This is a genomic window from Bacillus sp. EB106-06-01-XG163 (assembly GCF_058791615.1).
Window position 1 is genome coordinate 169854 of the sequence record NZ_JBYTDS010000002.1, and the last position, 55239, is coordinate 225092.

The window sequence follows — 55239 nt, forward strand, 5'->3', positions numbered from 1 at the left end:
GGACGCCTGACCGTCCGTTCGTCGATCCGTTCTGCGGTTCCGGCACGATCGCCATTGAAGCCGCTTTAATCGGACAAAACATTGCTCCCGGTTTTAACCGTGATTTTGTTTCAGAAGACTGGGAATGGATCGGAAAAGAACTGTGGGACAAGGCGCGTCTTGAAGTGGAAGAAAAGGCGAACTATGATCAGCCGCTGCAGATCTTTGCCAGTGACGTAGATCACCGGATGGTAAACATCGCCAAAGAAAACGCAGAAGAAGCGGGACTCGGTGACCTGATCGAATGCAAACAAATGCGGGTGCAGGATTTTACGACGAAGCTCGAATACGGCGTAATCGTCGGAAACCCTCCGTACGGCGAACGGCTCGGCGAAAAAAGGGAAGTTGAGCAGATGTATAAAGAAATGGGCCGGGCATTTGAATCTCTTGATACATGGTCCGTCTACATGTTAACGTCAAATGAACAATTTGAAGAGGTTTACGGAAGAAAAGCAACCAAAAAACGGAAGCTCTTTAACGGTTTTATCAAAACTGATTATTATCAGTACTGGGCTAAAGTGCGGCCGCAGCGGAAAAAGCCGCAACAAAGAGAAGACGCCTGAAACAGCGTCTTCTCCGGCATCTTTACGTTTTATTCTGCCATTACCAGCGGTGCGCTTTTGCGTTGCTCCGTAAAATAATGTTGGTCTGGGACATTTCGGTGTGGCCGTTCACTTGCGATTTAGAGCGTTTCGGCCGCGTCCAATTGTGATGAAACAATTCAGAATGCTGATCTAATCGATCTTTATAACTCATGTAACCATCACTCCCGGATAGAATAATTTTGTGAAGATGGATATTCGATCGAATATCTGTTGTAGTTTGTGCAGGTCAGGTGCGGATCATTCAGAATGGCATGTATAGAAAGTGAAGCATCGGCATAGAATGATGATTATTTCTATTTGAGAGGTGATCTATTTTATGCTGAACAGCGAGCACTTCAGTAAAATACAAAAGGCGTTAGACGCAACTGCTTTCCGGCTTGAGGAAGCCGGAGCGGAGTTCGGTCCTTCCGCCATGACACACGCACAGGAAGAACTTGAAAATGCGGTAAAACATACACATTCAACAGACCATCCGTTCCTATGTACACATATCATTAACCGGAAATGATAATGACAAAAACTTGGCGAGGCCAAGTTTTTTTGTTGTATTGAAAAGGGTTAAATGATATTATAGATGGTCTGAATGCCGAATAGTTAGGGGTTGGAGTTGGGTGACAACATCACGTTTGCCTTTTGCTTTAACAAAAGAAAAGAATTTTTACGAAGAATTGAACAATTGGATTGGTGACGTGTTTTACGATATCCTTCCCGAGAAAGGCTTTGACCTTCGGGATGAGCAGGTATTTATGGCGTTTCAGCTTGAACGGGCATTTAAAGAGAAAAAAGTCATGTTCGCTGAGGCAGGAGTCGGTACGGGGAAAACGCTGGTGTATCTGCTGTTTGCCATCAGCTATGCCAGATATACGGGTAAACCGGCCATTATCGCATGCGCCGATGAAACGTTAATTGAACAGCTTGTCAAAAAAGAAGGCGACATTTCCAAGCTGACAGAACATTTGGATCTGCAGATTGATACACGGCTGTCCAAATCCCATGAGCAGTATTTGTGTCTGAAAAAGCTTGAGAAAACGATGCAGCGTTCTGATGATGAAAAGTGGCTGGATCTTTATGAGTCGCTGCCTTCATTCGTACACGAATCACAAGCGATGCAGCGCTTTTATCCGTACGGCGACCGCAAACAGTACGCTGATTTGACGAATGAAGAGTGGGCAGGCGTCAGCTATGATTCCTTCCAAGATTGTTTAACATGTGATATGAGACATAGATGCGGTTTAACACTTTCAAGAGATCATTACAGAAAATCAACGGATCTGATTGTTTGCTCCCATGATTTCTACATGGAGCATGTATGGACGGAAGAATCACGCAAAAGGGAAGGACAGCTGCCGCTTTTGCCGGATCACAGCGCCGTCGTGTTTGATGAAGGACATCTGCTGGAATTCGCCGCGCAAAAAGCGTTAACGTATCGTGTGAAGCAGTCGACGCTTGAGCTGTTTTTAGAGCGTCTGCTTCAAAATGACATCAGAGAGGAATTCGCCGAACTGATTGAAGATGCCCTTGCCGCAAACGATGAGTTTTTCTATGTGCTGTCAGAGGAATCGAAGGAAATCGCCGGCTCTCACCGATTGGACATCCAAAACGACCAGCGCGTTAAGCGTGCGGCTGACGAACTGTGCCGTCTGCTCGATAAAATCGGCGAGGCGCTCGTATTTGAATCGGAAATGTATACGATCGATAAGTACGAGCTGTCAGTTGTAGAAGAATACGTCGAACAAATGGCATATTCGCTGTCGCTGTATCAAAAGGATGCCATCAGCTGGCTTGAAACGCGGGATACAGACTCAACGTTTGTCGTTATGCCGAGAACTGTAGCCGAAGTTTTGGGAGAAAAGGTCTTTTCTAAAAAGATTCCTTATATCTTCTCATCGGCCACTCTTTCTGAGGGCGGTTCATTTGATTATATCGCTGACAGTCTCGGAATCCGTGATCCTTTATCATTTACCGTTGAATCTCCGTACGATTACGAGGAGCAAATGTCTGTTGCGCTTCACGGTGACATGACGTCTGAGCAGAAAACTGCCGAAACGATTGAAACCATTAAGAAGAATGAAGGACGCACCCTCGTTCTTTTCCCTTCCTTTGAAGACATGAAGGAATTTAAAGAACAGGCTGCCGCGTGGGAGCTGCCGTATCCGATATACTACGAAGGTGACGAAGAGATCTCCAGTCTGGTCGAAAAATTCCAGCGGGATGAAGAATCCGTGCTTTGTTCCGTCCACTTATGGGAAGGTCTTGACATTCCCGGTGACTCGCTCCGGAATGTGACCATTTGGGCGTTGCCGTATCCGCCTCATGATCCCGTGTTTACCGCAAAGCGGAACGGAGCGAAAAAAGATCCGTTTGAGGAAGTTGATCTGCCGTACATGCTTTTGAGAGTCCGGCAGGGAATCGGCCGCCTCATCCGTTCTAATCAGGACAGCGGAACCATATCCATTTATGCGGGCGGAGAAAGTGAACGGGTCCTGGCCGAAGTCAAAAAGGTCTTGCCTGTTACACCGAAAATCGTATAAAAACAAAAGCTGCAGGATTCTTATCCTGCGGCTTTTTTAAATCCGGGAAGTTGACTTTATCACGGCATTCCATTAGCCTGTAATTGATAGTGAAAAGGGAGGGGAACGGATATGGATTTACATACATATGAAAAAGAGTTTTTTGATCTGTTAAAAAGAGTATCCCACTATGTCGAAGCCATTGCACTTATGCATTGGGACTTAAGAACGGGAGCCCCAAAAAAAGGCTCTGATGACCGGGCGGAAAGCATCGGACAGCTGTCGGCTGACGTTTTTCAAATCCAGACATCCGACCGGATGAAAGAGCTGATCGACATCCTTCTCGCGCATGCAGAGGAGCTCTCTGAAGATACAGTGAAAGCGGCGGAACTTGCGAAAAAAGATTATGATCATAATAAAAAAATTCCTGAAGATGAGTATAAAGAATATGTCATTTTAACATCGAAAGCTGAAACGGCTTGGGAGGATGCAAAGGCTGCCTCTGATTTTTCTATGTTTGCTCCGTACCTTGAGAAGCTGATTGATTTTAATAAGCGGTTTATTTCGTATTGGGGCTATGAAGATCATCCATACAACGCATTGCTCGATATTTTCGAACCGGGTGTTACGGTAAAGGTGCTGGATCAGCTGTTTTCTGAATTGAAGGAAGCGATTATTCCGCTTATCAAAAAAGTGACGGAATCCGGCAATAAACCGGACACTTCCTTTATAACGAAAACGTTTTCGAAAGAACAACAAAGAGCCCTCTCCTTGTATTTCTTAAAAGAGTTCGGGTATGATTTTGACGGCGGCCGCCTGGACGAGACGGTGCATCCGTTTGCGACGACAATCAACCGGGGCGATGTGCGGGTGACGACCAGATATGACGAAAACGATTTCCGCACGGCGATTTTCGGAACGATTCATGAATGCGGGCATGCGATCTACGAGCAGAATATTGACGAAGCGTTGAGCGGAACGAACTTATCTGACGGTGCATCCATGGGAATTCATGAATCCCAATCGTTATTTTATGAAAACTTTATCGCCAGAAATCAACATTTCTGGACCGCCTATTATGAAAAAATGGTTGAGGCTTCGCCTGATCAATTTCAAGATGTGAAAAGAGAGGACTTTGTACGCGCCGTAAATGAGGCGAAACCGACATTTATCCGAATTGAAGCCGATGAGCTGACATATCCGCTTCATATTATTATCCGTTATGAAATTGAAAAAGCGATTTTCAGCAATGAAGTGACAGTGGAAGAACTGCCTGCATTGTGGAATCAAAAATATCATGATTATTTAGGCATTACGCCGCCATCTGACGCCAAAGGCATTTTGCAGGACGTACATTGGGCGGGCGGCGATTTCGGCTATTTCCCTTCCTATGCGCTCGGATATATGTATGCGGCACAGCTGAAGCATACCATGCTTGACGATCTGCCTGAATTTGACCAATTAATAGAACGGGGCGATTTTGAGCCGATCAAACAATGGCTGACAGAAAAGGTTCATCAGCACGGAAGACGCAAAATGCCGCTTGACATCATAAAAGATGCAACGGGAGAAGAGCTGAACGTTCAATATCTCATTGAGTATCTCGTCGGCAAATATTCAAATTTATATTTATAAACGAAACGCCCGGTATACACCGGGTGTTTTTCTAAAAATTCTAAAAACACGAATAATCGAAAACCAATTCTTTGTAAAAGTTCGGAAATATTCAAATTTCACTATGCAAAAGAAGTGTATCTTGTTATAATTTGATTAATATCATACGAACACTCATATAATCGCGTGGATATGGCACGCAAGTTTCTACCGGTCACCGTAAATGTCCGACTATGAGTGAGCAATGGAACGGCTTTATTCGGCCGTTGCGTGTAGATCATTCGGCATTGCTTGCTCTTTTTATTGAGAGCGGGCAATGCTTTTTTATTTTTTTATAAGCGGGGGTAATCATTGTGGAAGCATTAAAACGAAAAATAGCAGAAGACGGAATTGTTCTTTCTGATCAAGTGCTGAAAGTGGATTCTTTTTTAAACCATCAAATTGATCCGGTTCTCATGCAGCAGATCGGCCGGGAATTTGCGCGCCGTTTTGAAAAAGACGAGATAACCAAAATCGTCACAATTGAATCTTCGGGCATTGCCCCTGCGGTGATGGCGGGCCTTGAACTCGGCGTTCCCGTCATCTTTGCGAGAAAAAGGAAGTCTCTCACATTAACGGATGATCTGCTGACGGCATCCGTCTATTCTTTCACGAAAAAAACAGAAAGTCAGATTGCTGTCTCCGGAAATCATCTGTCGAAAGATGACCGCGTGTTAATCATTGACGACTTTTTAGCGAACGGACAGGCGGCAGAAGGACTTTTATCCATTGTAAAACAAGCAGGCGCAGCGGTTTGCGGGATCGGAATCGTCATTGAAAAGTCATTTCAGCCGGGAAGAGATGAGCTGGTGAAAAAAGGATGCCGGGTCGAATCACTGGCGAGAATTCAATCGCTTGAAGACGGAAAAGTGACATTTGTACAGGAGGTCCGTTCATGAAAAACGGCTATGCCAAAACACTTTCCCTCGGTATCCAGCACGTGCTTGCCATGTATGCCGGCGCCGTCGTCGTTCCCTTAATTGTAGGAGCGGCATTGGGACTGAACGCAGAACAGCTGACATATCTCGTATCAATTGACATTTTTATGTGCGGGGCGGCTACGCTGCTTCAAGTATGGAGGAATAAATGTTTCGGCATCGGCTTGCCCGTTGTGCTCGGCTGTACGTTCACCGCGGTAGCGCCGATTATTTCCATCGGTAAGGAGTACGGGATTTCAGCCATTTACGGGAGCATTTTGGCATCGGGTCTGCTTGTCATTCTGCTGTCGTTTTTCTTCGGCAAGCTCGTATCCTTTTTCCCGCCTGTGGTAACCGGATCTGTCGTGACGATTATCGGGATGACCTTAATGCCGGTCGCGATGAATCATATTGCCGGCGGGGAAGGCAGCAAGGATTTCGGTGATCCGGCTAACCTTGCCCTCGGATTTACGGTGCTCGTCATCATCGTGCTGCTTTATCGGTTTACAAAAGGATTTTTGAAATCCATTTCGATTTTAATCGGCATTGTCATCGGGACGGCCATCGCATATTTTATGGGAAAAGTGCAATTTGACAATGTGGCGAATGCTGACGCAATTCAAATGATTAAACCGTTTTACTTCGGGACGCCGACATTTCATGCGGCACCGATTATTACGATGTCCATCGTTGCCATTGTCAGCCTTGTTGAGTCAACCGGCGTCTATTTCGCTCTCGGTGACCTGACAAACCGGCGCCTGTCTGAACGTGATTTAGCAAAAGGCTACCGCGCGGAAGGCCTGGCGGTATTCATCAGCGGCATTTTTAATGCTTTTCCGTACACGGCTTATTCCCAAAACGTCGGCCTCGTGCAGCTGACAGGAATTAAGAAAAACGCGGTTATCGGTGTCACGGGCGCACTTTTAATGCTCTTCGGCCTTTTTCCGAAAATCGCAGCCTTCACGACCATCATCCCGTCTTCCGTACTGGGAGGCGCGATGGTGGCCATGTTCGGCATGGTCATCTCCTACGGCATTAAAATGCTCAGTCAAATTGACTTTAAAAAGCAGGAAAACCTTCTGATTGTCGCGTGTTCGGTCGGATTGGGACTCGGTGTAACCGTCGTTCCCGATATGTTTAAGCACCTGCCGTCTTACTTAAATCTGCTGACCACAAACGGAATCGTCGCCGGAAGCTTTACCTCCGTCCTTTTGAATATTATTTATAATATGATTCCTAAAACGAAAAAAACCCTTGATGTGACAAGGGTTCAAGAGGGTTAGTTATCCGTTTTTCTTAAAAAAATAACATTTTAATAACATTTCTTTATGAAATCCCGAGATCGAGGATGCTTCCGAAAGTTTGCTGAACTTTTTGCGAGGCATCCTCTTTCATTTTATTTGTAACATGGGTATAGATTTTCATTGTTGTTTTCACATCATCGTGGCCGACTCTTTTCATCACAGTCGCAATATCGACACCTGCTTCAGCTAACATACTGATATGTGAGTGTCTGAATATGTGAGGAGTCGCATGTTTTTTTATGGATGTTTTTTTTAGAATTCTTTCCATCCGATATATGATGCTTTTTGGCAGGTAAGGGTACCCGTTTGCTCTTGCGAAAATAAAGTTTTCATTATGGTACTCAGATAATTTTGTTTGTGATTGCAAATGCATCTTTTTCACTTTCGTTTTATATGCTTTCAGCATGGCTATAATTTGATCGTCTATAGCAATTGTTCGAATTGATCCAGGTGTTTTGGGTGGAGTTAATTCATACTCTCTCATGTTATTACTTTCTGAATAAATGGTTTTAGTTATCCGGAGTTCTTTTGTTTCGAAATTGATGTCAGACCATTTGAGGGCACATAACTCCCCGGATCGCATACCTGAAAAAGCAAGTAAATAAAATCGTTCCAGATCCATGTGTAGACCGTGATTTTTAACTGCTAAAAGAAATTCCTCGATCTCCGATTTTTCGAGGTATTTTTCAGCTATGTTGTTATTTTCAATTTCTTCAACGGTTATTCTTTTTTTAGGCACTATAGCATCTGCAATAGGATTGCTTTTAAGAAACTTTACTTTAACAGCATACTTAAATATCATGCCTGCTGTCGTATGTACTCCATTCATAGTGCTTCGTGAATACCCTTGTTCTGCTAGTTTGTTAAGTATTTTTTGATACTGTCTCAAGGTTATTTTATTGATGATGGATTTGGCAATGTAGGCATTTAATATTTTTATCTCTTCTCGTCTGATTCGGACAGTGTTCTTTTTCTTCCCTGTTAACATATACTCTTCCAGCCATTCGGCTGCGACTTGATCAAAAGTTATCTTTTTCACTCTTGATTCATCGATGCCATCTTCATTTAAAGCTGCTATTGCATCACGGACTCTTTGCTCGGCTTCTTTTTTTGTTTTGCCCCGCCGCGGAATTTGCTTTCGTTTACCGGTGACTGGGTCACGAGGGCCTTCTCCAACTGCTAACCATTTTTTACCCTTGATTAATTCTTTGGTATACATTCTTTCACCTCTTAGATTAAGTATAGGAGTTGTTTTAAATACAAATGAAATTAATGAGTAGGGGGAGGAGAGTTAATGTATTCTGGAAAAGAACTTATGTTCTGGTGTTTTGTTTAAAGAAAAGCCCTAAAAGGGCTAATCAAAATTTAAAAAACAGGACTTTTCTCAACGACTCGATTTTTACTGATGAGATTCCGTTCAAGTCCGGATCAGTTTCAGATGAGAATAAGATTGAAAACCCTTGAACCATAAGGGATTAGGAACATGGTGAAATTATCCTTTCGGATCGGGTTCATTTGTATTCCGGTTCAAGTTCCGATCTTATTAGTAAACAGAAATAACTTAATAAACAATAAAGAATAATTACTTTTCCTCTTTTTTGTTTTTGAAATTCTCTGCAATCATTTTTTCAATTCCATCAAGTCGCCTTAGAGCATCTGCAAGATATTTATCTTTTTCATCCTCCGTCATCAGTTCCTGTCCTTCGACATTATCAAAACGAACATCATTCTGCTTACGGAGTTCTTTAGCTTTATCTTGGTAGTACTCTTGACCTCTTAACAAGTAATCTGTAGAGACTTCAAAGAAATCAGCTATTTTAACTAATGTTTCATAGTCTGGCTGTCTATGGCCTCTTTCATAATTAGCATATGTGCCCCTGTGAACGCCAACCTTTTCAGCCATTTGTTCTTGTGTTAACTTCTTGTCTTTACGGAGTTGAATTAACCGGTCTTTAAACATAATTTCACCTCATTCATTAAACATTATAACGTGTCGAAATGAAACAAATAAAGTTTTGTGTCAAAACGACGAAAAAGTTATTGACATTGTTTCTGATGGACGATATCATAAAAACAAATGATTCGTTTCGACGCAAATAGGGGGTGAATCTATTGAGGAAATGGTTGATAGACATCCGTGGAGACAAAAGCCAACAGGAAACAGCTGAGGAAATTGGTATCTCTAGAGGTGCTTACGCGAACATTGAATTAGGAAAGAGAAATCCTTCAGTAAAACTAGCAAAGAGAATTGCTAACAACTTTGATGTCGATTGGACGCTTTTTTTTGAAGAAAATGTCGTCGTTTCGAAACAAAAATCAAACACAGCATAGGAGGTACCAAATATGTTTACCATGCAATACGACGATAACTTCATTGATCAAATTGCAGCAAAAATTGCTGATAGGGCAACAGATATGTTGGTTGAGCGGCTAGGGGCGTTGAATGAGCTTCCTCACATCTTAACCAGAGAAGAAGCGATGAAAGTACTCAGATGCGGCCAAACAAAAATGTCTGAACTCATGTCTCGACCTGATTTCCCGGTAAATGATGAGTTCGGCAAGAAAATTCCAACCCAGCTGCTTTTTAAATGGATTGAAAGAAATACTCGTTGGGTGGAAGAAAATACTCAGTATTTCCGTAAGGGGGCAACCGCATGAATCAAATTGTTTTTATTGAAGGCGATCAAGTTGTAACCGATAGCCTGACTGTTGCTGAGGTATTCGGAAAGCGTCATGATCATGTTTTACGTGATATTAAAAACCTAGATTCTAGTAAAGAATTTAATCTCCACAATTTTGGGGAGGTTGAATATAAGGACAATAGAAATCGCACTTATAAAAAATATCTCATCAAGCGTGACGGTCTTACGTTCTTAGTTTTTGGTTACACAGGTGCAAAGGCAGCGCTGTTTAAAGAAAAATATATTTCGGAGTTTAACCGAATGGAAAATGAGCTTCAGAAACTAAAGCAGCCGTCTTATATGATTGATGATCCAGTCAGCCGAGCAAAGCGATGGATCACCGAACAGGAAGAACGGCAACAGCTTGAACAAACATTGAGGATTCAGGAGCCTTTGGTCAGTTTTGCTGAATCGTGTATGGCGTCTGAAAAGTCCCTGCTTGTCAGAGAGGTTGCAAAACTTGCATCCAAACAAGGCATTTTTATTGGTGAGAGGCAGTTGTTTCAGAAATTACGAGATTGGAAGATGATCTTCTCCAACAAAAATGAGCCTTATCAAGAATATGTGAACCGCGGTTACTTTGAAGTAGCACAGGGAGTTCGAGAAGTAAGCGGAAAGTCAAAAACGTGGCTCACAATGAAGATTACACCAAAGGGACAAGCCTACATCATTAACAAATTGAAAAAGCAACAGGCAAGTTAGCATTTTCATTACTTAAATTTTACCAGTGAAAAACTGAATATATCAGGAGGCAAACATATGGAGAACAACCCATACAATTTGCGAAATTTACCGCAGATTATGCGTGGTGTCCGAAAATCGGCGGGCCTTGCACAGTATCAAATCGGTAATTTAATTGGGGGAAAGGATCAACGATATGTTTCTGATGTGGAAAATGGCTTTAGCAAACTCACTCCTGAACTATGCATTAAGTGGTTTGAAGTATGTGAAGCCTATGAACATATTGATCTCGTGCATTATCTTTTCCGTCTGCACCCAACAGCGACTGCACCCATTGATCCTGCATTAAATGAAAGTGCAAGTGCCGCGGTAATCAATATGGTCCATCAGTTGGAAGAGGCCTTGGAAGCAACAAAACATCTAGCCCGTTGGCTGGCAAGTGACAGGCCGGGTAGGAGGGCAGGGGAACTGCCAATGGGTGATATTAAACAGATTTTCGATCTTATCCCGGCAAACAAGACACTCATTTATTCACTAGCCCGCGGACACGGTTTAAAGATACAAGAACTAGCTGATAGGTGGACAAGAAAAGCACTAGTTGATCAAGTAGCAATGGCAAAACATGAGGAGAGGCAGGCAATTACGATATGAACAACAATCAATTTCTTAAATCAGATTTAGAAGCTGCTAAACGGAAAGTGGATTCAGCAGAAGAATTGGCGATTATGCTAAGTGAGGCCCTGCGTGATGGTGATTACGAGGAAGCCATTAGCTTAGCCGGAAGCATAAAAGTTTTGACGGAGGATATTAACCGGTTAGCAAACAAAGGCCGTTTGTACGATGTAGCTATGAAAATGCAGCAGCGAGGTATTAATTTAACTGTAATAAGCAGGTGCTCGCAATGAACATTGAAAATCCAATGGTTTTGAACAACTGGCACGATAAAACGTCAGAACCTGAAATGAAAAAGGATTTTTTTGGGGACATCATAATGCCAACAGATGATTATGTAATCGACAGCGGCGAGGTAATTTTGAGGGATAATCTTGAACGGTACTTAAAGGAACAGCTTGGTTTTGAATTTCAAACAGCGCAATAAAAAAGTCCACTCGGCAAAGTGGACTTCGTAAGGCGTTTTGAAATATTGATTGGAACCTAATTATATCAAAACGCCTCATAGAAAACAATGGAGGTTTTATAAATGGCAAAATCAATTACAGTGTCATTCAGCGACCGGGCGGACGACCAGGAACGTTTAAGTCAGGTTGGCGGTTCAATTACATTTGACAAGTATGGCCGTCCTGTATTCAGTTTTCCGTCAATGGACGCATACCGAGAATGGCAGAGACGCGGCACAGAAACTTATTTGAGAAAGGTGGCAGCAAAATGAATGGATTGTCTCAGGTAGATTACTCAGATTATATGCCGGCACCTCAACAGGCAACCAGCGTGACTACCGAAGCTATGGTCAGTCGTCAAGCTCAAGAGGTACAGGCTGCTATGGTCATTGCTAAGAAATTCCCGCGGGATGTATACGCGGCGTTCGATCGGATTAAGAAAGCATGTGAACGGAGGCTGTTGGCCGAGAACGCGGTGTATGAATATCCACGAGGCGGCTCAAAAGTATCTGGTCCTTCTATACGTCTTGCTGAAGCGTTGGCGCAGAACTGGGGGAATATTGATTACGGGATTATGGAATTGGAACAGAAGGCAGGAGAATCGTCTGTCATGGCTTATGCCTGGGACCTCGAAACGAATACCCGTCAAACCAAGATTTTCACGGTTAAGCATGAACGGAAAGCGCGCGGTGCTATTACAAAGCTTGATGATCCAAGGGATATTTATGAAATGGTTGCCAATCAAGGCGCGCGGCGGTTGCGTGCCTGCATACTTGGAGTAATTCCAGGCGATATCGTAGATGCTGCGGTTGATATGTGTCAGCAAACATTAATCAGCGGCCATAAAGAACCTTTGGAGGATCGTCTCAGAAACGCTTTATCTCTTTTCAAAAAAGAGTTTGGCGTTACAAAAGAAATGATCCAGGAATACATCGGCAATTCGATCGATGCTTTCACTGAACAAGATTTCTTGAAAATCGGACGCATTTACACGTCCCTTCGTGATGGGATGGCAAAGAAAGAGGATTACTTCAATATCAAGGCCACAGGCGCGACTAAGTCAAAGGCTGAAGAAGAATTTAAAAAGCAAAAAGAGCAAGTTGGGAAGGCAGATGAAAAAAAGAAAAAGGCTGGTGATCCTGCTGATGAGGATGATTCCGGCGCTAAACAAGGAGAATTACTATTCTAACGAGATTGATAGACATTACATGTCAAATTCTCAATATAAGAGTTTTCTGCAATGCGAGGCGGCAACAATGGCCAAGATTAACGGTGAATGGGTGCCGCCGGGTTCAGAAGCTCTCCTCTTCGGTCAATATGTTCATGCCTGGCTTGAAGGGAAGCAGGTATTTGATGAATTCAAGAGAAACACGCCATCACTTTTTACACAAAAAGGCCAGCTGTACAAGCAATATCAGTTAGCTGATCTGATGATTGAGGCGATTCAACATGACGAACTCTGTATGTTCGTTCTGCAAGGAGCAAAGGAAGTTATCGTAACAGCTGAACTTTTCGGCGTTCCGTGGAAAGGCAAGCTGGACGTATACAACCCGGCCGGCAGCCGTTTTGCAGATCTGAAAACAACCCGTTCACTTCGAGAAAAGGTGTGGAATCCGGAAATAGGCTATTGCTCGTTTGTCGAAGCATACGGATACATCGGACAAATGGCGCTCTACGCAGAAATGGAAAAGCGTATGACTGGGCGTAACGAGTGGCTTGAGCCTCTTATCGTGGGGGTGTCTAAAGAGGATCCGCCGGATAAGGCAGTCATTAATATAGATAAGGGCCGAATGGAAGTAGAGCTTGAAGAAATTGAGCAGCGTATGGGTCGTATCCTGCAAGTGAAACACGGCGGCGAAAAGCCGGAGCGGTGTGAGAGATGCAAATATTGCCGTGCAACAAATCAGTTAAACAGTATCATTCATTTCTCGGAGCTGATCAGCTGATGGAAAAGGATTTAATTAAGGTTCCGATTCCGTATTGTTATTACTGGCTGGTTAAGACAGTAAGGCGTGATATGAGGAAGGGCTTATATACACGGTATGTAACGGACTATCTGAAGACAAATGAACCATCTTTAGAATTAACAGATATTGATTTTAAGGCTCTAACAGCAGTGTGTAAAAGGAAGTAGGTGAGCGATATGGATACGCAAGGATTAGGATATGTCATTTTACCCCGCCTGCCATTTAAAGATTCACGGGATGAGACAATATACGATCATTTATTCAAACGGGCAGAGTATAGAGCGGATCAGGATTTAGAACTCGGTCAGACAATCATTAAGCTTGTGGAATTAGCAAAGCGCTTTAATTGGTCATCCGATCAGATCAAATACTCGTTAGACAGAATGGTCAAGCAGGAGTATTTAAAACTGGACAGGCTGCCGCAAAAACGCGGCTTTATTGTTACAGTTCTGAATTACGCGGATTACATACAGCTTGGCAATTACAACAAGAGGAAGAACCTTGTCCAAGTGTCGGAAGAAAGAAAGGAAGTTGATGAAAAAGTGAAAAATGTCTTTGAATTATTCGAGAACAAAGTCGCCCGTACTATCGGACCAATTGAAGCTCAGCGAATTGGCTATATGGTTGAAGATTACGGCGAGGAGAAGGTCATGGAGGCTATGAAACAGGCTTTCAGGAACAAGGGCAGCAAGGTTGGTTTAAATTACATTGAAGCAGTTCTATCAAATCCGTTTACGCAGAAGAGAAAGGAGAAAAAACAGCATGATAGCTCACAAAACACAAAGTACGGACATGGCAATGGCGGGCATTCTCAAAAAACTACGGGACAGGTCAGCCCAATTTTCAGCGGAACAGGCCGTCTCAGAAGAAAAGGCTGAATATGATTGTCCTGACTGCAAGGACAAAGGAATCATTGTTTATCGGGTTCACCAAGATACTGAACGGCAGCTGAGAAAAGAACAAAAAACAATGGAGAGTCTCAACGCTGATCAAATGGTGAGGGAAGAGGATTACCTAGCAGGAAAAGTGTGCTTACCGGATAAGGCCCGGGAGTGGAAAACCACGTACTCTAAGCAATGTAAGTGTGTGAAACGGAAAAAGATCGCCCGGCTTATGGAAGCCAGTGGCATTACGGAGGAATTTGAAATGCTTTTATTCGGTAATTTCATTACAGATGGCAAGCCTGCCATGATTAAAGACGCATATGAGTGCGCTATGGAATACTTTAAGGATTTTCAAAAAGTTAAAGGAGAACGTTCGAACAGCATCGCCCTCCTTGGGCAGCCTGGCAGCGGAAAAACGCACCTATTAACGGCAATCATGAACAACCTTATTAAGAAAAAGTCTGTTTACTGCATGTATTTCCCTTACGTCGAAGGGATGGGGAATTTAAGAGACAACTTTGACCAACTAGAGTCCAAGCTTGATGCAATGAGAAAAGCGGACGTTCTATTCATCGACGATTTATTTAAACCAGTAAAGGGAGAACCGCGGGCCACAGATTGGCAGGTTGAGCAGATCCAATCGGTCGTTAATTACCGCTATCTGAACCACAAACCCCTGCTTATTTCATCAGAATTAGATACAGCAGCATTATTAGATATAGACGAAGCGCTCGGATCACGGATCCATCAGATGTGCCGTAATTATACGGTAATCATCAAGGGAGACCGAATGCAATTAAATCATAGGTTAGGAGAATGGGAATGAGCTTAAAAACGAACGTTCAAGGATCCGGAGGGATTTACATGTTCGGCCCGGCTGAACAGACAGGCGGACAGGATCTCACACCGGCGATTAGGATCCTGGAGGAGAAAATAAGGCAATTGGAGCTGGTGAGAAGTGCTTAAAGCAGTTGCGGCGCTGCCAGTCATATTACTGACTGCACCTTACAAGGAAAAGCAGATCGAGCATTGGGAACAGATTGACGGGAGGTAAAAGGCTGTTGAGTTCTATTCAGTTTATTGTTTATGGAGAGCCGATCGCACAAGGACGGCCGCGGGGATCCATTCAAAACGGAAAGGTTAGAATGTACGATCCTGTAAAGTCAAAAAATTTTAAGCAGTATGTGGCACTGGTTGCATCTCAGCATCGGCCGAAGCAGGTTATTGCTGGTCCTGTCGCAATGGAAGTCAGAGTATTCAGACCGATGCCGAAAGCTGTATCCGGATCGAAGAGAAAAAAGGAGAACGCTGAAAAAGGACTTTTACGCCCTGTAACAAAGCCGGACGTCGATAACTATGTAAAAGGTGTCAAAGACGCTTTAAATCATCTGATATACAAGGATGATAGTCAGGTAGTCGATTTGAAGGTCAGTAAGTTTTACAGTGAAGAGCCGCGGGTGGAAGTCATTATAACTGAGATTGTGTCATGACAGGTAGCTTTTGTATGGATCATAAATCAAATAGTCAGGAGGTCAACAACATGCAAGAAAACAACAACAATCCTTACGTACCAGGACCGGTAAAGGAATGGAAAATGACGCCGGAAGAACTGGCAGCATATGTCGAAAAACATCCGATCATTTACCGAGAGGAACTAAAGCCGTCTCCAGCATTCACAATGAGCGGCTGGGAAAATCCGTACTAAGGATATAAAAAAACACCGAAGCTTATGCCTCAGTGCTTATGATTCGAATTGGTACTTCTATCATAGCACAGGAGGAGTCTAGGTGTACAACCCTAAAGAAATTAAAAATCACGAAGGAAGTATTCAGCAAAGTATGGAGCCTGGGAAAATTCGTATCATCGTTTTAGATGGCACTGAAGGAACAGCGCATGTATTGGATGTCCCAGAGCACGGAAAGACCATCATCCAAACATCAAAAGGCAGCTTTGCACGAGTCGATCACGAAATAGGGTTCAAGGTGAAATGAAACGAATGTAATTATTCAGCAAAGGGGTTTTTGAATTGATGCCATTACAAGTCAAATTACAACGTGTCGTCAAAGCAACGAAAGATGAAGCGATGACCGTCGAACAGGCAGCAGAGTATTTGAAAGTTCCCAAACAATATATACCGGTCCTTGTCGCGCGTTCAGATGATTTAAAGATGATTGGTGATGAAACAATTATTGCAAAACGGGATAAAATGAATGGTTGGTTGATATTGACGGCAGTGGTGGTTACATTTTTTGTGATCTCTATCTTGCCGGGATTAATGGGGTGACATCATACTTAATCAACAAATGAAATATTCCTACTACCGGATCTGATACTGCGGCAAGGGTATTAGGGAATATTAGGAGTTTCACGGACAGTGTATGACTGAAAAAGAAGCCCCTTTTTAGAGGCTTCAATATTTACTTTCTCACAGTAATTTCAAGAGCACCTAATAAAGCACCATTTGATTTATACATCCACACTTCAGCTGTATTACTGCCTGAGTCTTTTATGCCTTTTATTTCACGACCATTAACTTCAACATACTGAGATCCACGCACAACAACAGCATAAGAGGCTGTATCATCAATTGGATAGGTTTTACCAACATCTAGAGTTATACTTCTTTTTAGGGCTTTAAACGGAGCTTCTTCAGTTGCTGAATTAATATGGTTTTGTATTAATGTAGGTTGTTTTGTTTGCCCGGCTTCTTGAGCAGAAGCTATTCCACCAATAGAAAAAGATAATGCAGAAACGGAGAGTAATGAAACGATTGATTTTTTGAGATTCATTATTAAACACTCCTTTGAGTTTTTTAAGTACAAATGTATTATTACGTATAACCCCAAAATATTCAAGGGAATTTTTGTTAATATTTTGTGAATTTGGTTAAATGTGTCCAAGTGCCTTTTGTTGAAAGCGAGTGTAGTATAGGCGTTGAGCAGGAGATTATAAATTGATAGAATTAAGTGGAAATAATAAGTGAGAAGGAGAATTAAATGGATTTAGATCAAGCTTTGAATGAATTATTTAAGTTATTAAAAATCCCTGTGTTAGCTTGTATATTCTTTATTTTAAAGAATATTAAACCTGTTTCTTTTTTTTCAGCCAATGTTGTTGAACAGAGATTGTTTTCAAAAGAACAATTATTTGGTTTTAAGGTAATTAAACATATTTTGAATACGTTATTTTGGATGATTGTTTTATATCCGGCTACATTTTACCTCAGGGGTATTATACCTGGACCTAATGATTTATTTTCCTATGTAATTGTAATTTTTGGTGGAATTATATGGGGCGTAATAGTAATAATAAATGAAGGAGCTTTTTCAAAAATCAAGTCTAGTAGATTATGTAAAGGTATCTTTGTTACAGTTTTTATGGTTTGTTTAATACTTTTTTATACACAACTTTATAACTTTTTTATAGATTCATTACTATCGGAAGAGTTTAACCTTAAAATTTTAGGGATAAGTATGCTTGTTTTGTTTTTATTTACACTTCCAATTCCTTTTATATTAATTCCTATTTCAAAATTTATTAAATGGTCAAACGAACAAAGTGTTTATATAGAAGATGAAAAAAAACAAAAATGGTATATTTTATACTCAATAAATAAAGAGACTGTTTTGTTAGGAAATAAAAATGAACAAAGATTATGCAGTAAAACTATGATCAAGAGGAAAGAAGAGCTGTATAACACACCTATCGAGATGGTTAAAACTGATAATTAAGTCCAAGACGGAAAGCCTGCGGACACTGAACTCACAGTATTAGCACTGTTTGTTTGGTGTCCGTTTTTTATTTGAACGGAGGGACGAACATAAAACAGGGAAAGAAAAAGTCCAATAAAAGCGCGCATGAGCGTTCTGAACGGTTTTGGCGGCAAGTGATGGGCAAGACAAGCAAACACTGACGTGGCAAAGGCAGCGCTTTTAAGCGTAAAGAGAGGGATAAACATGCAGGATCTAATCATTGAATATAAAAGAGCGTTAAAAGAAGCAAGAAAGATGTACCGGTCATTCTCGGAAACACCGGGAGTTGAAATGACAGCTGAACAAAAGAACGATAAGAAGATAATTGGCAGTATGATCAGTGACATTGAATTCACTCTCGAATGGCTGCAGAACGGAAGACAGCCCGGCGCCCGCCGAGGTGCTGACAGAAGGGACGCATATCAAAGGACGATTCTTGCTGATCCGCGCTTAATTGATGCGCTCCCGGAAGAATACGCAATCGTTCAAGAAGCTGAGGGAGAGGTAAGTGATTGGGATAAGGAAAGAATCGCTGATGCCCTATCCGTGCTCACAGAAAGAGAAAAAGACATTTTCATGATGCATGCTGTGCAAAACATGTCATTCGAAGAGATAGCGCAGTTATTGGGGATTAAAAAAGGAACTGTGCAGAAGAACATCGAACGTTCACGTTTGAAAATGAAAAATAGAGCAGATCACAGCCTATTCTGTTTAGCATGAATAGGCTCTTTTTTATTGGAGAAATAATGAAAAAAGCCCACTAAATTACTTGACGTAAGTAAAGTTATGGGGTATAATTAAAGTATAGAAAGGAGGGAAAGAAAGTGGCTGAAATCGCATTGGTACTGGGGATTATCCTCACAACTCTCACAGTTGTTGAAAAAGTCCTCATCATTAGGGAAAAGCTTAAAACAAAAAAGCCCAAAATCAAAAAACGCCGTCGACCAAGAAAGCGCAGATGATTTTGAGCCGAGGGAGAAGGTAGCGCTTCTCCCTTGCTCCAAGTATAACAAATCCAGCGACTAAAGAAAAATACTTGAAAGCCAGCCACTTTCAAAAAAATGAAAAGTGTACAGTCTACTACCGATATTGTTGTTCTTCTCGCCCTAGCGTATATGCTGTTTTTCCGTCAGGATGTGGCAGCGGGACCATTAAAAACGGCTCTCGACATTAGTCTGATCATTTTATTTGTTGTTTCGATCATTGAGAAAGCATTTTCCCTTTACTTGAAATATCGTGAGAAAAAAGGATGATTCAAAAATGTACAAGCCGAAAGAGCGTGACGCAATCAAGAAATTCTTGAATGAAGAGATACTCAATACAAGTGAAGCGCTTGAGATTTTGGGATTCACCCGTCAGTATCTGAACCAGTTAGTAAAGACCGGGGAATTAGAGCCGATGAAAGAAATGCCCCGGGACAGGCTTTTTCTGAAAGAGGATATTTTGGATTTTCAAAAGAATAGACGGAAATGAGCATCCGAAAAATAGGGTGCTTTTTTATGCAATGAACAATATTTATTGGAATAAAATCAATATTTTTCATATAATTATATTGACGGTGGTAAACATAAGTGTTATAATTAAAGTATCGAAAGGAGGTGTTAACGAGCATGGAAATCGTTGAATTCATCCTTAGGGATACAGCTTGGTTAGTCGGAATTCTCGTTGGGATTACGACACTGATCAAGAACATCAAAGACCTAAAGGGTGATAAAAACAAAAAACGACGTTCTCCCGCCAAGAAGAAACGTCGCTCATAACTAACGAGGGGAATCACTTCCCCTTCTTATACTATAACATTAAACAAAACCATTGAAAAATTCCATGCTCGGGGATAATGAAAAAAATATTAGACTCAACAACACTGTTATTTTTCGTCTTGTTCTGCTTACAATTCGCTCGAATGGATTATAACAACCTAAATGTACTGGACATAATATCGATAGTGCTAGCAGTTATCTGGCTCACGCTGACGATTATAAATGTAGTTATGAAATGGAGGAATTCAAAGGATGGATAAGTTTGTATTTAATGATGTCGAAGAATTGAGAGAGTTCCTTGATAATGAAGTCATAACCACCTCCGAAGCGATTGAAATTATCGGGTGCAGCCGGCAGAACCTCAAGCAACTGGTGGATTATAAAACATTGGTTCCGATTAAAACTACGAACAGAGATCGCCTATTCTTGAGAAAAGATATTGAAGGCTATAAAAAGAAACGTTGATTGCACCCGCAGCTAAAGGGTGCTTTTTTGTCTTACGACTGCCACCTATTTATGAAAGACACTTTCGTTCGACAAATTTTGCATAGCATTTATTACCATCCTTTAAAACCGATATAATGGTTGTAAGGAGATGTGATAATATGCCTACAAGAAAAGTGAATTTTGATTTTTACACTTTTAATTGCCCAACAGACCAAAATGCTCTGGTAAATGCACTAGAAAATGAAATTAAATTAAGGCAAGAGGGGAAGGTAAACAATATAGAACTGTTCGGCTTTGTTTGCCGTATATGGGAGATTGAAAAAACTAGCGAAGGATTCTATGTTTGTAACGTTGAAAAAATAAATGTTCTAGATGAAGCAAACATTGGTGATTTACAAGCCGAGAGAATGACTGTTGCTACAAAGCCGGATCAAGGACCACTTTTTGATACTGCTTTTTTATATAACCCTATGAATGAAGTTGTTGTTCTTCAAAGAAATTCAAGACTTGGATTAGGGTATAAAGCGTTTGTTTCTTATTTGAGTAAACTTACAAAAAAAGACGATTGTGATTTAGAAATTATTATTGATCCCAAGGTTATCGTTAAGCTTGATAAGATGGATATGGTTAAAAAAATTGAATATTCAGTTTCGAATCCAACAAACTTAGATTTTGCGAAAGAACAAAACCGAGGAATGAATGGTGATTTAGAGCTTGCTAAAAAATTATTAGGAAGTTCACTGAACGTTGTTATTGGATCTCAAAGAGGAAGTCACCTCTCATTAGATGAAGCCAAAAAAAAGGTTAAATCACTTTTAGGTTTTTCAGATAATATGTCTAACATAATAGTTCGAGGTCAGATTGATGATGATATGGAATCAATAAATTTAATCAAACATAAAGTAACCTATGAAGAAAAATTCAAATTAAAAAAGGAAGAAAAATTAACGGTTGTAAAAGTTGTGGAAGCTTTGCCAAAAGCATATAAGTTTCATGAAGTAAACCTGAATAGAATGTATATTAATAAAAGTTAAAATAGGAGGTAGGAAAATGTTTGAAAGAACCTACCCATTAATATTAAGTATTGTTTCAGTTGGAACTTCTATATGGTTCAATTTTTCGCTATTAGATTTAAAGAATTATAAAGATATAATGTCATCTTCGATAAGCTTAGGTTCAATTGCGGTAGGTTTTTTAGCAGCTGCTATAACATTAATGCCTTCACTTTCAAACAATGAACTGGTCAAAAATTTGAAAAGGTTAGGTGCGTACCAAAAATTATTAAGATATATTATTATTGCTATTATAGGTCTTTTCGCAATTTCTTTCTTGTCTATAAGTGGATTGTTTATTAATAGTGATACGTATACACTTGTTAAATTTGTGTTCGGTAACCTTTGGATTTTTGTATTCGTGTTTGCTATTTTATCAATTGTCCGAGTGATTCATTTATTTTTGAAATTTCTTGTGTTAACACAAAATGATTCACACTAGAGCTTTAATTTTTGGCGTCTTCTTACCAGAAGGCGCTTTTTATATTCCCTGTAAACTGATTCCGGTAAATCTCAAGGAGACAATTGGCGGCTAACGGCTTGAGTACGGTGTCGGTTTAGAGGGAATGTAAGGAGGTTGCATGATGGGATTCATAGCACAGTATGGAGAGAGCATAGAAAAAGAGATACAGACATGTAAGGGCATAGATAGGGCGGGACAGAATGAAGGGGTATTGAGGGAATCAATGTATATGAACTTCAATTCTTTTTGGCATTCACACCGAAACAAAGGAATAAGGATATAAGTTCATGCCGCCCAAGCCCCTAAAGGAATGTGCCGCCCGTGGTTGCCATGCTCTTACCCGGGAAAGGTACTGTGATGCACACAAGACACGACAACAAGAAGAAACAAAACATTACAACAAACATTCAAGAAACAAAACAATAACAAGTTTTTATAAATCAACTGAATGGAAACGAACAAGACAACTTGCTTTGATACGAGACAATTATCTCTGTCAGCATTGTTTGAAAGCGCATTGCTTCACTCCGGCTGACATGGTGCATCATATAGTGGAAGTAAAGCAAGATTGGTCGAAACGATTGGACATAAAGAACCTTGAAAGCTTGTGTAATGCCTGTCATAACAAGGCTCACGGCAGTAAGGGCAAGTGACCCTCCCCCCCTAACAAATCTCTGGAAGGGAAACGAACGGAGAACGGCGATCCCCCTTCTGTAAACAAACACCGCTTTTCAAAGTTCCACAAACAGCAGAAAGCCCCCTCGGCAAATTAACCGAGAGGGCTTGGTACGACTGGTTTTGTGATTGATTCCATCGTATCACGATTGCCGAAAAAAACAAGCAAAAAACGTACTTTTTTGAAACGAAATGAGGTGAGAACATGCCGAGACCTGCTAAATCTGCAACACTTCAATTAATACAGGGGAATCCAAACAAAAAGAATACGGATGAGCTGGCAGCCCGTGCTGAGCATGAAAAAAAGATAAAAATGCGCTCCGATAATATTAAAGCGCCGTCTTGGTTAAATAAAGTGGCGAAAAAAGAATTTAAAAGGGTTTCTGCTTTATTATCTGAGGTGGAGATTATCACTGAAGCAGATATCAGCATGTTGGCCGCCTATTGTAATGCATACTCTCAGTATGTTTCCATTTCAGAAATCATTGAAAAAGATGGGATCATGGTGCATACCGAGGGACATGATGAGGATGGAAATCCTATTCAGTTGATTGGTGAAGAGCATCCGTTATTGAAGCGGCAAAAGAATTACTATGATCAAATGAAATCAGCTGCGAATGATTTCGGCCTTACGCCATCTGCCCGGGCAAAACTCGCTATTACCCGCACACAGGAGGAACGAGAAAAGACGGCTGCAGAAAAGGAGTTTGGTAATGTATGAAGACAATAAAACAATTTCTTATTGATTACTCACGCGACGTTATATCGGGTGAGATTGTCGCATGTGAAAAACACGTATGGGCTTGTCAGCGCTTTTTAAATGATATCAGCCGGGAAGGTACCAGAGAGTTTCCGTACGTCTTTGATGATGAGAAAGCGCGTCGATTTCTTTATTGGATGACACAATTCAAGCATACGAAAGGGCCGTTGCAAGGTGAAAATATTGTGCCGGAGCCTATTCAAATATTTATTTTCGGCAATGTGTACGGTTGGGTGCATAAGGATAACGGCTATCGACGATTTAAAAAAGTGTATTGGCAGGTTGGCCGTAAAAACACAAAAACACAAAGCCTGGCATGTGTTGGATCCTATGAGGCAATGGCTAACGACGAATACATGTCCGAGGTTTACATAGGTGCAACAAAAACGGAACAGGCGAAAATCTGCTGGAACGAAATTAAAGCACAGATTATGCAAAGTGACCTTTTGAATAAGCCGGAGAAGAAATACCGAATTGCTTACGGTAAGATTGAACATCCCAAAACACAGTCAAAAATAGAGGCGCTTTCGAAAGATGCAGGTAAAACGGGGGACGGGTTCAACCCGCAATGCGGCATCATCGATGAGTACCACGCCCATAAAACTTCAGAGATTTACGATGTACTCGCTTCTGGTATGGCTGCTCGTGCTCAACCGTTAATGATGATTATTACGACAGCAGGGTTTGAGCTAAATAATCCCGCCTATCGTGTGGAATACGATTACGTTTCACGTATACTGGATCCCAATAAAGTTGAGCAAAATGAAAAGTATTTTGTGATGATTAATGAATTAGATAAAGACGATGACATTAAAGATGAGCGTAATTGGATAAAAGCAAACCCTATTGTGGCAGCTAACGAACACGGGCTGAATTATTTGCGTGGAGAATTGGAAGTAGCGCTTGCTGTGCCAGAGAAAATGAGAAATTTCATGACAAAGAATATGAACATTTGGGTTAATATGCGCGAGAATGGTTATATGGATATGCAAGCTTGGGCTGATTGCGGTTCGGATGAATTTCCTGAGCTGAAGAACCGGGAATGTTATGTCGGCATTGACTTGTCAAAAACGATTGATCTAACCGCCGCATCTTTCATCTTTCCGTTAGATGACGGCAGTTTTGCTGTCGATAGTCACGGCTTTATGCCAGAGGATACATTCCATGAGCGGATGAACACGGACAAGGTCCCTTACGATGTATGGGAGAAAAAGAACTGGTTAACAACAACAGATGGAGCTGTCGTCGATTACGATTATATCAGAGCGTATATTAAGAAAATGGAGAAGGAACATGGCTGGCGCATCAAGGAAATTGGATATGATCCATATAACGCTACTCAGTTCGCTCAGCAAATGGAGGCAGACGGATATGTAATGGTTGAAATCCGCCAAGGGGTGGCAACACTCTCAGAGCCGACAAAAGACTTCAGAGCAAAGGTCAAGTCCAAAAAAATCATACACCCGAAAAATGATCTTCTAACTTGGGCAATGGGGAACGCTGTAACAAAAGTGGATGCTCAAGAGAACATCATGTTGGACAAATCAAAATCAACCCAACGGATTGATCCGGCCGCCGCGCTTGTGAATGCGTATGTACGGGCTTCTCAAATCAATAATGAGGTTGATTTAAACGCATATATCAAGTCAGCTTCATTTTCTTTCTAAAGGTGGTGTAGAAGTGAAGAAAATACTGACAGCCATGATGCTTTTTTTAAATGATTTTCTTTTTATCATAGGTGCTGCTTTTATATTGGCAGCTGCATATCGTTTGCACACCGACATCGGTCTTGTTTTGACAGGTGTCTTTTTTATATTTTATGCACTGCTGCTCAGTAAGAAAAGGAGGTGATTAATTGTTTTTGGAAGGGCTGTTTTCTAAGAGATCAAATGATGCAGAGCCTTGGGGTCTCACAAATCCTCCTGATTGGATTATAGATATGTTCGGCGGCTCAAAAACAGCTAGCGGTGAACGCGTCAGTGAATCAACAGCACTCATCCACCCTGATGTTTTTTCATGTGTAAATGTATTGTCTGATGACATTGCAAAGCTTGCCGTCCATACATTCAAAAAGAAGCAAGGAAACATTATAAGCAGTATGGATCATCCTGTTGCCCAATTGCTTTATCTGAAGCCGAATCAATACATGACGGCTTTTACTTGGAAAAAGCTTATGATGACTCATGCTTGCACGTGGGGGAATGCCTATTCTTATATAAAAACAGATCGGAATGGCTTTATTACAGCTCTATTGCCATTAAACCCCGCCAATACGCAAGCCTATGTAAACCCAAACACAGGTATGCTGTGGTATGAAACTGTCATTAATTCCAAAAGTGTTGAATTGTATGCAGATGAGATCCTGCATTTCAAGAGTATGACAGAAGACGGGATCAACGGCAAGAGTCCTATCGGAGTTATAAGGGAGCATATTGGCGCGCAGTCGGCTGCCACAAAATTTAATGCGAAATTATATAAAAATGATGCGACACCGCGGGGAATCTTAAAAGTTCCGACTTTAATAGACGAAGATGCAAAACAGCGGGCAAGAGATGAATGGGAAAAGGTAAATGCCGGTCGGAACATTGCAATTATAGATGCCGGTCTTTCTTATGAATCAATATCTATGCCGTTGCAAGAAGCTCAGTTTGTGGAGTCTATGAAATTTAATAAGGCACAAATCGCATCTATTTTTAAAGTTCCATTGCATAAAATCAATGAGCTGGACCGGGCAACATTCAATAATATTGAACACCAATCGATTGAATACGTAAAAAACACGCTGCAGCCGTGGCTGGTTTCTTTTGAACAGGAAATTATTACGAAACTCTTTACTGATGAAGAGATTAAAGACGGGTTCTATATCAAATTCAATGTAAACAGCGAGCTGCGCGGTGATGCGAAATCTAGGGCGGAGTATTATGAAATTATGGAACGGATCAGTGCATTAAATATAAATGAAATTCGTGCTTTTGAAGAGAAAAACGCAATTGAACACGGTGATAGGCACCTTGTATCGCTTAACTATACATTCCTTGATTCATTGGAGGAGTATCAAATGAACAAATCAGGTTCCGTTAAGGGAGGTGAGGACATACATGAGCAAGGAAGTTCGCCACCTAACAACGAAGATTGAGTTGCGTTCTGCTGGTGAAGGGGAAGAAAAAAGAGATTTTATTGAGGGTTACGCCTTAAAATTTGAAAAATGGTCTGAGCGTTTAGGTGGATGGTTTAAAGAAATCATCAGCCGGGATGCATTAGCTTCCACGGACCTTTCAAACGTAGTAGCGCTTTTTAATCACCGCCAGGATTATCCGTTAGCGAGAAACACCGTTTCTGGCGATGCTGGGCGGCTTGAATTAGAGACAGATGCTATTGGTCTAAAATTCCGTTTTACCCCCACAGATACGACGTATGCTAAAGATTTAATGGAGAATATCAGAAGCGGAGTCATTAATCAGTGTTCCTTCGCCTTTTCACTAAATTATAACAAGAATGAGCCGGATGAATGGCGTCATAATGATGAAGAAGATGTATATGAACGTCGAATCAATAACATCGAGCGTATTTTTGACATATCACTTGTTACAACGCCTGCTTATAACGATACGGAGGCTGTGATCGGTGAACGCAGTTTAGAAAAAGTTGAACAGATTAAAGAAATGCGCGATGCGCCAATAGAAAAACTAAAAATGGAATTGGAACTTTTAGACCTAACGTTATAGGTCTATTTTTTATGTTCAAATCTAAGGAGGATACCCGAATGCCAGTAGCAATGACAAAAAAGGAACGTGAATTAAGACAAAAATTCACACAAAAGAAACAAGAGGCTTCAAATCTTTTGGAGGATGGAAAGCCTGAAGAAGCTCGCAGCATGCTTGAAGAAGCAAAAGAGCTGCAGGGTCAAATTGAATTAATGACAGAGGGCCGCAGTTTAGAACTTCCGGAGATTGGCGAGGAACGAAACTTTGCTGCAGAAATCAAAAGTGAACCAAAGAAAGAGGCGGAAGATCGCAATATCTTAACAGCGACGAAAGAATACCGGGAAGCGTGGTTGAAGGTGCTAACCGGCCGCAGCCATGATCTTGAAACAGAAGAGCGAAACATGATGGAACGCGTTTTGAAAGAAAACCGTGCATTATCTGCAGGCAGCGATAAAGACGGCGGCTATACAGTGCCGGATGATATTTCAAAAGAAATTTTGAAATCTATCCAGGAACTAAACTCTGTTCGTAATCTGATCCGTGTTGTTCCGAAAACTGCGCCATCCGGAAATTATACGGTTCGTAAAGGCGTTGCCGGAAAACTTTATAACACAGCGGAGAAAGAACAGATTAAAGAACTGAAGAATATGGAATTTGATCAAATTTGGTATAACGTCAAGAAATTTGCCGGAATCATGCCTGTTTCCAGTGAGTTGTTAAATGATTCATTTGTGAATTTTGTTCAAGAGATCGTGGACTGGCTGTCTGAATCAGCCGTTGTAACAGAGAATGATGAAATTTTTTATGGAGACGGTGGTGAGAAAAACGTTGAAGGTATCATTAGCAGCGGCAAATTCAAGTCTATTAAAGCGCCGTCACTCATTACGATTAAGTTTTTAAGAAAAGTGAAAAACCAAATTAAGCGCGGTTATCGACGTAACGCTGTTTGGGTGATGAATACTGAAGCGTTTGAAACCCTAGCAAATATCGAAGACAAAAACGGCCGCGGCATTTTAGCGGAGGATCCAAGAAATGAGGATAATTTCTTGCTATTTGGGCGTCCGGTTGAAATCTATGATGAAGTCCTTACGGATGATAAAACACAGAAAACACACATTCTTTTCGGCGACTTTAAACGCGGCTACTTCATGTTTGATCGTCAAAAATTTGAAATCAAATCTACAGATGTTGGCGGAGATGCCTTTCTTACGGATCAGACATATTTCCGCGGTATTGAGCGGTTCGACGGAAAAGTAGTGGATCCAGAAGCTGCAATCATTGTAACTGATCTTGTTGTTGGTGAGGATGCAAAAGTGGAAACACCTGAACAATCTGCTGATCTTGGAAACTAATACTGAAAGGATTGATTAAAAGATGGCAAAACTAAACAACATTCTAAACGAAAGTAACGGTGTGCTAACGTCAGCAAGAGACAACGGGGAAGGAGCGCCTATTACGGATATTTCTGTTGCTGACAATAGCGAAGAAAACCCACTCTTCGTAAAGGGGCTTAAAGGGGATCCGGGTGAACCAGGACCGCAGGGGGAACCTGGTCCTGCTGGTCCGAAAGGTGAAACAGGCGAGCAAGGTCCTAAAGGCGAAAAAGGTGATCCAGCAGTTATTGATGAGGGCAGCATTGTACATGAAATGCTTGCTGACAAATCAGTTCGCAGCAATAACATTGGAACAGGCAGCGTCATGATGGATCATCTGAACAGTGAAGTGAAGGCTGTACTTGATGGTATGCAAAAACAAATTGATGAACTGAAATCAACTACTCCTGCAGAATGAAAGGCAGGTGATGCCAGATGACAGAAGCTGAAAAAATAGAATTAGAAAAAGCGAAAAAATTCCTCCGGGTTGATGGTGACCTGGAGGACGATTTAATTCTCGCGTTCATTGCCTCCGCAAAAGAATACATCACTTCGGCAACGGGCCTTGCTTTTCCCAATCAATCAGCCCGGGCCGCCATGTGCGTAAATGCTTTTGTGGCACATTGGTATGAGAACAGGGAAATAGCTGGTACAACATCTAATTTAGACGGTGTGCTGACCTCGTTAATCAATCAGCTGAAATATACATTGCCGGGGAGGGCGTCAGATGCTGAATGATATGCGTTACCGCATTCAATTTCAAAAAAAGAAGCCCGGCGGCCGTCTGCCTGTTGAGGGAAATGATAGGTGGGAAACAGTTATTGAATGCTGGGCAAAGGCGGAGGGCTTAAAGGGCCGGGAATATTATGCTGCAGCGGCCATACAAAAAGAAAAAACAGTTCAATTTACAATCCGGCACCGGGAAGATATCAATGAACATATGCGAATCGTCTTTCAGGGCGATTCATATGAAATTGAGGCTATCTTGCCGAACTATTCGCGCCGCCATTTTATTACGATCAAGGCAAATGTGGTGAGTTAAATGAATTTCGAACTGGAATTGAAAGGTTTTAGAGAATTGGAGTCCACTTTCGCAGAACTGGCCCGTAAGGATGAAAAAATCCATAAAGCAGCTGTGAAAGCAGGAGGAACAATTTTAGCGGCAGAGATCAACGATGAAGCGCCGCGCTCTGCCATCGGCGGCAGCCACCATCACATTGATGAGGATATTATCGTTGGCAGCCGAATCAGAAGGGATGAAGACGGAGAGATATACGCAGTTGTAGGCCCTACAAAAGATACAAAATTCCGTGTTCACTTGCCGGAATTCGGTACGCTCCATCAAGCTGCCAATCCATTTATTCACCGGAGTATGGTAAAGGCGAATGACAAGATACTTGATGCAATGGAAAAAGTCATAAAGGCAGGCTTTAAACTGTGAATCTAGTAGAAAGATCATCACAACTAAAAAATAAAGTATTTGAAGCGCTGGAAAAAGATCCAGCGCTTTTAATGCTGACTGGCCCTGAAAACATCTATGAACTGGCTGTGCCAGAAGGTTTGGAAAGCCAACCACCTTACATTGTGGTTCAAGAATTAGAATACAGAACGACTGAATGGGCAGACGGGCATCCAATTAAAGATAGCACTTTGTATCAAATTGATGTGTATCACAACCAGTCGTGTGATCCAATTATGGCGGCTATCTTGGATGTTATGGGAAAACTGGATTTTCAAACGACAGTTCTTATCAATGAATTTCTACAATCAGAGCGCCTCATTCGGAAAGGTTATCGGTTTGAGGCAAACATTTTACTATAATCGGAGGTTTTATGATGCCTGAATACAGCTCAATGGTGGGATTAGAAGGCGTTCAATACGCACCATTAAAAAAAGAAAACGGCTTGTGGGTTGCCAGCAAGATTGTCGACTATCCACATGCAATAAATGCAAAGATGGCAACTGATTCATCTACAGAAAAGCAATATGCTGATAACAAGGTAGTTGACCTTGCTGTTTCAACTGGTTCAACGAAATTAGACTTAGAGATGAGAGATGTTCCGCCAGAACACCTTGTCAATTTGTTTGGGATAGAGGAAACCACAGACGGACTTTATTTATTTAAAAAGAATGTTACTCCGCCTTGGATTGCTATGACTTTCTTTGGTGTGAAAGCTAATGGAAAAAGACGATATGTCGGCTTAGTCCAAGGTCGGTTTACGCTGCCTGATGACGACTGGAATACAAAAAAAGAAAAAGTGGACTTTCAAACTTCTAAGTTGTCAGCTGAATTTCTTGAAAGAGACCAAGATGATGTATATAAAGTGATCGCGGATGAAGATGCTCCTAATTTCGATTTAGATAAGTTTTATGAAAAAGTGTATGGCAGTGCCTATACATCATCCACTTCCGATCAAAAAACAAGTACAGATCTAGGTGCTTAACTTAGGGATTAGGGAAGCTTAAGAGCTTCCTTCCCTTTGTATTCGTATAAAAAGGAGGAGTCAACATGGCTCAAAAACATATCTCTATTAAACTATGGTTCGAAGATGAAAAGAAATTCAAAACATTTATTGCACCCCGGACAAATACAAAAACACTTCTTGAAGCATTACGATTAAATGCAGAAGCGGAAAAAACAGCGGATAATTTGGAGAAAAGCATCAAAATCCTCGAAAAACAGCTGCAATTTATTGTTGGGATATTCCGCAATCAATTTACTTATGATCAATTATTTGAGGGGCTGGAATCTTTTGAAGTTGCGAAAGAAGTGAGCCGCATTCTCTCGGAAGTTGCCGGCTATAAAGAAATTGAGGCTGCTGATCAGGATTTTTTGCCGGAACAGACGGAGAAGAATACACCTACGAGCGCGGAATCGAGCAAATAAATGAAATTTACGCTACTCTCCTGCAACAAGGGTGGAGTATGAACGCAATTGACGAGATGGACATATATCACTATTTAGAGATATTGACCGAAACCAATAAACCAGAAGAAGTGAAATTTGAAGATGTCTTCTTTTAGACGGGCTTATAGCCTGTCTTTTTTGTTGAATCTTTGCCAGGAAAGCGGGGTGGATACATATGGCTCAACCAATAGGAAATATGGTCGTTAAGGTCGGTCTTGATGATACAGGATTTAACCGGGGTATTGAAGGCTTAAAAAGGCAGATGCGCCTGGCAAATTCAGAAATGAAGGCAGCCGGAAGCATTTATAAAAATGCTGGCAACCAATCAAAGCTCTTGCAATCACAGATGGAGGGCTTAAGCAATAAGTATAAGATTCAAGGCAGATTAGTTCAGGAACACCGTCAACGGTATGAAGAACTGGTCAGACAAAAAGGAAAAGACAACCGTGAGACACAGATTCAAGCGCGGCGTTTGAATGATGCTATTGCGGTTCATGAGAATCTCGGCAAAGAACTGAATAAAGTCAGCAAAGAGTTTCAGACCATGTCAGACAGCAGCAGTCGGGCTGCAGGCATTTTTTCTGTTTTTAAAAAGGATTCAAAGGATGTATCAGAAGAGCTAAACGCTGTTTATAAATCTGCAACAGCCACAGGAAAGGCATTAGCGGGAATTGGTGCCGCCGGAGCGCTTGGGATCGGTGCAACCGTTAAGGCCGCAGCGAGCTTCGAGAAAGATATGAGCCGTGTCGCCGCCTTGGCGAACGCAACGAACGATCAATTGGCATCATTAACAGAAACAGCCCGTCATCTTGGCGCCGTCACACAGTATACGGATGGGCAAGTAGCCGAAGGCATGCAGTATTTAGCGATGGCCGGATATAAGACGAATCAAATTATCGGCGCTATGCCCGGCTTGCTTGCGACGGCAGCCGCCGGACAAACTGACCTCGGCGTAACGGCTGATATCGTTTCTGACATCTTAACCGAATTTCATATTAAGGCAGAGGACACAAACCGTGTTGCCGATGCAATGACGTATACGTTCACGAACTCCAATGCCACTTTGCAGGAGATTGGTCAAACGATGAAATATGCAGCTCCGGCTGCTAAAACAGCAGGTCTCAGTATGGAAGAGTTGGCTGCGGCAACCGGTATTCTGGCAAACAGCGGAATAAAGGCAGACATGGCAGGTACAGCACTTCGATCGACGCTTACTCGTTTAGCGGCTCCGCCTAAACCTGCGGCTTCGGCTATTGAAGAATTAGGTTTAAAAGTGACAGACTCTACCGGAAAGATGCGCCCGCTGGCCGACATCATGGGGCAGATCACAGAAAAAACAAAAAATTATACTGAAACAGAACAGATCCGGATCGCTAAACAGCTGGCCGGACAACATGCTATATCTGGATTTATCACGCTCATGCATGCAGGTAAAGATAAGCTGGAAGAATTCACAAAGGAAATAGAAAACAGCGGCGGTATTGCTGAAAAAGTGGCTGACACGCAGATGGACAACCTGGCCGGATCTGTAGAATATCTGAAATCTGCAACAAACAACGCCGTCATCACCATGGGAAACCAGTTTATACCGATCATCAGAGCTGCTACTGACGGCCTGACTTCATTAGTGACATGGTTCGACGCCTTACCGAACTCCGTCGCAAGCACAATTGCTATTACGGCCGGAGCTGTAACAGTATTTTCTCTTTTTGGCGGGGCTGCCTTGCTGTTAATCGGGGCATTACCGAGGATCGCAGCAGGATGGAACATGCTCCGCACGGCGGGGGGATATTTAACCGGTAACGTCAATCGGGCATCGGCAAGTCTCGGCGTTTATACGGCTGAAGCCGTTGCGGCAGGCGCTGCATCCCGAACAGCGGCAGCTGGCATTGCGACAACTTCCACTGCAGCAACGGTAGCAGCCACCCGAATGGAAAGGCTCAACCAAACAAACGCCGTGGCAGCAACACGAGTGGGCCGACTGGAGCAATCGACAAATAGAAGCTCGAAAGCGATGCGCGGGCTTGGCGGCGCATCCCGGGTGGCCGGTACTGGTCTAACTCTTTTCGGCGGTCCAATCGGGACAATTGCCGGACTCGTTCTTACCTTTGCTCCTGAGCTGTTAAAGTTCGGTGCCGGAATTATCAAAACCGGATTAAATGCTGTAAAAGGGGCAGGCGGATTTATGAAGCTTGCAAAAAGCGGTTTCGGCCTGTTTAACATACTTAAAAAAGGTACTGCCGTTGTCGGTCTTTTACGTGGTGGGCTTGGATTGTTAGGCGGACCAGTCGGCGCGCTCATTACGGGTGTGACTCTATTAGCTGATGCCGGGTTTAAGTATTACGACAATTTAAAGAAACGAGTACTCCCGGCGACAATTGAATTTGGAGACGGTGTATCAAAATCCACAGCAAAAGCTGTAAACGCCTATGAAGACATGAACATAGAGGCTACTGCTAAGCTGAACACCCTGAAAGCGACCAATGCTACCATCACGAACGATATTGCAGATGACATGTCAAAGCGCTTTAAAGACATGGGAGATTCTTTGAAAAACGGATACAAAACCAGCGCTAACAATGCAACTAAAGTGCTGAAAGAATTTTATGCTTCTAATAACGAAATGTCTGACAAAGAAGAAAATAAAATCATTGGCAAAATCGATGCCTATAACAAGAAAAAACAAAAGAAGATCCAAAAGTATGTTGACAGAGTGGATGAAATTTATAGAACTGCTGCCCGTGAAAATCGGGAAACTACAGACAAAGAAAATAAAGAAATAGCTAAAATTCAAGGCGAAATGCTTGCTGAAATGGAGACTGCACTTTCACGAAGCAAGGCTGAACAGACAAAGATATCTAAAAAGTTAAAAGAAGAGACGTCTAATCTTTCTGCTAAACAAGCGGCTGCTGTTATAAAAGACAGTAACAAGGCAAAAGAGAAAACAATTAAAGCAGCTGAGAAACAACGTGATGCTGTTATTGATGCCGCTGATGAGCAGCGTTATGTAAAAGGATCAATTTCTCAAAAAGAGCACGATAAAACCGTTAAAAACGCAAGGAGTCAGGCCAAAAAGACAATTAATGAAGCAGAAGAAACTCACAAAGGTGTCGTAAAGGAAGCGAAGAAGCAAGCTGAAGGGCATATTGATCAGGTTGATTGGGAAACAGGAGAAGTGCTCGGGAAATGGGATCTATTCAAAGTTGATTTGGCAACCAAAGTAAATGCCATTACTGATGGGATAAATGCATTTTTAAAATTTGTTCATGCGCCTACAATTCCAGAATGGAAACCAGCAGGGTACGATAGTCGCCAGTCTTCCACAATGCAAATTGCACCAGGCTTAGCCTATGCCAAAGGAACAGACTTCCACCCAGGCGGCCGGGCATTAGTCGGCGAAGAAGGATGGGAGCTTGCTCACACGCCCGGTATCGGCACTTACATTGTCGGAATGGACGGCCCGCAAGTGTGGGATCTTCCGCGTGGCACGTCTGTTCTTCCGCACGCTCAGTCGAAAGAAGCAGCTGCCACAGGGCTTCCCGGTTATGCAAATGGGGTCGGAAACTTCTTTAAAAATGCGTTTGAGGGATCAAAAAATCTGGTGAAAGGCGCTGTCTCTGTCGGGAAGAATGTCATTGGCAAAACGAAGGATGTCGCTACTAACGCTATGGAAATGATTATGAAAGGGCCGAAAAAGATAATCAGCAGCATTTTCAAAGGCATGATCCCGTTTAAAACAGGAACCGGAATAGACGGGTTAGGGACTGGTATTCTCAAAACGCTAAAAAGCGGTGCCCTTCAATTCTTAAAAGGGGTCTTGCCGGATGTGGGATTTTTTACTGCAGATGCCTATAAAGGAGCAACCGGATCTGCCCAGGTCCAAAAATGGGTATCGGAAGCGGTCGGCATTGCTGGTGTCCCGTTTTCATGGGTTCCCGGCTTAATCACGATTGCCATGAAAGAGTCAGGAGGAAATCCGAATGCCATTAACCTTACAGATTCCAATGCAAGAGCAGGAAACCCGTCAAGGGGGTTAATGCAGACCATTCCGAGTACGTTTTCCTCTAACGCATTTCCGGGTCATAACAACATACTTAATCCGGTGGACAACATTCTGGCGGCCATTAATTACATCAAAGGGCGATATGGAGATATATCAAATCATCCCGGCTTGAAATCAATGGCGCGCGGCGGTCCGTATGTGGGGTATGCAAAGGGCGGTACTTCTCCGGGGCGCGGCGGCTCCAAGCTCGCCGTCCTCAACGAACGAGGGTACGATGAAACCACCATTACGAAAGATCCGGCATACCGCGAAAGGAATATCGGATTGTGGGCGCGGGTTGGGCGTGAGCTTGGCGTACTGCCTTCACTGCAAGAAGGGATGATCTCAAAGGCTTTGCTATTACTCCAAAAAGCATCCACAGCACAGCCTGAAAATGATAGAAGTGTCAATATCGATATGACTCGGGTCGTGGAGAATCAAGAAAGGCAAATCAGCATGATGGGGCAGCAGATCGACGCTCTCCAGCAGAACATTCAGCTACTGCAACAACTGGTCTTAAAAGATAACAACACCTATATTGACGGTGCCCGAGTAGACCAAACGAGCGCTGACCGATATAGAAGAAAACAATATAGAAATGGGGGTAAGCCTGCTTGGTAAAACTATTTTTGGATTTTGATAACGGATTGGGGGAGCAGAGCCTTGACGGCTTGCTCCCTCAATTTGAAGTATTGAGTTTTTTGGCGGAAGCGCCGGCTATCAATCGGGAAACAATTACGATCCCGCGGCGTCATGGTGTTATCTCAGCACAGCATCCACGTGATGTGACCTATTCATCAAGGAAGGTCACTGTAGAAATATATTTGAATTCGAAAATTCACAATAATTTTTACATGCTTAGGCATCAGCTCTATGCTTTATTGGTGAAGCCATTTGCCTATTATATTTCTACTGACTTATGGCCGAATCGCCGTTTCCTTGTTATGTGTGATGGGAATTTCAGCATTTCCAAAGAAAAGGAGAAAACACATGCTGTTTTTTCTGTCGAGTTTACCAATATTACCGGAATGGCAGAATCTAAGCATTCAACCAAAACAGCGCAGAATCAGTCAGGAGAGAACTGGAACATTGGTATGAACCTGCAATCAGATGACAACCTGGCCTATTATTTTAAGAATCAGAAACGTTTCTCTGTCTTTAATTCCGGAGATGTCCAAATCAATCCACTAGATCACGCGTATAACGTCCTATTGAACGCCGAAGGGAAGAATGTAACGCTAATCAATCATACCAATGGCGAGAAATTAACGATTGAAAAAGAGTTGAAGAAGTCACAGCAGGTATCATTTTTAAAGCAATACGCGCTGCTCAATAATAAACCGATAAAAACATCTGGACGTCTGCCGAATCTCGAAATTGGCTGGAATGAGTTTGAAATTCAAAATGCCGATGATTTTGGCATAGAATTTGACACACGGTTTTACTACTTGTAAGGCAGGCGGTATATATGGCGAATACAGATTTTATTAAAGAGATTGCCGGAGACGCCCAGCAAATATATAAAAAGCACCGTATTCTCGCATCACTGATCATTGCGCAAGGATGCTTAGAAAGCGCTTGGGGCACAAGTGAATTGGCGACAAAAGGACATAACCTTTTCGGTATGAAGGGCGAATACAACGGCCAATATGTCATCATGCAAACATGGGAAGTTATCAACGGAGAAAACGTACAAGTTCCGGCTAAATTCAGGAAGTACCCTTCATGGAAAGAATCTATACAAGACCTGGCGAACCTGTACTTAAATGGCCTTAGCTGGGACAAAAACCATTATAAAGCTGTCGTCGGGGAAACAGACTATCAGAAAGCAACTGCGGCTCTCGTCAAAGCCGGGTATGCTACCGACCCAAATTACGCAACAAAATTGAACAGCCTCATTTTCACCTATAAATTAACGAAATATGATACAACCGAGGGAGTACCAGACGAACCGAGTAATCCGAGTACACCAGATCCTGAGCCAGACATACCAAGTAAAGATTATGATGGTAAAGACATTACGCTGAATCAAAATTTGCCGAAAGACGTTTATTTCCCTCAACTGCATGTTTCCAGTCAAGACGGAAATCAAGTGGTCGAAGTCATTGGTGCCGATCCAGATCTGCTAGATGACACCACCGGAAAAAAAGATATTGAGTTTACGATCACTCGAACTGCTGATAATGGCATTGAATATGATTTGCTCATAAATGACAATATTCTTTACCTGGATGAAAAGAAATTTAACCATCAAAAATACTTTATCACGATGATCGAAGTCGATCAGGAAAAGACACTCAGCAAGAAAGTTTCTGCAAGCCATGTTTTCGTTGCTGTTTTGAATAACCATTATGTAGAAGAGACGATCAGCGGTACACTGACTGTACGAAAAATGCTTGATTTCACATTGAAGGGGACGAAATTCTCTTATATTTTCAAAGACGAGGAAAGTGAATTTGAAAGTGTAGAGCAGGAGAATTTTGGTGACAAGTTTGCGAATGAGCTGATAAGCGAAATTGTGGAAGACTACGGTTTAGAACTGGATGTAGATAATTACAAGATTTACATCTATAAAAAGATGGGAAAGCGTATCAATCACACTCTGGACTCTCGTTATAATATGCCCGGCATTAAAATTAAAACATCGACAGACGGCTGCTCTACCCGAGCACGGGGATACGGAGCAATAAAGGAAAACAGCGGCACCGACAGCAAAAAAACAGAGTACGTCTTTGAGCCGGTCCTTTACAAGCACCCTGACGAAAATAAGTTCCTGCTTGATGGCATGCCGCGGTGGGCTGAGCCACTGCGCGACGAGCGTTATAAAAAAGAGTCCAGCATGATGGAGGCGCTTAAAAAATACGTGAATCCTTACCCTAAAATGGAAATCGAGGTGGATTATGAATACATCTATGAGCCGAAGCTTCTTGACATACAAGATGATTTTTGGAAAGGAGACACTCTTCATGTGTTGGCTGATACAGTTTATGGCGTAACCTATGAAGACGATGTCCGGCTGCTTTCCATTCAATATAAGCCCTTAAATCCATATGCAAAGCCAACATTGAACTTTGCTAATTTCCGTAAAGATATTCAGGATATCCGGATGGAGCAAGAAAAGCGATTAAAAGATCAAAAGCGTTATGTACAAAAACTGAGAATGATGATTTAGAAGCGCTCTTTTTAAGAGTGTTTTTTATTTTGTCTTGAAAGGAGAGTGACACATTGGGATTCAAGTTAATCAAGGATTATGACACTACTAGAAACGCAAGGTATATTGCTGAACAAAGAGCAGATGCTGAGACCGTTGAAAACGGATTGAATAGTCTTGAAAACGAGATAAACAGCCATAAAAAGAGCAATAAAGCCCACTCGTCGGAGCAAATTGACCATGGCGGCTTTTCTTTACGCTCATATATCGATGGTCTATATAACCGGATACGCAACCTGATTTTAAATGCTGATGGAACAAATGTAAAAGAAGTTGTGGATGCGCGGGTTGATGCTGAAGGAAATATAACTCCATTGCTCAAGGAGCGGCTGGATAAAGAGTATAATAAGCTTCTCCAAAAGATTAAACGAACCGTCAATGTAGATGACTTCGGTGCTGATCCAACCGGAGAAACCGATAGTTCAGAAGCGTTTAAAAGGGCAATTGGTACTGGTAAGGTTCGCCTCATGCTATCAGCCGGCACATATGTTGTTAAAGGAGTCAAACTTCCGTCTTGGACATATATGATTGGTCAAGGTATGGGTGTCACTACACTTAAGCTCCATGAAGATACACCCGCCAGCGAGTGGGTTGTTACAAATGCTGATCATACGTTAGGCAACCGGAATATTGTTGTTGAAGGTATGTCTCTTGATTGGAATCCGGAACGACAAGGCGGTGTAGGAGCGACTGGCGGGATACATTCAAGCTGCTTGACATTTGCGCAAGTCAAGTTCGGTATCATCCGTGAAGTTGAGGGTATTAATCCGGGGTTGCATTGCTTCGATATAACTGCACCGACATATGATATAACTGCTAAAAATTATACCGCAACTGGCAGTAAGTATATTTGGATTGACCGCTGTGTTGGCTCTGGTTATGGTGACGATGGCATTACCACACACTACAGCGAATACGTTTTCATTACACATAATGTTATGACAAACCCTACCGGGAAGGCACATCGTAAAGGCGGGGCCAATTCAAACGGTATTGAAGTAGATGATGGTTCAAAGCATATATGGGTGATTGATAACTATACTGAAGGTAACGTCCGCGGGGTAGAAGTTAAGGCCCATGCAGAATGGCCGGCACCTTGTAACGTCCATATTCGAGGTCATGAATCCTTTCGGGACGTCCGATCATTTGATTTGCGACACATTGGGCATCATTTAGCGACGGATCCGTGGAGTGAGACTGCACGTGATGTGACGTTAGTAGACTGCACGTCAAGAGAACCAAGGTTCAATTCGCTTTATGAAGGACTAGCTCCAAAGGCGCTAGTTGTTTCGGCATATCAGAGAGTGAAAATCATTGGTTTTACAGCGATTGGGGATCCGACATACGACTATAAAGGAGATTCAGTTATTGCATTTCAATATAAAAGTCGAAAGATAAACGTTACCAATCTTCAAGTAACTGGATTTAAAACTGCTGAATATGACATTCGGATTGTTGGCGGCGATCAACGAACAGATGATGTCTTCATTTCCGATTTTGCAAGCCATGAATCAGCACCTAACGGGATCGGAATAGGAGGCGGCGTATACAATGTAAATTTGGTTAATGGTTTACTGCACGGCTCGAATGGTATAGCGGGCATTACGTCGCCGAATACTCAAACGAACATCCTTGCAGTAAGGGCTTATGGCTATAGAAACGCGGCAGTATTAGGTGACCAAAAGCACTCTGTCGTTCCTAATAACGTTAAAGGTGGTTTCCGCGCAGCAACATCTTCCGGGCATCCACTTACGAATTACAGTGCTATCATTGCAAATACCGGATCAACAATTGCAAAGGGTGAGCGAAATCTGATTGCTGGTAACGCAGGTGGAGCATCTACAGAAGGATCACGAAATGGTGTAATGTTTTCGTACGATTCGCATACGACCGGAGACGGAGCTTCTTCGGGTGTTATGTTTTCAAAGGCTACAAAGAATAGTAAATCTTATTCCCTTGCGATGGGGCACGGTGATGGCAGCGCATCAGAAGCGAATAAAAAGATTGAACTTAATGCTAAAAATGGGACTGTTCGAGCTACAGGCGCTATTGAAAGTGTGTCTAATTTAAAGGACTTAGCGGAGTATTTTGAATCTGCCGACGGCTCAAAGATTGAGGCATCTTATCTTGTTGCGTTAGAAGGCGATAAGATTCGTAAAGCTCATGTAGGGGACAAGATTCTTGGCGTTGTTTCAAAAACAGCCGGCGTTGTGCTCGGTGGAGCATCGTTTTATTGGAATGATCGTTATCTCCGCGATGAATTTGGCGGACTGGTTTATCGTGAGGTGAATGATGGAAATGAAATTCTTCAGATCCCTGTTGAAAATCCGAATTATAAGCCTAAAGCGGAATACAAACCAAGAGAGGAAAGGGACGAGTGGCATGTAATCGGTTTGATCGGTCAAGTCTTCGTTAGGATCGACGAAACAGTAACAGTCGGCGATAGTGTTTCTGCCATCAATGGCGTTGCAACAAAGGCGGAAAGCGCCGGATACGGAACTGTTATGAAAATCAAAATTCCGTTCGATGTGAAAAAAGGTTACGGGGTAGCGCAGATGCTAGTTACGCCGCAGCATTAAGGGAGGGATCAAAGATGTATAAAACGGGGAGCGTGTCATTCGATATTAATGCCGGATGGTCAAACGGCCGAACTACTAACATACAATTTATGACGCAAGATACGGGCAGCGCCAAGCTGTCCTTTTCTTTTGTGAAGGATGGCGTACCGTTGCCTTTGTCAGCATTGGATGCAAAAATCGTTCTGCTATATGCTGACGGATCATTTTATAAAAAGAGTCTTACGCTTATAGACAAAGTCAATGGTACAGCTGAATACATTTTGTCTGATGAGGAACTGAAGCATTACGGAACCGTTAAGGCCGAAATCAAACTATATTATACAAACGGACAATCCCTGGTAACTTCATTTTTCACCTTTTCTATCGCTAAAACGTTAGAAGATCAGAACATCGTTCCGACAGCTGACTACTACATTGACGACTTTGAAACGCTGAGAGACGGGGTAAACCAAACCGTTGAAGAAATCAGTCAAACCGTTGAGGAATTACGGGAGAAATTTGCCGATCTCGAAGCTGTTGAAACGAAAAAGGGCTCGGCAGAAAAGGCTGACGCTGTTCAGGTGAATCTTGATAAGCATTCAAAGGATAAAAGTAACCCACATGGAGTAACAAAAGCGCAGATAGGGCTATCTGCCGTAACAAATGACGTACAAGCAAGGAAAGAGGATTTTGACAAACACACCTCTGACACTTCAAATCCGCACAAGGTTACTGCGGCACAAGTTGGACTTGATAAAGTCGATAATATCAAACAGGCTGATTACTATGCTTTTCGACAACACGATAACAACGGAGAAAGACATACATCAAAAATTGAAAAGGATAAATGGAATGCAGGACAGCTCTTTAAATTAACGGAAGATAATGGGCTGGCGAAGTATCTAAGCGGTGCTGATTTCAATACGGTAACGGATACAGGCTTATACTATATGAGCAGTGTCACGACAGCATTAAATGCGCCCGTGAATAATAACGGGTATCTATTCGTCCACAACTACGGAACGTATGCATATCAGGAATATACGTCCTATAGCAGCAACGATTCAACGTCGTCAGGCCGCCGAAAGTTTATGCGTAATAAAATCTCAGGCTCGGATTCTTGGACGTCATGGCGTGAGTTTGAGTCAGTGGAAGGCGCGCAGTCAAAAGTCGATATTCATGCCGATAAAACGGACATTCACGTAACAAAAACTGAAAAAGACAAGTGGAATGGCGGCCAGATGACGAAGTTGACAAAGGATGACGGAAAACGAACACAATTAGTAAATGAGACAGACGTTCTAGCGTTAAGTTCAGGTTATTATTATGCGAATGGCACATCAGTTAAAAACAATCCTGTTGTAAATGATAGTTCTTGGTTCAACTATGATGTTATCGAAGGCGATTCCGGGAGAAAGTCCATCATAGCTTGGCGTAGCCATGATAACACTTTGTGGCATACCACGGTTCATACTGACGGCGTTTTTAAAGGGTGGAAACGGATTATTACAAATAATGATTTTGAAAATCCTGTGTGGCAAAATATTACGCTGAAAAACGGTGCTACCGTGGGGACACGCACGCCAATATATGCAAAATCGGGTTCTTTGTTGTTATTAAGAGGTCACGTAAGGGTAGATGCTGAAATTATTTTTGGGTCAATACCAGTTGAGTACACGCCGATAGGAGGGGCTGTCGTTTCGGTTGCTCTAAGCGGAACCGGGGGAACGGCAAATTTGATTGTATACGATGATGGTGACTTAAAGATTAAATATCCAACGCCACTTGATTCAAATAGATTAGATGGTTTTTATATAGATGTATCTGTGCCGCTACAAACAGGAGGAACTGCAACATGATTCAAGCATACAAGTATGGAGAAGATTTTATTTTTATCGGACCTTCTATTATTAGCGAAGTAGATGAGCAAGGAAATTATATTATTCCTGAAAATTGCACGCTAATTCAACCACCGTCATTTTTTAAGGCGAAATTCGATCCTAGCAAACAGGTATGGATAGAATCGGCTACACGAGAAGAAAAGAATTCTATATTAGAGCACGCAAAAAATGTTCAAGGACCAACGGCTGTTGATATTTTAAAACAGCAGAATGCTGTCATTATGGAGCAGTTGGCAGAAGCTCAAAGCGCAGCCGAGGAACAGTCAAAAATATTGGCTGACTTGCTTCTTATGTTGGCAGAGGGAGGAAAAGCATAATGGATTGGTTTACAAATATCAAGACCATTTATGGCTGGGGCCGGAATTATTATACAAACGCGAATGTCGCCCGTTTTGTTGAATTGAACAGAATTACTGAAGAGCAATATAAACAAATCACTGGTTTAACCTATCCCGCTACAGAACAGCCAATCAGTGTGGATGTGGGCGGGACAGGGAGCTAATAAACACCCTAGAGGTGTTTTTATTTTGCCTCGAAGGAGGTGATTAACAATGGAGGGAATACAAGTGATGTTGAATTTTGAAAGCTTACAGATCGCAAGAACATATCTATTCGGGGAGGTGAAATACCTTGATTTACTTTTGATCCTCAGCATCTTGGATGTTATCACTGGCATTATAAAAGCATGGAAAATGAAGCAGCTCCGGAGCCGCAGTGCATGGTTTGGATATGTGCGGAAGATGCTCAGTTTTATGGTGGTCATCGTCGCCAACATTATTGATACGATAACAAATTTGAACGGTGTTCTGACCTTTGGAACCGTTCTTTTTTATATCGCAAACGAAGGGCTGTCCATTACGGAGAATTTGGCGCAGATCGGCGTTAAAATCCCGGCCGTCATCACTGACCGGCTTCACGTAATTGAAAGCGATAACGATCAGACAAAAGAAAAAGACGATCAGGCAGCTGGTTAATCCGGCTGCTTTTTTGAATTCAAAAACAGAATAGGAGAGATTTTTATGTCAGCATACAGAAACCAATATATTGATATTAACAAATGGACGCGGCCGGGAATCAAAAACAACGGCGTGAAGAAACTGGTGGTGCATTACACGGCAAACCCCGGTGCGCCTGCTGCCAACCATTATAGATACTTTGGTCAAACGCTCCCCGTCCAGAACAGAAATCTGTCTGAGAAGAAACAGACATTTGCATCTGCACATATCTTTGTCGATCGTACAGAGGCTATTTGTATCATTCCGTTGAATGAGGTGGCTTATCATGCTAATGATGTCCAACAGATTGTTAACGGGCAGCCTTACCGGGGTGTCGCGGCGCTGAAACCGAATGCAAATTTCTTATCTATCGGCGTGGAGCTTTGCATTGAAAAGAACGGCACTTTCCATCCTGATACCATTGCCCGCGCAGAACAAGTTTGTGCTGAGCTATGCAAGAAGTTTAAACTTGATCCGATCAATGACATCGTGCGGCACTATGACATTACACACAAAATCTGTCCTGCCCCATGGGTAAGCAACTCTAAAGGGTTTGCCGATTTTAAGACCCGTGTTAAAAAGAGAATGGCCGGCGAGGTTGTAACGGTGCCTGCGGTATCAAATCCAGATGTTACCCATACAGATACAGGAAGATTCATCAAAAACACGGTGGTTTCAAGTGACGGCCTTGTTTTACGTACACAACGGAGCGCCTCTTCTTCCATGGTGCTTAACCTGCCGAATGGCACGATTGTAAAATATCAGCTTGGATCAACTGTCAACGGATGGGGATATGTTGAATACACCAATTCTAAAGGCCAGACATTCCATGGATATGTGAATGTCTCCTATATCAAAAGCGATAACGAGCTGAAAAGCGGCGGCAAAAAGAAGGTAAAAGCCTCAAAGCCTAAAACCACTCAAAAATCAAAATTCAGCCTGCCTGCGGGTATTTTTAAAGTCACAAACCCGTTAACCCGCGGGGAATCTGTAAAACAGATCCAGACTGCGTTAGCGGCTCTTCATTATTATCCGGATAAAAACGCAAAAAATTTTGGTATTGATGGTGCGTATGGACCGAAGACGGCGAATGCAGTGAAACGTTTCCAGTCAATGTATGGGCTTCGTCAAGACGGCATTTACGGACCAGATACAAAGGCGAAACTTGAAGCATTATTGAAGTAGCAGAAAGAATTTTTGGGAGGTTATATGTAGTGATTATTATGAACATCCAACTGTTTAGAGGCCAATATAAACATAAAACGAGGGGATAACGAGATTAGCAAAGGATCTAAATTAGATTAAGATATAAAAAAGAGGCATAAGTTAGAATTTTTATGCCTCTTTTTATATTGATTAGTGTATTAGCTTTTTCTTTTTCATACCCACTTACCGTCGATTGTAACTGTATTGTACATTGATTTCCCGATTTCTAAATCAGTGTCACACCAGCCATTCGTTACTTTATGGTATTTGGTGCTTCCAGCATGAATATATCCTTTAATACTTAATCGGTATGGATAAGATGATCCAGAAGATGAATAACCATCAGTGATAATCTTACCGCCTGGTTTTACTGTAGTAATAACGTTTGTGCCAGAAAAAATACGAGATTGGCGATGAAGGACTTTAAATGCAATTCCTCCATGGGCAGATGTTCCGTATTTCGCTTTATAAGCGTTTGTCAAAAATGAACTAGTGGCAGCACTTGGTTTGACGTATCCTTGTCGCCATCCTGAAGGTGAATAAAAACCGATTGAAACTGCACCATTTGCTTCTGTAAACGTCCCATAAAAAACAAATAATTCATTAGAATTAACTGTTCCGACTTTAGATCCCCATGTAGTTAATCCGTAATTTGAGTAGACCGGAACGCTTGACCCTTTTTTGTTAATACAAATAGTCATAAAAAAGCTCCTCTCCTTATTTAGTTTCTTGAGTGCTACTATTCTATCCCGCAATTTAAAAATGTAAATTTAAAATTAAAATTCCGTGTATTGATTATGTATCTTATAGCTTAGAGAATTTGGAATAGACTAAGGAAAACGATGAAAAGAAAGAGAAAAATAAAAGATCATTAAATAATTAATGATCTTTGGATTGCAAATAGTTAGCTTAATCGTTGGTATGGAGATATTTTTCGGAAATTACATTTTGAAGGTGTTTTCGAAGTTTAATAATTCTTTGGTTAGCGGCTTGACGAGAAATTTGATGTTTTGCTGCATATTTTGAAACAGAAAAAGTCTCTCTGTCAAGTATTACTTGAAGTGCGTCTCTATCTTGTGGAGGTGTATTCTCTAGAAGAATTCTAACAAGTTCATTTGATTCAAGATTGCTCAGTGAATAATCAATTGTTGGCAATATGTCAATCAGTTTAAGGTCTTTCTTATTTACTAGGGTATCTATAGATAAAATCCCTTTATTTTTATTTTTTAAAGTGTATCTAGAATATGTTACATTACGTACTCCCTTTTTCAATTTGTAATGTAGATATGTTGAGAAACACGTTCCATAATTGAAATCATAACCTTCATATGCTCTCCAAAGTTCAATTTCTAACTCTTGAGAAAAATCTTCCTCATCAATAAAGTTAAAAACAAATTTATTATTAGTTTTTTTTATTGTTTTTTTTATCATCGGCAGAAAATGTTTTCTCGTTTCTTCAAACGTTAATTTTAAGGCTCGTCCATCAGACAGTAAAATTGTTTTCAAACCATCAATCCTCCACAATACAGTAACTAATCTCAACAAATGTAGAACGTATGTTCCTATTTCATTCTAACATAACTCTAAATATAGTGAAAGTTAAGAACTTTCGAAGGTCTTGTTTGATTACATAAAAAACAACTCAGTACCTTGCTGATGGCCTTTCATTACAAAGCCAGAACATGCAGTAAGAATTTTAGATGATGAATGGCTTAATTTCTGACGGTATTTATAGGTCGTAAACCAGACTTAAGTTTGGATCGATTAAAGACCCCTTCTTAATATAAGGAGGGTTTTTCTGTAATTGTTCTCTTTTTATATGACTATTTCATTAAAATTTCATTTATAGTAATATAATCTAGTAAGAAAATATGAAAAGGGGATAAAATATGTCTCTCGTTAGTCCGGTTTTTTTGTTTAATTCCTTAAATACAAAAAGAGGCGGTATGACCAAAGCAACAATACATAGAGCGAATACACTCATTTCAGAGTATAAAGAAACTCAATTTCTAACCATTCTTTTTCAAAAGAATCATAAAAGTATCATTCAAAATCTTTATAATGCCAATGAACTCGATGAAAGAGTGAGGGTTTATAATTTATTCAATGATCTAGATCCTTCTAAGAACAGTAAAGAAGATCATCGTATAAAAGGGGATCCGAATAAAGAAGAAGAAGGCTTCATCGTTTTTAAAGCAAACAATGCTTTTCGTTACTTCAAAGATGGTCTGTATGTAAAGTACAAAAAGTTCGATAACAATGGACGGCTTGCATATATTGATTACATGAATGAAGCTAGACACAGGCTTCGCAGAGAAGAATATAACGAGGATGGTTATTTAGTACGTGAACGCCAAATGGATTTGTTCAGCAACAAACCAAAGTTAGATCGTTATTTCGGAAAGGATGGGAAATGTTATCTCACAACATGGTTAAAGCCTAAAGATGAAGAGATATTCCGCTGCAATCTTTTCTATCCCAAGCCTTTAGAATTTAAGAACCTAGAAGACCTGGCGGCATATTGGATAGCTAATCGAACAAAAGAGATTGAATCACCAATCATCATGTCTGACAACCCTAAAAATTTTAGTTTATTATTGGATAAAAGATTATCTGATGTGAGAAAAGTTGTTGTGTTGCACACTAATCATTACGATTTAAATGAGAAGGGTGAATTTGAATTAAGTCAACAATATAATGCTTTATTCAAGAACCCTGATAAATTTGATCAGATTGTGTTTTTGACTGAGGAACAAAAAAATGACTTTTCAAACGAGTTTGGAGAGCGATTGAATTATCGCGTTATTCCACATGGAATAAGTAAACCTGACACTGAGAAGGATAATTCTAAGGTTAATCCGCACCTAGCGGTAACTTTGTCCCGCTATCATAAAGAGAAGGGTCTAGAGGAGGCTATAAAGGCATTCAAAAAAGTAGTTGATGTTATTCCAGATGCGAAATACGAAATTTATGGCGCGGGTGAGCATGAAACATACTTTCAAGAACTAATTGAAAAATTAAACTTAACGAAAAATATTGAATTAAAAGGATTTACAGACAACAAAATTGAGGTTTATCAAAAAGCAGCTTGTTCTATACTCACTTCAAAATCTGAAGGATTTGGACTAACCATTCTTGAAAGCTTAGCCGCAGGTACACCAGTAACATCATATGATATTAAATACGGCCCTAAAGATATGATACAGAACGAGAAAAATGGTTATCTTGTTAAAACCCAAAATGAATTGGCAGACAGGGTAATAAAAATCATGTCTGAAGAAAAGACAAGAAAACGTTTGTCTAAGAGCACAAAGTCTATATTTAAAGGGTTTGGCCAGAAAGTTTATCAGAAAGCATGGTTTGCCTTGTTAAACGAATAAAAAGAAGCCTCTTTCATTTTGAAAGGGGCTTCTTAATAATTAAACTTTATTTTTATGTATGTTGATCATTATAACTGAATACATTTACGATTCCTCACCAAGTTAAATTAATATCAAAATCCTTTACATTTGTAGTCACATCTTTATCCGGCCAAAAATCCCATTTTATTCTGACTGATTTGATTTCATTGGGATCCTTCAATTTTTTTATTGGATAAAGCACATATCCTTCTTTTTTTGCTCCAGACATAATTTCTCCCCCAATATCTTCACTGAGTGATAAACTGGCATCTATCTGTTCTTTAGTATTGGTAAGGAGGGTACCTTGGTTCGGGAAAGTTGAGATATCTTTTTTGCTTCCATTGTCAATGACAAAGTGAACAGCTATAGTTCCCTCAGCACCGGATTCCATTTCGTCTTTAACGATTCCAATACGATCGATTTTAAACGTTGTATCATTTTGCTTTTCTGACCAATTTAATTCATGAACAACAGTAGAATCATCATCTGACACAGATACTTCCTTGTCTTTAGAAGAAATTTCATTTTTTTCTTCATCTAAAGATGTAATGTTCGTATTATCACCTAATTCTGTTCCTGTGTCTCTATTTCTAGAACTTGTGTCTGAAAACTGTCCTCCCAAATAGAAAAAGAATATAGATGCCACAAAACAAAGTGGGGCTGTTAACTTACCAAGTTTTCTTGTTCGTTTGATGAAAAATAAAACCAAGCCTGCTATAAACCCAATAAACAAAAAAACCCCTATAAAACTTAGAAATATACCCATAATATCCCCCTAAATTTAGACGATGATTCCATTTTAATGGAATGAAGGATGTTTATCCATAGTTTTATTTACGAAGAAATGAATAAAAAATTTTAAATAATGGAGATTAATTCACGTAAACCTATTGACTGTTGTAAATAGGTTTGGTATAATAAAAGTATCGAAAGGAGGTGCTAAAGTGGACGAGATCAGAAACATAGTTCTTATCATCGCTGGAATCGTAACCATTGTCAAAAATATTTATGATATTTGGCAGAAGGAAAGCGAGAAGCGAGAGAAGAACAGAAAAAAGCGCTCCCGCCGGACAAGCAAGAAGCGCTAAAACATAGTAAGACAAGGGGAGTAATCCCCTTGCTCCTACATTATATCACGTCCACGATGATATGAAAAAATATTTAAAGCACTACAATACATTAGATATGACGACGTTGTTTATTATATTAGTGGGTATTGTTGCAATTGATTTTGAAACAGCTGGAACATTGGGGAAGATTGCAGTTGTCATCTTATATATGGCTGCGATCGTCACCATACTAAAAGGTTTTATTCTGATTTGGAGAGAGAACAGACATGACAGAAAATGAAAAGATACAGTTCATTCAAAAAGAAGTACTGACTGCAGCGGAAACCGGAGAATTGCTCGGTGTCACGAGGCAGCGTTTGAGTGCTCTTGTGAGCTCTGGGAAATTGAATCCGGTTAAGAAAGTAGGAACAGTGAGTTTATTTCTTCTGAGCCATGTTGAGGCACAAAAAAAAGAACTGGAAGCTGGTCGGAAGAAGTACCGGCCGTATGATGATTAATGATTTATATTTCGAAAAAAATAACACAAAAATAACAAAAATCACATCCAAGGATGAAAATGCGTGAATTTGTTTCTGCTTAGAAAGTGCTCAAAAGCTTGAATTTAAAGGGAAATAACACGTTATGAAAGTGTGCGGTAAGTGAACAACTTATTTATAATATGATTCCTAAAACGAAAAAAACCCTTGATGTGACAAGGGTTCAAGAGGGTTAGTTATCCGTTTTCTTTAAAATAACATCTTATTTTATCCAGATCGAGGATGCTTCCGAAAGTTTGCTGAACTTTTTGCGAGGCATCCTCTTTCATTTATTATTTTCATTGTTTGAAAAGAAACAAATTGAGTGATGAGGCATCCGCCTTTTTTGCCGAAAAACCGTCCCGAACTATATGTACGTGAACGAGTATCTTGTGCACGGATCCTTACAAATGAGAGTGAAAAGAAGGGAAAGCCCCTTCTTTTAATTAATCCATCCTTCAAAAGTTGCGCGATAGAACCCTTCGATTATCTCTACTTTCTTAAGGTAATATGTAACACCATTCTTAACAGTTGTACTTGGGATATCCCATCTATGAAGGTAATCCATTGTAAAAGAATCTTTGGTCGCTTGTGTCGAAATTTTTGTTTGAGTTGAGTCGCTATTTGTATTGCCAGGGCTAGATGCAAAAGCAGGGGCAGCGGAAACGAGTAAAGCGAGAGACAAGGCAGAACCAGTTAAAACTTTTTTTAATTTCATTTTGAACACTCCTTTGTTTTTTAATACACTTGTATTATTACATACAATACAAAAATAACCAAGGGTTTTTTTGTTAATATTTTGTGAGCGTGAATGTAGTTAGGGGAGTGGATGGCGATAGGAGCGATGCTTTCATTCACTGTTGCGGCTTATTTCAGAATATTGATAAGTATATAGAGAAAAAGAGTTGAATATTGCTGGCTTCTGGTGAGCTGCAGCCTTTGAGTCAGTGTTTGCTTTAGCTATTCCAGCGCTTTTCCAACGGGGAAGGTGCGATATGAAATTTAACACTGAAACAATTGTACAAAAGTAAAATCTTTATTTAAAATGTTATAAATGCGAATTTTCAATATAGGAGGTTATCTGATGGCAGAAAAGAAAAAAGCTTTAATCATTGTGGATGTACAAAAAGCCTTTGATGATAAAAAGTGGGGAGACCGAAATAACGTAAAGGCGGAAGAAAATATCAGCAAAATACTGAAATTATGGAGAGAAAAAGGATGGACAGTCATATACATACAACATATTTCTGATAAACCTGGTTCTTTATTTTATCCAAAAAATGAGGGGGTTGCTATAAAGGAAATCGTTAAACCTATGGATAAAGAAGTCATTATAACCAAGAAAGTAAACAGCAGCTTTATTGGGACTAATCTAGAAGAGCTTTTAAAAGCAAATGATATAACAACTGTCGTAATCACTGGCTTGACTACGCCGCACTGTGTTTCAACAACCACAAGGATGAGCGGTAATTTAGGATTTGATACATACCTGATTTCAGATGCAACAGCAGCCTTCGGAATGAGAGACCAAAATGAAACATATTATGATGCAGAGACTATTCACAATATATCTCTGGCCACGTTGCATAATGAATTTGCCACAATATTAACGACTGATCAATTAATCAATGATTTTATAAAAACAAACTGATTAACATTATGCTAAGGCCGGCGGTGGGGATAGGCGGCTGAAAAGCATATTCAGGCGCATACAAGGACCTCGTCGGAAAATTACGGGGGGTGCCGACTCTTTTTCATGTCGCAATATCAATTTAAAAAAGGCATCTGCTTCAGATGCTTTTTTTGTTTCTTGTAAACCGGTTTCGGTAAAAAATGATTCGGCTTCGGTTTTGAATAACAAAAGGCTTTACTAATCAGCGAATTATTCAAGATTTTTTGGCTTGTGCTGAGTCTGGTGTTTTTTGATTTCCTCGAATAGATTGGCTTGATCATCTTTTTGAGGCTGAGGCTCTTTGTTATGACATTTTGGATCGATCACATTTTTAATATCTTTGATGGTTAAAGGCTTACAGTCATCTTTTAATTCGTAGCCTAATTGTCCATTAGCTTCTAAAGTGGCATATTTAATTGTGTTTATATTTGAAATGCCAAGAAGTCTTAAACGCATTTCGAGTTGATCTGCTGTCAGTCTCAGCTTCTTTAAGTTTTCTATATTGAGTTGGCCGTCTTCTATAACGAATTTAGATTTTCCGGTTAAAAAAATTCAATCCAGTTTACTTTTACTTGAAACCATTCCATCAAAATCAAAGCGCTAAAAAGGCTAGACGCAGCGATTAATGTTTTCAATAAACTGGTTTCTAAAATGGGATGAACGATAATCGTACCGATTGAAATCATCACCATTGTCTGTGCGATGGTCATTTGTGCAATGGATTTTCTCCCTGAAATTCTCAGTAAAATCATTCCGAATGCAATTATAATTAATTCTTCCCAAGCAAATCTCATGTTATCACCTTGGATTGTGTTTTATCAAAAATAAAAGAGCAAGTAAGAGGTTTTATGGGGTACTTGCTCACGAAGAATTATTGCCCTTACATTTAATTTTATTCATTTTAGGTGTTTTTCTAACTGGAGAAACTATTCTGCGAGGGTGAATTCATTTCGGAATCTCCAATACAAGAGGCGGCGGTGAATATTGGTGGCTGAAAAGCACACCAAGGAGTGTAAGGAGTGCAAGGAGTGCGTAAGGCATGAAATAGAAGAACCTTGCCAAGAAATACGAGTTGTCAATTAACATAATTAAGTCATAGGAAAAGCGGCATGGTTGGGAACAAAAAAGGATGCATACTGAGACATCCTGCTAAAATGCATTGAGAACAACGGTCTGCTGCTGAGACAGAGCTTGACATACGGTTGCTTAGGATCGCCGCACAACGCTCTTCGCTGATCGTGGTTTTTAGGAGGTTAGTAGGGAAAACAACTATGAAAAAAGGGATGAGAGAAAAATCTCTTATCCCTTAGATAATCTTAAAACCAACCTTGGTATTCACCAGTCCATGTACCATCACTGTTCTGCTTGGCATCTTTTAAATAGTATTTAACTCCAGCAAATACTGTTACATTAAGAAGTTCTCCACGTGTATTAGCATTGATGTATATAGTTTTTAACACTGCCTGAGGAGCTGCAGTTTTATGACTCCCGCCATCTGCAGCCGGGCTTGCTGCAAAAGCAGGAGCAGCAGAAACAAGTAAAGCAAGTGATAGAGCTGAACCGGTTAAAACTTTTTTAAATTTCATTTAAAACACTCCCTTTTTTTATTTGATACAACTGTATTATATAACTGTATGTAAAATTTGTCCATATAAACTTATGTTAACTTTTTGTGAATATAAGAAAGTATTTTCCCCCATGAGTTTTATTAACTTGTACCATCTTATTTTAAGCCTCCAGAGTAAGGCATCATCATATGACGTCAAAACTGTTGTATGATACTAGGGAAATCATTTTTAGTCGAAATGAGGAGTTGCATGACATTTACGGAACGGGCGGTAGCCATTATCAAACAGATTCCTGAAGGAAAAGTGATGACGTATGGTCAAATTGCCGGTCTTGCGGGAAGTCCGCGGGGAGCGAGGCAGGTTGTGAGGATTCTTCACTCCATGAGTAAAAAGCATCGTCTTCCTTGGCACAGGGTCATCAATGCAAAGGGCGAAATCGGATTGAGAGACGAAGAGATGTTTTCTGTACAGAAGCTGTCTCTTGAAGCTGAGGGGGTAGCGGTCACGTCAGACGGACGGATCGATCTCAATTTATACGTATATGATCCGAATATGTGAAAAAACCTGCCGTATATCGGCAGGTTTTTCAGTTATATGCTGCGAGCCGGCCAGAAAGGTTTTGCCGGATATAAGGCCATTCCTCCCGAAGGATGGAGTAGTAGGCGGTATCTCTGAGACCGCCGTCGACAGCCGGAATGTGTGCGCGGGGGATCCCTTCAAATTGGGCTCCGATCCGCAAAATCGCAGTCCGTGAGCGCTGGTTGCGAACGTCGGTTTTCAGCGTCACCCTGACAGCTTGCCACACGTCAAACGCATGAGTCAGCATCAGAAGTTTACATTCCGTATTGACACCGGTCCGCTGCACGGCAGAGGCATACCATGTGCTGCCGATCTCACACACTTCCGGAGCTGCGTCCGCCGGCCGCGTAAACACTTCCGCAACCATAAACCGCGTGCTTCCGACGATTCGGTCTGTTTCAAGACTCCGTACTGCAAAAGGCAATGCAAGTCCTTTTTCATAATCGGAAAGCGCACGCTCAATATAACGCTTTGTTTCTTCGATTCCGTCAGGGACATGGGTGTAAGCATAAGTCGTCCTATTTTCTGAAGCTGCTTCGCAAAGTGCCTGAGAGTGATCAATCGTCAGCAGCTCTAACTGAACGAGTGACCCTTTAAGAATGACAGGTGTCAGCATCCCAATCACAACCTTTTTTATGAATGGATCAAGTATAGCCGAACGGTTTCTTATTCAAAAGGGCCAATTTCCTATTAAAATGGCATGTCAGTGAAATCCTCGATTCAAACTTATGCATACATTCAGGAAAAAAGCGGAAACCTTTATGTAAAGAGGTGATGGGCATGGCATATGTGTTATCTGTCGGAACGAGCATTCCGAAGTATCATGTCTCGCAAGAAACGGCGGCGGATTTTGCGAGAGGGATGTTTGCCGATTCATTTAAGGATATTGATCGGCTGTTAAAAGCCTTTCAAAACGGCGAAATTGAATCAAGGCAGTTTGTCCGGCCGATTGAATGGTATAAAACGGCACGGGGTTTTTCAGAAAAAAACCGGCTGTATACGGAAGAAACCGTCAAGCACAGTGCGGATGCGGCACTTGATTGTTTAACAAACCCGGATTGTTTAACAAATCCCTTTCCATATGAAAAAGTGGATGCGATCTTTTTTATTTCCAGCACCGGGCTTTCGACACCCAGCATTGAAGCGAAAGTGATGAATCAGCTTCCGTTTTCTGCGAAAACAAAACGGATACCGATCTGGGGCTTAGGATGCGCGGGCGGAGCGGCCGGCCTGTCCAGGGCGTACGAATACTGCCGCGCGTATCCTGA

At 41.2% G+C, this 55239-nt stretch carries 69 protein-coding genes, 1 pseudogene and 1 riboswitch (2 of these 71 running past the window's edge); of the genes and pseudogenes, 59 read left to right on the forward strand and 11 right to left on the reverse strand.

Translation table 11 applies throughout. The features are described 5' to 3' along the window. A protein-coding gene (locus AC3WTF_RS02775) for a THUMP domain-containing class I SAM-dependent RNA methyltransferase (RefSeq protein ID WP_015417697.1) crosses the window boundary here: on the forward strand, positions 1-602 show its 3' portion. It extends 565 nt beyond the left edge of the window; 602 of the gene's 1167 nt are visible here — the last part of the coding sequence; its start codon lies beyond the left edge, outside the window; its stop codon occupies positions 600-602. A gap of 40 nt (positions 603-642) precedes the next feature. On the opposite strand, the gene AC3WTF_RS02780 is transcribed toward AC3WTF_RS02775, so the two are convergent. Further along, complete coding sequence (locus AC3WTF_RS02780) at positions 643-795, reverse strand: YpzG family protein (protein WP_003153548.1); 153 nt, start codon at positions 793-795, stop codon at positions 643-645. 165 nt (positions 796-960) lie between these two features. On the opposite strand from AC3WTF_RS02780, the gene AC3WTF_RS02785 reads away from it, so the two are divergent. The 5 genes from AC3WTF_RS02785 to pbuX all read left to right on the forward strand — a co-directional run bounded on the left by AC3WTF_RS02785 (position 961) and on the right by pbuX (position 7007). Next, positions 961-1152, forward strand: a complete 192-nt coding sequence (locus AC3WTF_RS02785; RefSeq protein ID WP_003153550.1) for a hypothetical protein — start codon at positions 961-963, stop codon at positions 1150-1152. Positions 1153-1255: 103 nt separating this feature from the next. Beyond that, positions 1256-3175 carry an ATP-dependent DNA helicase gene (locus tag AC3WTF_RS02790; RefSeq protein WP_032866285.1) on the forward strand — a complete coding sequence of 640 codons (1920 nt, stop codon included), beginning with the start codon at positions 1256-1258 and terminating at the stop codon, positions 3173-3175. Between the two features lie 111 nt (positions 3176-3286). Continuing rightward, positions 3287-4789, forward strand: coding sequence for a carboxypeptidase M32 (locus AC3WTF_RS02795; RefSeq protein WP_007409502.1), 1503 nt, complete (start codon positions 3287-3289; stop codon positions 4787-4789). A gap of 133 nt (positions 4790-4922) precedes the next feature. Beyond that, a riboswitch (purine riboswitch) is annotated at positions 4923-5022 on the forward strand. A gap of 99 nt (positions 5023-5121) precedes the next feature. Further along, positions 5122-5706 carry a xanthine phosphoribosyltransferase gene (gene xpt, locus AC3WTF_RS02800; RefSeq protein ID WP_015240076.1) on the forward strand — a complete coding sequence of 195 codons (585 nt, stop codon included), beginning with the start codon at positions 5122-5124 and terminating at the stop codon, positions 5704-5706. Then, positions 5703-7007 carry a xanthine permease PbuX gene (gene pbuX / locus AC3WTF_RS02805; protein WP_047935885.1) on the forward strand — a complete coding sequence of 435 codons (1305 nt, stop codon included), beginning with the start codon at positions 5703-5705 and terminating at the stop codon, positions 7005-7007. The genes xpt and pbuX overlap by 4 nt, the downstream gene beginning before the upstream one ends. A 43-nt stretch (positions 7008-7050) precedes the next feature. Here pbuX and AC3WTF_RS02810 read toward each other — a convergent pair whose 3' ends face one another. Together AC3WTF_RS02810 and AC3WTF_RS02815 are read right to left on the reverse strand one after the other, a co-directional pair. After that, entirely contained in the window at positions 7051-8247 is a 1197-nt protein-coding gene (locus tag AC3WTF_RS02810) for a site-specific integrase (RefSeq protein ID WP_025852637.1), read from the reverse strand. A gap of 363 nt (positions 8248-8610) precedes the next feature. After that, positions 8611-8988, reverse strand: a complete 378-nt coding sequence (locus AC3WTF_RS02815; RefSeq protein ID WP_492314171.1) for a helix-turn-helix domain-containing protein — start codon at positions 8986-8988, stop codon at positions 8611-8613. A gap of 152 nt (positions 8989-9140) precedes the next feature. On the opposite strand from AC3WTF_RS02815, the gene AC3WTF_RS02820 reads away from it, so the two are divergent. The 16 genes from AC3WTF_RS02820 to AC3WTF_RS02895 all read left to right on the forward strand — a co-directional run bounded on the left by AC3WTF_RS02820 (position 9141) and on the right by AC3WTF_RS02895 (position 16643). Beyond that, entirely contained in the window at positions 9141-9359 is a 219-nt protein-coding gene (locus tag AC3WTF_RS02820; RefSeq protein ID WP_025852635.1) for a helix-turn-helix transcriptional regulator, read from the forward strand. A 12-nt stretch (positions 9360-9371) separates the two neighbouring features. Beyond that, complete coding sequence (locus tag AC3WTF_RS02825) at positions 9372-9686, forward strand: hypothetical protein (protein WP_032863594.1); 315 nt, start codon at positions 9372-9374, stop codon at positions 9684-9686. Then, positions 9683-10411 (forward strand): Rha family transcriptional regulator, encoded by a 729-nt coding sequence (locus tag AC3WTF_RS02830; protein WP_492314172.1) that lies wholly within the window; start codon positions 9683-9685, stop codon positions 10409-10411. The genes AC3WTF_RS02825 and AC3WTF_RS02830 overlap by 4 nt, the downstream gene beginning before the upstream one ends. A gap of 57 nt (positions 10412-10468) precedes the next feature. Further along, positions 10469-11041 (forward strand): helix-turn-helix domain-containing protein, encoded by a 573-nt coding sequence (locus AC3WTF_RS02835; RefSeq protein ID WP_492314173.1) that lies wholly within the window; start codon positions 10469-10471, stop codon positions 11039-11041. Next, complete coding sequence (locus AC3WTF_RS02840) at positions 11038-11295, forward strand: YqaH family protein (RefSeq protein WP_014418217.1); 258 nt, start codon at positions 11038-11040, stop codon at positions 11293-11295. The genes AC3WTF_RS02835 and AC3WTF_RS02840 overlap by 4 nt, the downstream gene beginning before the upstream one ends. Further along, positions 11292-11489: a YqaI family protein gene (locus tag AC3WTF_RS02845; RefSeq protein WP_032863598.1), complete on the forward strand. Its 198-nt coding sequence runs from the start codon at positions 11292-11294 to the stop codon at positions 11487-11489. The genes AC3WTF_RS02840 and AC3WTF_RS02845 overlap by 4 nt, the downstream gene beginning before the upstream one ends. 102 nt (positions 11490-11591) lie before the next feature. Further along, complete coding sequence (locus AC3WTF_RS02850) at positions 11592-11780, forward strand: YjzJ family protein (protein WP_492314174.1); 189 nt, start codon at positions 11592-11594, stop codon at positions 11778-11780. Next, positions 11777-12697 carry a hypothetical protein gene (locus tag AC3WTF_RS02855; RefSeq protein ID WP_492314175.1) on the forward strand — a complete coding sequence of 307 codons (921 nt, stop codon included), beginning with the start codon at positions 11777-11779 and terminating at the stop codon, positions 12695-12697. Before AC3WTF_RS02850 ends, AC3WTF_RS02855 begins: the two co-directional genes overlap by 4 nt. Beyond that, positions 12621-13454, forward strand: coding sequence for a PD-(D/E)XK nuclease-like domain-containing protein (locus AC3WTF_RS02860; RefSeq protein ID WP_415858654.1), 834 nt, complete (start codon positions 12621-12623; stop codon positions 13452-13454). Before AC3WTF_RS02855 ends, AC3WTF_RS02860 begins: the two co-directional genes overlap by 77 nt. Before the next feature lie 197 nt (positions 13455-13651). Further along, a complete protein-coding gene (locus AC3WTF_RS02865) occupies positions 13652-14353 on the forward strand; it encodes a DnaD domain protein (RefSeq protein ID WP_492314176.1) in 702 nt (233 codons plus the stop codon). Continuing rightward, positions 14238-15185, forward strand: a complete 948-nt coding sequence (locus tag AC3WTF_RS02870) for an ATP-binding protein (protein ID WP_131242021.1) — start codon at positions 14238-14240, stop codon at positions 15183-15185. Before AC3WTF_RS02865 ends, AC3WTF_RS02870 begins: the two co-directional genes overlap by 116 nt. After that, complete coding sequence (locus AC3WTF_RS02875; RefSeq protein WP_335433473.1) at positions 15182-15325, forward strand: hypothetical protein; 144 nt, start codon at positions 15182-15184, stop codon at positions 15323-15325. Before AC3WTF_RS02870 ends, AC3WTF_RS02875 begins: the two co-directional genes overlap by 4 nt. A gap of 95 nt (positions 15326-15420) precedes the next feature. Further along, positions 15421-15849, forward strand: a complete 429-nt coding sequence (locus tag AC3WTF_RS02880) for a RusA family crossover junction endodeoxyribonuclease (protein WP_225046289.1) — start codon at positions 15421-15423, stop codon at positions 15847-15849. A 50-nt stretch (positions 15850-15899) separates the two neighbouring features. Then, the gene (locus tag AC3WTF_RS02885) at positions 15900-16064 is read left to right on the forward strand and encodes a hypothetical protein (protein WP_162918043.1); all 165 of its coding nucleotides are present in this window, start codon (positions 15900-15902) and stop codon (positions 16062-16064) included. Between the two features lie 82 nt (positions 16065-16146). After that, the gene (locus AC3WTF_RS02890; RefSeq protein WP_025852610.1) at positions 16147-16350 is read left to right on the forward strand and encodes an XtrA/YqaO family protein; all 204 of its coding nucleotides are present in this window, start codon (positions 16147-16149) and stop codon (positions 16348-16350) included. A gap of 35 nt (positions 16351-16385) precedes the next feature. Continuing rightward, positions 16386-16643, forward strand: a complete 258-nt coding sequence (locus AC3WTF_RS02895) for a hypothetical protein (RefSeq protein WP_492314177.1) — start codon at positions 16386-16388, stop codon at positions 16641-16643. A gap of 133 nt (positions 16644-16776) precedes the next feature. Here the strand turns inward: AC3WTF_RS02895 and AC3WTF_RS02900 are convergent, their stop codons facing one another. Then, positions 16777-17148 carry a BLB8/JUQZ-1 family protein gene (locus AC3WTF_RS02900; RefSeq protein ID WP_129004162.1) on the reverse strand — a complete coding sequence of 124 codons (372 nt, stop codon included), beginning with the start codon at positions 17146-17148 and terminating at the stop codon, positions 16777-16779. A 207-nt stretch (positions 17149-17355) separates the two neighbouring features. Between AC3WTF_RS02900 and AC3WTF_RS02905 the strand changes: the two genes are divergently transcribed. From AC3WTF_RS02905 to AC3WTF_RS03055, 31 genes are all read left to right on the forward strand, one after another. Continuing rightward, complete coding sequence (locus AC3WTF_RS02905; RefSeq protein WP_144664620.1) at positions 17356-18090, forward strand: hypothetical protein; 735 nt, start codon at positions 17356-17358, stop codon at positions 18088-18090. 225 nt (positions 18091-18315) lie between these two features. Beyond that, the gene (locus AC3WTF_RS02910) at positions 18316-18831 is read left to right on the forward strand and encodes a sigma-70 family RNA polymerase sigma factor (protein ID WP_108724859.1); all 516 of its coding nucleotides are present in this window, start codon (positions 18316-18318) and stop codon (positions 18829-18831) included. 104 nt (positions 18832-18935) lie between these two features. After that, positions 18936-19073, forward strand: a complete 138-nt coding sequence (locus tag AC3WTF_RS02915) for a hypothetical protein (protein WP_014304494.1) — start codon at positions 18936-18938, stop codon at positions 19071-19073. Between the two features lie 298 nt (positions 19074-19371). Beyond that, positions 19372-19584, forward strand: a complete 213-nt coding sequence (locus AC3WTF_RS02920; RefSeq protein WP_072177182.1) for a helix-turn-helix domain-containing protein — start codon at positions 19372-19374, stop codon at positions 19582-19584. A gap of 137 nt (positions 19585-19721) precedes the next feature. Continuing rightward, positions 19722-19871 (forward strand): hypothetical protein, encoded by a 150-nt coding sequence (locus AC3WTF_RS02925; protein ID WP_492314178.1) that lies wholly within the window; start codon positions 19722-19724, stop codon positions 19869-19871. Positions 19872-20123: 252 nt separating this feature from the next. Further along, positions 20124-20336 carry a DNA-binding protein gene (locus tag AC3WTF_RS02930; protein ID WP_492314179.1) on the forward strand — a complete coding sequence of 71 codons (213 nt, stop codon included), beginning with the start codon at positions 20124-20126 and terminating at the stop codon, positions 20334-20336. A 140-nt stretch (positions 20337-20476) separates the two neighbouring features. Then, positions 20477-21352 carry a DUF6731 family protein gene (locus AC3WTF_RS02935; protein ID WP_492314180.1) on the forward strand — a complete coding sequence of 292 codons (876 nt, stop codon included), beginning with the start codon at positions 20477-20479 and terminating at the stop codon, positions 21350-21352. 16 nt (positions 21353-21368) lie between these two features. Then, positions 21369-21812 (forward strand): hypothetical protein, encoded by a 444-nt coding sequence (locus AC3WTF_RS02940; protein WP_492314181.1) that lies wholly within the window; start codon positions 21369-21371, stop codon positions 21810-21812. 308 nt (positions 21813-22120) lie between these two features. Continuing rightward, positions 22121-22486 carry an HNH endonuclease gene (locus AC3WTF_RS02945; RefSeq protein WP_492314182.1) on the forward strand — a complete coding sequence of 122 codons (366 nt, stop codon included), beginning with the start codon at positions 22121-22123 and terminating at the stop codon, positions 22484-22486. Positions 22487-22713: 227 nt separating this feature from the next. Next, positions 22714-23229 (forward strand): phage terminase small subunit P27 family, encoded by a 516-nt coding sequence (locus AC3WTF_RS02950; protein WP_492314183.1) that lies wholly within the window; start codon positions 22714-22716, stop codon positions 23227-23229. Continuing rightward, complete coding sequence (locus tag AC3WTF_RS02955) at positions 23226-24935, forward strand: terminase large subunit (protein WP_038458898.1); 1710 nt, start codon at positions 23226-23228, stop codon at positions 24933-24935. The genes AC3WTF_RS02950 and AC3WTF_RS02955 overlap by 4 nt, the downstream gene beginning before the upstream one ends. Positions 24936-24948: 13 nt before the next feature. Beyond that, complete coding sequence (locus tag AC3WTF_RS02960) at positions 24949-25119, forward strand: hypothetical protein (protein WP_014418199.1); 171 nt, start codon at positions 24949-24951, stop codon at positions 25117-25119. Positions 25120-25123: 4 nt separating this feature from the next. Next, positions 25124-26404 (forward strand): phage portal protein, encoded by a 1281-nt coding sequence (locus AC3WTF_RS02965; protein ID WP_085342120.1) that lies wholly within the window; start codon positions 25124-25126, stop codon positions 26402-26404. Next, positions 26367-26993, forward strand: coding sequence for an HK97 family phage prohead protease (locus tag AC3WTF_RS02970; protein ID WP_014418197.1), 627 nt, complete (start codon positions 26367-26369; stop codon positions 26991-26993). The genes AC3WTF_RS02965 and AC3WTF_RS02970 overlap by 38 nt, the downstream gene beginning before the upstream one ends. A gap of 38 nt (positions 26994-27031) precedes the next feature. Continuing rightward, a complete protein-coding gene (locus AC3WTF_RS02975) occupies positions 27032-28324 on the forward strand; it encodes a phage major capsid protein (protein ID WP_335433453.1) in 1293 nt (430 codons plus the stop codon). A gap of 22 nt (positions 28325-28346) precedes the next feature. Continuing rightward, on the forward strand, positions 28347-28763 hold the full coding sequence (locus AC3WTF_RS02980) for a collagen-like triple helix repeat-containing protein (protein WP_335433451.1): 417 nt from the start codon (positions 28347-28349) through the stop codon (positions 28761-28763). A gap of 17 nt (positions 28764-28780) precedes the next feature. Beyond that, positions 28781-29083, forward strand: a complete 303-nt coding sequence (locus AC3WTF_RS02985) for a head-tail connector protein (protein ID WP_014418194.1) — start codon at positions 28781-28783, stop codon at positions 29081-29083. Continuing rightward, complete coding sequence (locus AC3WTF_RS02990) at positions 29073-29387, forward strand: phage head closure protein (protein ID WP_335433449.1); 315 nt, start codon at positions 29073-29075, stop codon at positions 29385-29387. The genes AC3WTF_RS02985 and AC3WTF_RS02990 overlap by 11 nt, the downstream gene beginning before the upstream one ends. Beyond that, positions 29388-29786 carry an HK97-gp10 family putative phage morphogenesis protein gene (locus tag AC3WTF_RS02995; protein WP_492314184.1) on the forward strand — a complete coding sequence of 133 codons (399 nt, stop codon included), beginning with the start codon at positions 29388-29390 and terminating at the stop codon, positions 29784-29786. Further along, positions 29783-30166 (forward strand): tail completion protein gp17, encoded by a 384-nt coding sequence (gp17, locus tag AC3WTF_RS03000; RefSeq protein WP_014418191.1) that lies wholly within the window; start codon positions 29783-29785, stop codon positions 30164-30166. Before AC3WTF_RS02995 ends, gp17 begins: the two co-directional genes overlap by 4 nt. A gap of 14 nt (positions 30167-30180) precedes the next feature. Further along, positions 30181-30789 (forward strand): major tail protein, encoded by a 609-nt coding sequence (locus AC3WTF_RS03005; RefSeq protein ID WP_085342116.1) that lies wholly within the window; start codon positions 30181-30183, stop codon positions 30787-30789. A 65-nt stretch (positions 30790-30854) separates the two neighbouring features. Then, positions 30855-31232 carry a phage tail assembly chaperone G gene (gene gpG, locus AC3WTF_RS03010; protein ID WP_014418189.1) on the forward strand — a complete coding sequence of 126 codons (378 nt, stop codon included), beginning with the start codon at positions 30855-30857 and terminating at the stop codon, positions 31230-31232. Positions 31233-31428: 196 nt separating this feature from the next. Then, the gene (locus AC3WTF_RS03015) at positions 31429-35916 is read left to right on the forward strand and encodes a phage tail tape measure protein (protein ID WP_492314185.1); all 4488 of its coding nucleotides are present in this window, start codon (positions 31429-31431) and stop codon (positions 35914-35916) included. Further along, on the forward strand, positions 35910-36749 hold the full coding sequence (locus AC3WTF_RS03020) for a phage tail family protein (protein WP_043021776.1): 840 nt from the start codon (positions 35910-35912) through the stop codon (positions 36747-36749). The genes AC3WTF_RS03015 and AC3WTF_RS03020 overlap by 7 nt, the downstream gene beginning before the upstream one ends. Positions 36750-36763: 14 nt before the next feature. Continuing rightward, the gene (locus AC3WTF_RS03025) at positions 36764-38467 is read left to right on the forward strand and encodes a phage tail spike protein (protein ID WP_492314186.1); all 1704 of its coding nucleotides are present in this window, start codon (positions 36764-36766) and stop codon (positions 38465-38467) included. A 53-nt stretch (positions 38468-38520) separates the two neighbouring features. After that, positions 38521-41085, forward strand: coding sequence for a peptidase G2 autoproteolytic cleavage domain-containing protein (locus AC3WTF_RS03030; RefSeq protein ID WP_492314187.1), 2565 nt, complete (start codon positions 38521-38523; stop codon positions 41083-41085). 14 nt (positions 41086-41099) lie between these two features. Continuing rightward, positions 41100-42923: an XkdV family phage structural protein gene (locus tag AC3WTF_RS03035; RefSeq protein WP_492314188.1), complete on the forward strand. Its 1824-nt coding sequence runs from the start codon at positions 41100-41102 to the stop codon at positions 42921-42923. Then, on the forward strand, positions 42920-43282 hold the full coding sequence (locus tag AC3WTF_RS03040) for a YomQ N-terminal domain-containing protein (RefSeq protein ID WP_043021780.1): 363 nt from the start codon (positions 42920-42922) through the stop codon (positions 43280-43282). Before AC3WTF_RS03035 ends, AC3WTF_RS03040 begins: the two co-directional genes overlap by 4 nt. Continuing rightward, entirely contained in the window at positions 43282-43467 is a 186-nt protein-coding gene (locus AC3WTF_RS03045; RefSeq protein ID WP_032863638.1) for an XkdX family protein, read from the forward strand. Before AC3WTF_RS03040 ends, AC3WTF_RS03045 begins: the two co-directional genes overlap by 1 nt. Positions 43468-43516: 49 nt before the next feature. Continuing rightward, positions 43517-43939 carry a phage holin family protein gene (locus tag AC3WTF_RS03050; RefSeq protein WP_040221739.1) on the forward strand — a complete coding sequence of 141 codons (423 nt, stop codon included), beginning with the start codon at positions 43517-43519 and terminating at the stop codon, positions 43937-43939. A gap of 45 nt (positions 43940-43984) precedes the next feature. After that, the gene (locus tag AC3WTF_RS03055; protein ID WP_439390285.1) at positions 43985-45145 is read left to right on the forward strand and encodes an N-acetylmuramoyl-L-alanine amidase; all 1161 of its coding nucleotides are present in this window, start codon (positions 43985-43987) and stop codon (positions 45143-45145) included. Positions 45146-45339: 194 nt separating this feature from the next. Here AC3WTF_RS03055 and AC3WTF_RS03060 read toward each other — a convergent pair whose 3' ends face one another. Both AC3WTF_RS03060 and AC3WTF_RS03065 read right to left on the reverse strand, forming a co-directional pair. Continuing rightward, complete coding sequence (locus AC3WTF_RS03060) at positions 45340-45867, reverse strand: hypothetical protein (protein ID WP_040221738.1); 528 nt, start codon at positions 45865-45867, stop codon at positions 45340-45342. 208 nt (positions 45868-46075) lie between these two features. Beyond that, entirely contained in the window at positions 46076-46672 is a 597-nt protein-coding gene (locus AC3WTF_RS03065; protein ID WP_492314189.1) for a sigma-70 RNA polymerase sigma factor region 4 domain-containing protein, read from the reverse strand. A 383-nt stretch (positions 46673-47055) separates the two neighbouring features. On the opposite strand from AC3WTF_RS03065, the gene AC3WTF_RS03070 reads away from it, so the two are divergent. Then, positions 47056-48546 (forward strand): glycosyltransferase, encoded by a 1491-nt coding sequence (locus AC3WTF_RS03070; protein ID WP_492314190.1) that lies wholly within the window; start codon positions 47056-47058, stop codon positions 48544-48546. Between the two features lie 94 nt (positions 48547-48640). Here AC3WTF_RS03070 and AC3WTF_RS03075 read toward each other — a convergent pair whose 3' ends face one another. Further along, the gene (locus tag AC3WTF_RS03075; protein ID WP_014418178.1) at positions 48641-49333 is read right to left on the reverse strand and encodes a hypothetical protein; all 693 of its coding nucleotides are present in this window, start codon (positions 49331-49333) and stop codon (positions 48641-48643) included. A gap of 178 nt (positions 49334-49511) precedes the next feature. On the opposite strand from AC3WTF_RS03075, the gene AC3WTF_RS03080 reads away from it, so the two are divergent. Beyond that, positions 49512-49655: a hypothetical protein gene (locus AC3WTF_RS03080; protein ID WP_162918044.1), complete on the forward strand. Its 144-nt coding sequence runs from the start codon at positions 49512-49514 to the stop codon at positions 49653-49655. Positions 49656-49903: 248 nt separating this feature from the next. Then, positions 49904-50134, forward strand: a complete 231-nt coding sequence (locus AC3WTF_RS03085) for a MerR family transcriptional regulator (protein WP_032863647.1) — start codon at positions 49904-49906, stop codon at positions 50132-50134. Positions 50135-50594: 460 nt separating this feature from the next. Here AC3WTF_RS03085 and AC3WTF_RS03090 read toward each other — a convergent pair whose 3' ends face one another. After that, on the reverse strand, positions 50595-50870 hold the full coding sequence (locus AC3WTF_RS03090) for a hypothetical protein (RefSeq protein WP_047935851.1): 276 nt from the start codon (positions 50868-50870) through the stop codon (positions 50595-50597). A 366-nt stretch (positions 50871-51236) separates the two neighbouring features. On the opposite strand from AC3WTF_RS03090, the gene AC3WTF_RS03095 reads away from it, so the two are divergent. Further along, entirely contained in the window at positions 51237-51803 is a 567-nt protein-coding gene (locus AC3WTF_RS03095; protein WP_047935849.1) for a cysteine hydrolase family protein, read from the forward strand. A 231-nt stretch (positions 51804-52034) separates the two neighbouring features. On the opposite strand, the pseudogene AC3WTF_RS03100 reads toward AC3WTF_RS03095, so the two are convergent. Both AC3WTF_RS03100 and AC3WTF_RS03105 read right to left on the reverse strand, forming a co-directional pair. Beyond that, positions 52035-52618: pseudogene (locus AC3WTF_RS03100) on the reverse strand (DUF421 domain-containing protein). 522 nt (positions 52619-53140) lie between these two features. Further along, positions 53141-53410, reverse strand: a complete 270-nt coding sequence (locus AC3WTF_RS03105; protein WP_015240073.1) for a hypothetical protein — start codon at positions 53408-53410, stop codon at positions 53141-53143. Positions 53411-53641: 231 nt separating this feature from the next. On the opposite strand from AC3WTF_RS03105, the gene AC3WTF_RS03110 reads away from it, so the two are divergent. Next, positions 53642-53950 carry an MGMT family protein gene (locus tag AC3WTF_RS03110; RefSeq protein WP_020955974.1) on the forward strand — a complete coding sequence of 103 codons (309 nt, stop codon included), beginning with the start codon at positions 53642-53644 and terminating at the stop codon, positions 53948-53950. Between the two features lie 28 nt (positions 53951-53978). Here the strand turns inward: AC3WTF_RS03110 and AC3WTF_RS03115 are convergent, their stop codons facing one another. Further along, positions 53979-54587, reverse strand: a complete 609-nt coding sequence (locus AC3WTF_RS03115; protein WP_047935847.1) for a GNAT family N-acetyltransferase — start codon at positions 54585-54587, stop codon at positions 53979-53981. Between the two features lie 164 nt (positions 54588-54751). Here AC3WTF_RS03115 and AC3WTF_RS03120 point away from each other — a divergent pair, with 164 nt between their 5' ends. Continuing rightward, positions 54752-55239: the beginning of a type III polyketide synthase gene (locus AC3WTF_RS03120; protein WP_032866278.1), read on the forward strand. Its footprint extends 613 nt past the window's final position; the window shows 488 of its 1101 coding nt (coding positions 1-488); its start codon is at positions 54752-54754; its stop codon lies beyond the right edge, outside the window.

Bases quoted from the DNA above. Each gene is read 5' to 3' on its own strand.
- AC3WTF_RS02930 (WP_492314179.1), top strand. From the start codon at position 20,124: ATGGATAAGTTTGTATTTAATGATGTCGAAGAATTGAGAGAGTTCCTT.
- AC3WTF_RS02985 (WP_014418194.1), top strand. From the start codon at position 28,781: ATGACAGAAGCTGAAAAAATAGAATTAGAAAAAGCGAAAAAATTCCTC.
- AC3WTF_RS03115 (WP_047935847.1), bottom strand. From the start codon at position 54,587: ATGCTGACACCTGTCATTCTTAAAGGGTCACTCGTTCAGTTAGAGCTG.
- AC3WTF_RS02830 (WP_492314172.1), top strand. From the start codon at position 9,683: ATGAATCAAATTGTTTTTATTGAAGGCGATCAAGTTGTAACCGATAGC.
- AC3WTF_RS02950 (WP_492314183.1), top strand. From the start codon at position 22,714: ATGCCGAGACCTGCTAAATCTGCAACACTTCAATTAATACAGGGGAAT.
- AC3WTF_RS02925 (WP_492314178.1), top strand. From the start codon at position 19,722: ATGGAAATCGTTGAATTCATCCTTAGGGATACAGCTTGGTTAGTCGGA.
- AC3WTF_RS03025 (WP_492314186.1), top strand. From the start codon at position 36,764: ATGGCGAATACAGATTTTATTAAAGAGATTGCCGGAGACGCCCAGCAA.
- AC3WTF_RS03070 (WP_492314190.1), top strand. From the start codon at position 47,056: ATGTCTCTCGTTAGTCCGGTTTTTTTGTTTAATTCCTTAAATACAAAA.
- AC3WTF_RS03005 (WP_085342116.1), top strand. From the start codon at position 30,181: ATGCCTGAATACAGCTCAATGGTGGGATTAGAAGGCGTTCAATACGCA.
- AC3WTF_RS02970 (WP_014418197.1), top strand. From the start codon at position 26,367: ATGAGCAAGGAAGTTCGCCACCTAACAACGAAGATTGAGTTGCGTTCT.
- AC3WTF_RS03040 (WP_043021780.1), top strand. From the start codon at position 42,920: ATGATTCAAGCATACAAGTATGGAGAAGATTTTATTTTTATCGGACCT.
- AC3WTF_RS02855 (WP_492314175.1), top strand. From the start codon at position 11,777: ATGAATGGATTGTCTCAGGTAGATTACTCAGATTATATGCCGGCACCT.
- AC3WTF_RS02835 (WP_492314173.1), top strand. From the start codon at position 10,469: ATGGAGAACAACCCATACAATTTGCGAAATTTACCGCAGATTATGCGT.
- AC3WTF_RS03050 (WP_040221739.1), top strand. From the start codon at position 43,517: ATGGAGGGAATACAAGTGATGTTGAATTTTGAAAGCTTACAGATCGCA.
- AC3WTF_RS03090 (WP_047935851.1), bottom strand. From the start codon at position 50,870: ATGAAATTAAAAAAAGTTTTAACTGGTTCTGCCTTGTCTCTCGCTTTA.
- AC3WTF_RS02935 (WP_492314180.1), top strand. From the start codon at position 20,477: ATGCCTACAAGAAAAGTGAATTTTGATTTTTACACTTTTAATTGCCCA.
- AC3WTF_RS03110 (WP_020955974.1), top strand. From the start codon at position 53,642: ATGACATTTACGGAACGGGCGGTAGCCATTATCAAACAGATTCCTGAA.
- AC3WTF_RS02920 (WP_072177182.1), top strand. From the start codon at position 19,372: ATGTACAAGCCGAAAGAGCGTGACGCAATCAAGAAATTCTTGAATGAA.
- AC3WTF_RS02825 (WP_032863594.1), top strand. From the start codon at position 9,372: ATGTTTACCATGCAATACGACGATAACTTCATTGATCAAATTGCAGCA.
- AC3WTF_RS02905 (WP_144664620.1), top strand. From the start codon at position 17,356: ATGGATTTAGATCAAGCTTTGAATGAATTATTTAAGTTATTAAAAATC.
- AC3WTF_RS03055 (WP_439390285.1), top strand. From the start codon at position 43,985: ATGTCAGCATACAGAAACCAATATATTGATATTAACAAATGGACGCGG.
- gpG (WP_014418189.1), top strand. From the start codon at position 30,855: ATGGCTCAAAAACATATCTCTATTAAACTATGGTTCGAAGATGAAAAG.
- AC3WTF_RS02840 (WP_014418217.1), top strand. From the start codon at position 11,038: ATGAACAACAATCAATTTCTTAAATCAGATTTAGAAGCTGCTAAACGG.
- pbuX (WP_047935885.1), top strand. From the start codon at position 5,703: ATGAAAAACGGCTATGCCAAAACACTTTCCCTCGGTATCCAGCACGTG.
- AC3WTF_RS02795 (WP_007409502.1), top strand. From the start codon at position 3,287: ATGGATTTACATACATATGAAAAAGAGTTTTTTGATCTGTTAAAAAGA.
- AC3WTF_RS02870 (WP_131242021.1), top strand. From the start codon at position 14,238: ATGATAGCTCACAAAACACAAAGTACGGACATGGCAATGGCGGGCATT.
- AC3WTF_RS02845 (WP_032863598.1), top strand. From the start codon at position 11,292: ATGAACATTGAAAATCCAATGGTTTTGAACAACTGGCACGATAAAACG.
- AC3WTF_RS02900 (WP_129004162.1), bottom strand. From the start codon at position 17,148: ATGAATCTCAAAAAATCAATCGTTTCATTACTCTCCGTTTCTGCATTA.
- AC3WTF_RS02945 (WP_492314182.1), top strand. From the start codon at position 22,121: ATGCCGCCCAAGCCCCTAAAGGAATGTGCCGCCCGTGGTTGCCATGCT.
- AC3WTF_RS02990 (WP_335433449.1), top strand. From the start codon at position 29,073: ATGCTGAATGATATGCGTTACCGCATTCAATTTCAAAAAAAGAAGCCC.
- AC3WTF_RS02780 (WP_003153548.1), bottom strand. From the start codon at position 795: ATGAGTTATAAAGATCGATTAGATCAGCATTCTGAATTGTTTCATCAC.
- AC3WTF_RS02975 (WP_335433453.1), top strand. From the start codon at position 27,032: ATGCCAGTAGCAATGACAAAAAAGGAACGTGAATTAAGACAAAAATTC.
- AC3WTF_RS02995 (WP_492314184.1), top strand. From the start codon at position 29,388: ATGAATTTCGAACTGGAATTGAAAGGTTTTAGAGAATTGGAGTCCACT.
- AC3WTF_RS03105 (WP_015240073.1), bottom strand. From the start codon at position 53,410: ATGAAATTTAAAAAAGTTTTAACCGGTTCAGCTCTATCACTTGCTTTA.
- AC3WTF_RS03085 (WP_032863647.1), top strand. From the start codon at position 49,904: ATGACAGAAAATGAAAAGATACAGTTCATTCAAAAAGAAGTACTGACT.
- AC3WTF_RS03045 (WP_032863638.1), top strand. From the start codon at position 43,282: ATGGATTGGTTTACAAATATCAAGACCATTTATGGCTGGGGCCGGAAT.
- AC3WTF_RS02875 (WP_335433473.1), top strand. From the start codon at position 15,182: ATGAGCTTAAAAACGAACGTTCAAGGATCCGGAGGGATTTACATGTTC.
- AC3WTF_RS02810 (WP_025852637.1), bottom strand. From the start codon at position 8,247: ATGTATACCAAAGAATTAATCAAGGGTAAAAAATGGTTAGCAGTTGGA.
- AC3WTF_RS02955 (WP_038458898.1), top strand. From the start codon at position 23,226: ATGAAGACAATAAAACAATTTCTTATTGATTACTCACGCGACGTTATA.
- AC3WTF_RS02785 (WP_003153550.1), top strand. From the start codon at position 961: ATGCTGAACAGCGAGCACTTCAGTAAAATACAAAAGGCGTTAGACGCA.
- AC3WTF_RS03035 (WP_492314188.1), top strand. From the start codon at position 41,100: ATGTATAAAACGGGGAGCGTGTCATTCGATATTAATGCCGGATGGTCA.
- AC3WTF_RS03060 (WP_040221738.1), bottom strand. From the start codon at position 45,867: ATGACTATTTGTATTAACAAAAAAGGGTCAAGCGTTCCGGTCTACTCA.
- AC3WTF_RS02885 (WP_162918043.1), top strand. From the start codon at position 15,900: ATGCAAGAAAACAACAACAATCCTTACGTACCAGGACCGGTAAAGGAA.
- AC3WTF_RS02815 (WP_492314171.1), bottom strand. From the start codon at position 8,988: ATGTTTAAAGACCGGTTAATTCAACTCCGTAAAGACAAGAAGTTAACA.
- AC3WTF_RS03015 (WP_492314185.1), top strand. From the start codon at position 31,429: ATGGCTCAACCAATAGGAAATATGGTCGTTAAGGTCGGTCTTGATGAT.
- AC3WTF_RS03095 (WP_047935849.1), top strand. From the start codon at position 51,237: ATGGCAGAAAAGAAAAAAGCTTTAATCATTGTGGATGTACAAAAAGCC.
- AC3WTF_RS03075 (WP_014418178.1), bottom strand. From the start codon at position 49,333: ATGGGTATATTTCTAAGTTTTATAGGGGTTTTTTTGTTTATTGGGTTT.
- AC3WTF_RS02940 (WP_492314181.1), top strand. From the start codon at position 21,369: ATGTTTGAAAGAACCTACCCATTAATATTAAGTATTGTTTCAGTTGGA.
- AC3WTF_RS02850 (WP_492314174.1), top strand. From the start codon at position 11,592: ATGGCAAAATCAATTACAGTGTCATTCAGCGACCGGGCGGACGACCAG.
- AC3WTF_RS02865 (WP_492314176.1), top strand. From the start codon at position 13,652: ATGGATACGCAAGGATTAGGATATGTCATTTTACCCCGCCTGCCATTT.
- AC3WTF_RS02980 (WP_335433451.1), top strand. From the start codon at position 28,347: ATGGCAAAACTAAACAACATTCTAAACGAAAGTAACGGTGTGCTAACG.
- AC3WTF_RS02860 (WP_415858654.1), top strand. From the start codon at position 12,621: ATGAAAAAAAGAAAAAGGCTGGTGATCCTGCTGATGAGGATGATTCCG.
- AC3WTF_RS02910 (WP_108724859.1), top strand. From the start codon at position 18,316: ATGCAGGATCTAATCATTGAATATAAAAGAGCGTTAAAAGAAGCAAGA.